Below are 56,157 nucleotides of genomic sequence, written 5' to 3' on the forward strand. Positions count from 1 at the left end.
GCCAGCGTGGCGGCGGTGCTGGAACAGGCCGCGTAAGTCCTCTGTATCCGGGGCGTAGGGGGCGCCCTGGGTATGCTCATGTTGCATGGCCGCTTGTGTGGCGGGGCCGGGCTGGGCAAAGTCGCGGCATTCTTCCACCCGGGACGACTCCATGCGCTTGTCGCTTCGTTATGGCTCGATCGCTGTACTGGCGCTCGCCGCGCTGCCTCTTCAGGCGACCACGCTGCTGGTCAATGCCCACATCCATACGATGGATCCCTCACGACCGGAAGCCACAGCGCTGGCCTGGGGCGACGATGGGCGCCTGCTTGCTGTCGGCGATACCGCTGACGTCAAGAAACAGTACCCTGACGGCAAGATCGAGGACGCCAAAGGCGCCACTGTCATCCCCGGTTTGATCGACGCCCATGGCCACATGCTCGGCCTGGGCATGACCCATATCCAAGTGGATCTGGTCGGCAGCACCTCGCGCGCGGAAGTGGTTTCGCGGCTCAAGGCGGCCGCCGCCAAACTGCCGCCGGGCACGTGGCTGATCGGTCGCGGCTGGGACCAGAACCGCTGGGCGGACAAACATTTTCCCAACGCTGCGGATCTGGACGCAGCGTTCCCCGATCGCCCGGTATACCTCGAGCGCGTGGATGGTCATGCGTCCTGGGCCAACACGGCTGCGATGAAGCACGCGACCAAATCGCTGGATGGCGACTGGCAGCCTGAGGGAGGACGCATCGAGCGAGTCGGCAAAAAGGCAACCGGCGTGCTGGTGGACGGCGCCCAGGCCTTGGTTGGCCAGGCCGTTCCGCCGCCGACCCACGAGCAGACGCGCGATGCCTACAAGGCCGCATTTGCGGATGCGGTCGCGGCCGGTCTGACCGGCGTGCACGATCCGGGCGTGAGCCTGGAGGATTTCAAGGTCCTGCAGGAGATGGCGGCAGCTGGCGAGATACCGCTGCGCCTTTACGAAATGGCCGACGGCAATCACCAGGCGCTCGATTGGCTGTGCGGCCAGGGCGGACGTTGGGCGGACGCGAACGGTCGCCTGCAGATGCGCACCGTCAAGCTCTACATGGATGGCGCGCTGGGCAGTCGCGGCGCGGCACTGCTGGCCGACTACAACGACGACCATGGCAACAAGGGCATCTTCGTCACCTCGCCCGAGGCCTATCGCAGCGCGGTGGAAAAGGCGTATCGCTGCCACGTGCAGGTCGCCACGCATGCCATCGGCGATCGCGGCAACCGCAACGTACTCGATACCTATCAGGCCGTGCTGGGCGAGCACGCCGACAGCGATCATCGCTGGCGCGTGGAGCACGCGCAGATCGTCGCGCTCGACGACATCCCGCGCTTCGCGAGCTTGCATCTGATCGCCTCGATGCAGCCCACCCACGCCACTTCCGACATGCCCTGGGCCGAACAGCGTCTCGGTCCCGAGCGCCTGAAGGGCGCCTACGCGTGGCAGCGCTTCATCCAGGAAAAAGTGCCGCTGGCGTTCGGTTCGGATTTCCCGGTGGAGCAGGTCAATCCGATGCTAGGCCTATATGCCGCCGTAACGCGGCAAGATCTCAATGGACAGCCGCCGGGCGGCTGGTTGCCGGATCAGCGGGTGAGCCGCATCCAGGCGCTGGCGGGTTTCACGCGCGGCGCGGCGTATGCGTCCTTCATGGAGGACCAGGTTGGGGCCTTGAAGCCAGGCATGCGTGCCGACTTCGTGGTGCTCAGCGGCGACCTGCTCACCGTGTCGCCGCGCCAGATCGCCGACTTGAAGCCGCTCAGCACCTGGGTGGACGGCAAGGCGGTTTACCGCGCTGAAAAGACAAACGCCGCACCCTGAGGGCGCGGCGTCTGCTGGGGACGGTGGTGCCGGTGTTGCTTTAAGCGGCCTTGCGGGTCGCCACGCTGATGGAAGCGTGAGCGGTCTTCAGGGCTTCGACCTTGTGGTCTTCGCTGAAGTTGACGCCTTCGGCGCGGACGAACTCCAGGTCGGTGACGCCGAGGAAGCCGAACAGGGCGCGCAGATAAGTTTCCTGGAAGTCCATCGGCTGGGCGGCGCTGCCTTCGCTATAGATGCCGCCACGCGAGGAGGCGATGATCACGCGCTTGCCGCCGGCCAGGCCTTCCGGACCATTGGCGGTATAACGGAACGACTTGCCGGCCACGGCGATGCGGTCAATCCAGGCCTTGAGCTGGCTGGGGATCGTGAAGTTGTACATCGGCGCACCGATGACGACCACGTCGGCCGCCAGAAACTCTTCGATCATCTGGCTGCCCTGGACCACCACCGGATCGCTGGCGTCGGCGACTGCGGTCCAGTGAGCCAGCGGGTTGGCGACAAGATCGTGGTAGATAACTTCAGATGCGGGGTTGTTAGCGGTCAGTTCGGCCACAATGGCGGCGGTCAGACCGCGCGAAACGGAGTGGCTACCCAGGGCACTTGCGTCGAGATGCAGCAGTTTCATGGTATTTCCTCAGTTGACGGGCCGGGTCCGCCGGCGACAGAACTAAGGTATTCTTCGGACAATCAAGTGATAAGTCCGCTAAACTTGAACGTATTGTTCTAATAAGGAAACAGCGATGACGGTCCTGGATGGCGCCCTTCAAGATCTCAACGATCTGTATTTCTTTGCTGCCGTGGTCGAACACGGCGGCTTTTCCTCGGCCGGGCGTGCCCTGGGCATCCCCAAGTCCCGCCTGAGCAAGCGAATTGCCCAACTGGAAGAGCGCCTGGGCGTGCGCCTGCTGCAGCGAACCACCCGTCGCTTCGTGGTGACGGAAGTCGGTGAGCGCTTCTACGGTCACTGTCGCGCCGTGCTTGAAGAGGCGAGAGCCGCGCAGGAGGCCGTGGAAGAGGTGCGCTCCGAGCCGCGTGGCGTAGTGCGCGTCAGTTGCCCGGTTTCGCTGGTGCAGACCGTGGTGGGCCACATGCTGCCGGAGTTTCTCGCCCAGCATCCCAAGATGCAGGTGCGCCTGCATGCCACCGATCGGCGCGTCGACGTGATTGGCGAGGGCTTTGACATCGCCATCCGCGTGCGCAGCAAGCTCGACACGGATGCGACCCTGGTGGTGCGCACGTTCGGCCAGTCCAAGGTGCTGCTGGTGGCCAGTCCGGACATGCTCAACCGTTATGGCCGCCCCAAGGAACCCGCCGATATATCGCAGCTGCCGGCACTCAGCAACCAGGAGCATGAAGGCGCGCAGGGCTGGGAGTTGCTCGACGCAGAGGGCGAGAAGATCGTGGTCGACATCCAGCCCCGGCTGATTTGCGGCGACTTCAACGCCTTGCTGCAGAGCTGCAAGAGCGGTGTCGGCGTGACGCTGCTGCCTGAGTTCGTGTGCGGCCCGGCCATTGAGCGCGGCGAACTGGAAGTAGTGCTACCCGAATGGAGCGTGCCGCAAGGCACCATGCACTTCGTCTATCCGAGCCGGCGCGGCCTGTTGCCAGGCGTGCGCGCGTTCGTGGATTTTCTTGCGGAACGACTGCCCGATTCCGTACGCGAAAACCACGCCCAGTGCAGGAAATACGTCTGACGCGGGTACGAAACAAGCCTCGTGTTAGCATCACCATTTAGCCTTCCAGACATCCGGATCATGCAGATCGAAACCAAGCTTCCCAAAGTTGGCACCACCATCTTCACCGTCATGAGCCAGCTGGCTGTCGAGCACAAGGCCGTGAACCTGGGGCAGGGCTTTCCGGACTTCGAGCCGCCGCAGCCGCTGCGCGATGCGATCACGCGCGCGATGGCCGAAGGCCGCAACCAATATGCGCCGGGCATCGGCCTGCAGCCGTTGCGCGAGCAGATCGCGCTGAAGACAGAGCGCCTGTACGGTCACAAGCTCGATCCCAATACCGAGATCACGGTGACCTCGGGTGCGACCGAAGCGCTGTTTGCCGCCATCGCTGCTGTGGTGCGTGCGGGCGACGAAGTGATCGTGTTCGATCCGGCCTACGACAGTTACGAGCCGGCCATCGAACTGCAGGGCGCCCGCGCCGTACACATCCCGCTGCAGGCGCCGAGCTTCAGCATCGACTGGCAGCGCGTGCGTGATGCGATCACGCCCAAGACGCGCATGATCCTGATCAACAGCCCGCACAACCCAACCGGCGCGGTGCTGTCCTCGGCCGATCTGGACGAGTTGGCCGCGATCGTGCGCGACACCGAGATCGTGGTGTTGTCCGATGAGGTGTACGAGCACATCGTCTATGACGGCGCCCAGCACGAGAGTGTGCTGCGTCATCCCGAGCTTGCCGCGCGCAGCTTCGTGGTGTCCTCGTTCGGCAAGACCTACCATTGCACCGGCTGGAAGCTCGGCTACGCGGTTGCGCCCAGGGCGCTCTCGGCGGAATTCCGCAAGGTGCATCAGTACCTCACGTTCTGCACGTTTCATCCGGCGCAGGTTGCGTTTGCCGAGTTCATGGCGAGCACGCCCGAGCACTACCTCGAGTTGCCCGCGTTCTACCAGGTCAAGCGCGATCGCTTCCGCGAGCTGATCAAGCCCTCGCGCTTCAAGCTGCTCGACGTGCCCGGCGGTTATTTCCTGTTGGTCGACTATTCCGCCATCAGCAACAAGGACGATGTCTCGTTCTGCGAGTGGATGGTGAAAGAAGGCGGCGTGGCAGCGATTCCGCTCACGCCGTTCTACGACAAGGCACCGGGCACGCACTACCTGCGCCTGTGCTTCGCCAAGAGCGATGCCACCATGGAAGCCGCGGCGGAGCGTCTATGCAAACTCTGAAGGTCAGCCTGATCCAGGGCGCCACGCGCTGGCACGACGCACCAGCCAACCGCGAGTACTACGGCGAGCTGGTGCGCCGCGTCGCCGGGCAGACCGACCTGGTGGTGTTGCCGGAGACCTTTCTTTCCGGCTTCAGCAACGACACGCGTGCCAGCGCCGATACCATGGACGGCGAAGGTGTGGCGTGGATGCGTGCGCTTGCGCAGGAAGTGGGCGCGGTGCTGTGCGGCAGCCTGGCCATTCGCGAGAACGACACGGTCTACAACCGCCTGATCTGGGCGCGCCCGGACGGCAGCTTCGAGCAATACGACAAGCGCCATCTGTTCCGCATGGCGGGCGAGCACACGCGCTACGGCGGCGGCACCGAGCGACTCATCGTCGAGCTGAAGGGCTGGCGCATTCTTCCGCAGGTTTGCTACGACTTGCGCTTCCCGGTATGGCTGCGCAATGGCCGCCGCGAGGAAGCCACCGGCGGCATGGATTACGACCTTGCGATCTTCGTGGCCAACTGGCCGGCGCCGCGTCGCCAGCCCTGGCGCACGCTGCTGCGCGCGCGCGCCATCGAAAACCTGAGCTATGTGATCGGTCTCAACCGCGTGGGCGTCGACGGCAACGATCATCCGTATGCCGGCGATAGTGCCGTGCTTGATCCCATCGGCGAGCCACTGATCGAACTCGGCCCGCAGGAGCAGGTCGTGACGGTAACCATCGATCCCGCCCCGCTGCTCGCGCATCGCGAGCGCTTTCCGGCGTGGATGGATGCCGATAACTTTACGCTCAATCCGGGTTGATCGACGTGCGCGCGATTATTTCGCGCGCACCTTGGCGGTCGCCTGAGGCAAGGGCTTGCCCACCTCGAATTGCATGCGTTGAAAATCGATCGTCCAGTGATCGAACGACTGCAGGATGTCGCCACCCAGCACGTTCGGCTCCTTGACGTTGCCGGCGTCGCTAAGCGAGATCGTCATCGCTGCAAGGATGCTCTGCTGATCGCCAATGCGCACGCGAACCTGCGGCCACCTCGCCGACTGGCGAACGCGTGCACCGCCTGCGCCCGCGACGTGCTCCTGTTTCGACTTCAATCCTTTCACTATGCCTGGGTGTTCCGCGGCGAAGTGCGACGAGAGCGAAGAAAACGCGCCGCCGCTGTCCAGGTGCATCGCTACCGGTAGATCGTTGAGCATTACTTCGACATAAAGATCGCTGCCGGCCATGCGCAAGTTGCTTTCGCCGGGTTTGGCAGCGTCGCTGCGCGAAGGCAATAGCTTGCCGTCGGCGGTGAACTCCAGTCGCTGCAACTGGCGCAGCACGGGGAAACCGAGGATCGCGTCGATCTGATAGCCGCCAGGCACCGGCATCTTCAGCTGATCGTCGTCGAGCACCAGAAACGCCACATGGCTCAAGGAGATCCCGGCAAATTGCAGGTGATCGGCGATGCCCACGCGGGTCGCCACTGCCTGGCGACTGGCGCTGCCCACGCTCGCGGCGCCATCGAGCAGGCGCAAGCCAAGTTTGTGTGCGGTGGATAGCGATACGACGGAGAGATTGGCACCCGTATCCAGCACCACTTCCTGGGGCTTGCCGTTGATCGAAGCCTGCGAGCGGGGCAGGCCGACCTTGTCGCGTTTCACCGTTTCGGGTTTGGGCGCATAAACGTCCACACGCTGCGCCGTGGCCTGGGCAAGTTGGTCGGCCAGCACCGCCATTTGCAGCGCGGCGGCGCGGTCCTCGGCAGTGGCGCCTTGTGCGGCAAGCGCCTGCTCCCACGCGTGCGCCGCCTCGGCCGCCTTGCGGTAGTCGCCGTCGGCAAAGCTGACATCGGCGGCGATGGGCCAGGCCAGCGCGCGTTGCGCTGGCGTGCGATGGCCGTCGGCGAGATAGCGCTTGACCAACTGGTCCGCCTCGGCGGCATCCAGTCGCGCTGCGGCCAGTCGCGCCCTGGCGAGGGCCGCCAGCCCCGGATCCTCGATGCGGGGAAGCACGTTCGCCAGATGAAAGACCTCGCCATCGGCGGCATCCACCAGGGCGCTTTCGGCCTGTGGGCTGGACAGCGCCACGCTGTCGGCCAGGGCCGGGAAGGCGATTGCGGCCAACAAGACATAGGGATGGAGCCAGACCAGCGGCAGAGCTTTCATGATATGGTGCCCGTATGACGAATAAAAATTATCGTAATACAGAAAGAAATGATTATCCAACAGCACGACGCATCGTTCGGGGCGCGCGTGCGCTGGCGATCGTCGCCTGGCTGAGCGCGTTGGCCTGTTTGCTGGTCACGGGACTTGGCATCTGGGCCGATGGCAGCGCGCCGGGCGCGACGGTCGCCGCCAGCTTGTCGACGGATGAGCTTCCGCGCGCATGGGCGGCGTGCATTGCCGCCGTGCTGGCGCTGGTGAGTTGCGGGGCGCTGGTGGAGTTGGCCCTTATGCTCGGTCGTGTGGTGCCGGACGCGCTGTTTTCCAGCGCGGCGACGAAACATTTCCGTCGTTTCGCTTGCCTGTTGATGGTGGCTGCGGCACTACGCGTGTTGCTGCCCGCATCCGCCACGTTGTGGTTGGCCTGGCACTCCGGCGCTGGCGCGGCCCGCCTGACCTTCAGCGGCGACGACCTGCTGTCGCTGTTGCCCGTGGCCGTATTCTTCTTCGTGGCGCGCCTGTTCGATGAGGCGGCGCGACTCGAAGACGACCAGCGTTCGATCGTGTGAGGTCCTGATGGCGATCGTGGTCCGACTCGATGTCATGCTGGCGATGCGCAAGGTGCGCTCGCGCGAACTCGCCGAGTTCGTCGGTATTACCGAATCCAATCTGTCTTTGCTCAAGTCCGGCCATGTGCGCGGCGTGCGTTTCGAAACGCTGAGCAAGATCTGCGAATTCCTCGAATGTCAGCCGGGCGACTTGCTGGCCTACGTGCCTGACGAAGAAGAGTAGGGCGACGCATCCCGCGCAAGGCGGGGATGCGTGCACTCAAAGAATGGACAGCACCGCTTCCGGCGGACGTCCCAGCGCGGCCTTGCCGTTGGACACCACGATGGGGCGTTCGATCAGCCGCGGATGACTCACCATTGCCGCGATCAGCGCGGTGTCGTCGAGCGAGGGATCGTCGAGGCCGAGTTCGCTGTACTCGGCCTCGTTGGTGCGCATCAGTTCGCGCGGCGTCATGCCGAGCATGTCGAGCAATTGCATCAGCTCGGTGCTGCTTGGCGGCGTGTCCAGGTAGTTCACCACGTCGCACACCACACCGCGCTGCTCAAGCAAGGCCAGCGTGGCACGCGACTTTGAGCAGCGGTTGTTGTGATAGATGCGCGCGTGCATGACGGACACTTCGCTCAGCGATTGCCGTGACGGTTGCCGCCGCGACCACCGCCGCCACCGCCACCACCGCCGCCGCCGTGCGGACGATTGCCACCGCCCTGCGGACGACCGCCGCCTTGCGGACGACCGGCGCCACCCTGCGGACGGTTGCCGCTACGGCCCTGCGGACGGCCGCCCTGGCCACCTTGGCCAGCCGCGCCGCCTTGACCGCCCTGGCCACCGTGACCGCCGGGACGACCGCCCGGACGACCACTCGGCTTGCCGCCGCGATTGCCACCGGCACCTGCGCCGCCGCCGAAGCCGCTGTACGGGCTGCCGCTACGGCCTTCCGCGCCACCGGCGCGATTGCCGAACGACGGCTTGCCGCCACCTGGACGACGATTGCCTGCGGCACCGCCACGAGCGCCGCCAGCAGCACCACCTTCACGCGACTCGCCGGCAAACCAGGTGCGCACCGACGGCAGCTCCTGGCCGGGGGCGACGCCGCGCTTGCCCTTGCGCATGCCGCCACCACCGCCGCCCGAGCGTTCCGGACGGGCGACGTTGCCGTTCACTTCGCGGCCCGGACGGCCACGCGGCTTGCCGCGGGTGGGTTCTTCGCGAATGCGGTCGTAGGCACGCAGTTCGCGTGCTTCGTCCTGGTAGCCCGCGCTGTACGAGCCGCTTGCGCCCTTGGGAACGTACTCGGTGACGTTGCGCGGCGCGCGGCGCTGATGCAGCACCGGGCTCAGCGTGAGCACCGGCTGCGGCGAGCCCAGACCGGTGGTCTTGCGCAGATCCTTGACGGCTTCTTCGCCCAGCGATTCGCAGTCGCCACGACGCAGGGTGCGCGGCAGTTCCACGCTGCCGTAGCGGATGCGCTTGAGGCGGCTGACCAGGAAGCCCTGGGAATCCCACAGGCGGCGCACTTCGCGGTTGCGGCCTTCGCGGATTACCACGCGGAACCAGCTGTGGCTGCCGCCGCGGCTGATCACGGCGATTTCGTCGAAGCGGGCCGGGCCGTCTTCCAGCTCCACGCCGGCCTTGAGCTTTTCGATCATCTCGTCGGGCACTTCGCCGTGCACGCGGCACAGGTATTCGCGCTCGAGGCCGCTCTTGGGATGCATCAGCGCGTTGGCCAGTTCGCCATCGGTGGTGAGCAGCAGCAGGCCGGTGGTGTTGATGTCCAGGCGACCCACGGCGACCCAGCGCGCACCCTTCAGGCGCGGCAGCTGTTCGAACACGGTGGGACGGCCCTCGGGATCTTCGCGGGTGGTCACCACGCCCTCGGGCTTGTGATAGACCAGCACCTCGGTTTCGTCGCGGTTGTCGGTGGCAACGACGAACTGCTTGCCGTCGAGCACGACGCGATCGCCGGCATGGACGCTGGCGCCGATGGTGGCGGGGGTGCCGTTGAGTTCGACTTCACCGGCCTGGATACGCTGCTCAAGCATGCGGCGCGAGCCGAGACCGGCGTTGGCGAGCACCTTGTGCAGGCGCTCCTCGATGGCGGGTGCGGCTTCGTCGCGCGGCGTGCGCTTAAGGGTCAAAACGGATTTCTGTGGCGCAGTCATGCGCGGTACTCCTCGGTATCTTGCGTGGCGTCGCCTTGCTCGGCGTCCGCGTGGGTCGCTGCCTCGTCGGCAGTGTCAACATGAGTCTCGGCGTGGGGTGCAGCGCCGGGTTCGGAGGAGGCGACATGCATCGCCTCGGGCATTTCGTGGCCGGGTTCGTCGACAGCGTCGGCGGCCTGGCTTTCTTCGTCTGCAGTGGCCGGGGCGTCGTGCCCGGCGGGTTCGGTGATGGAAACGTCGAGATCTTCTTCGCCGGCCACCACCAGGGTTTCGTTTTCTTCGTCCGGGTCGATCGGCAGGTCGCGCATCACGCGGACCGGCAGGGGCTCCGGCGCGATGCTCATCTGCGGGTCTTCCATGTCGCGGATTTCCGACAGCGGCGGCAGCTCATCCAGCGACTTCAAGTTGAAGTAGTCGAGGAAGGCGCGCGTGGTGCCGAACAGCGCCGGCTTGCCGGGCACGTCGCGGTAGCCCACCACGCGGATCCATTCGCGTTCTTCCATCGTCTTGATGATGTTGGACGACACCACCACGCCGCGGATCTGTTCGATCTCCGGACGGGTGATCGGCTGGCGATAGGCGATCAGCGCCAGGGTTTCCAGCAGGGCGCGGGAGTAGCGGCTGGGGCGCTCGGTCCATAGTCGCGAGATCCACGGATGCACCGACTGCTTCACCTGGTAGCGGAAGCCCGAGGCGACCTCTTGCAGCTCGACGCCGCGGTTGGCGCAATCGTCCGCCAGCGCTTCGAGGGTCTTGGCGATCTCTTCGCGGCCGACTTCGTCCTCTTCGCCGAACAGTTCCAGCAGTTGAGGCACGGTCATCGGCTGGGTGGATGCCAGCAGGGCCGCCTCGATGATGGGTTTGAGTTGCTCGATCTGCATGGCCTCGGATCGGATGCGGATGCTGCGGTGAATGGGGCGGGCTGCGCGGCTTATTCGGCCGCGGTGGCCGGCTCGTCATCGGCATAGCGTTCGGCGGCGGTTTCTTCCGCGCTGCCTGCTCTTGCCCTTACGTAAATCGGTGCCAGCGGTTCTTCCTGCACGATCTCCACCAGCATCTCCTTGGCCAGCTCCAGCATGGCCAGGAAGGTGACGACCACGCCCAGGCGGCCCTCGGTGACATCGAACAGCGTCTCGAAGCGCTGGAAGGTCTGGTCGGTCAAGCGGCCGAGCAGCTCACCCATGCGCTGTCGCACGCTGAGCGCTTCGCGCCGGATGGCGTGGTGGCCGAACAATTCGGCACGACGCATCACGTCCTTCAGCGCCAGCAGCATCTCCTTGAGGTCGAGCGGCGGCGGCAGCTTGACCACATTGCGCTCGCCCACGTCCGCGTGGGCCGGCGCCATGTCCCGCTCCATGCGGGGCAGGGCGTCGATATCCGCCGCCGCCCTTTTGAAGCGTTCGTACTCCTGCAGACGCCGGATCAATTCGGCGCGGGGATCTTCTTCCACGCCTTCTTCGGCCGGCGGCCGCGGCAGCAGCAGGCGCGATTTGATCTCGCCCAGGATGGCTGCCATCAACAAGTATTCGGCGGCCAGCTCCAGGCGCATCACATCGCGCATCATCTCGATGTAATCCATGTACTGCCGGGTGATCTCGGCGACCGGGATGTCGAGGATGTCCAGATTCTGGCGACGAATCAGGTACAGCAAAAGGTCGAGCGGCCCTTCGAACGATTCGAGGATCACCTCGAGCGCATCCGGCGGGATGTACAGGTCCTGCGGCATCTGCAACAGCGGTTCGCCGCGCACGATGGCCAGCGGCATTTCCTGCTGTTGAGGTACCGACGCAAACGCGTCCTGCGGTGCGGCGACCGCCTGAGGCTCGACTGGCTCAGTGCTCATCAATGCATGTCGTTGGGCCGTTCAAGACGGCTTGCTCTGCGTTCAATCACGTGAGGAAACGTTTATCCCACCGGCATTCGCCTGACGAATGTCCCGCCCGGACGTGGCCCGCAGGCGCGATCCGTTGAAGCTAACTTGCGCGATGCCTAGCCGGTGCGCATGGCGTCACCGTCGCGGTCATGCATGACGAAAGCGCGCGTCTGGCGTTTCGATCAGGCTGGCCGTGAGCGACCCTTGAGCGTTTTTAAGCGTGTTTGGGTCACGACAAAAAACGCGAGCCACAACGTGACGAAACCTGCGTCACTGGCTTCTCAATCGGTCGGCTGAGTGCATCGGGACGGGTGCCGTAGCGGTCGATCTCACCGATCGTGCGCGCACCCACTGACCCAAGCGAGACCAAGATTAGCCGCTGGCGACGGGCAAGTCCAGTACACGCGATGCTGCCGTATCGGCAGAATACAGGGACATGCTGCCCGAAGAACGCTCCATCATTCATGTCGACATGGACGCTTTCTACGCGTCCGTGGAGCAGCGCGACCGTCCGCAGCTGCGTGGGCACCCGGTGATCGTCGGCGGCCTGGGGCCGCGCGGGGTGGTCTCCACCTGCAGTTATGAAGCACGCCCCTTCGGTGTGCGTTCGGCCATGCCGATGGCGCAGGCGCGGCGGCTTTGCCCCGATGCGGTTTACCTGCCGCCCGATTTCGCGCGCTATGAAGAAGCCTCCGAGCAGGTCTTCAAGGTGTTCCACGAAGCCACGCCGCTGGTGGAGGGTCTCTCGCTGGATGAGGCGTTTCTGGACGTCACCGCCAGCCTGCGCCTGCTCGGCTCGGTCGAGACCATCGCTCGGCGCATCAAGCTCGCCATCCGCGAGCGCACCCAGCTGAATGCGTCGGTCGGCATGGGGCCCAATAAGCTGCTGGCGAAGCTGGCCAGCGAAATGTCCAAGCCCGATGGCTTCCGTCGCATCACCGCTGAGCACGCCGCCCGGGATTTGGCGCCGCTGCCGGTAGGCCGCCTATGGACGGTGGGCAAGGTGACCGAGCAGGCGTTGCACCGCCTGGGGATCCGGACCATAGGCGAATTGGCAGCAAGTGACACGGCGCGTCTGGCGAGTGCGCTAGGGCGTCAGGTGGATGCGTTGCAGGCACTGGCCCGCGGCGAGGACGACCGCGAGGTGGAGGCAGCGCAGGCCGAGCAGTCGATCGGCTCGGAACACACCTTTGATGTCGACCTGGCCGAGCTGGCAATGGCCGAGGCCTGGCTACTGCGCCATTGCGAGCGCATCGCCGCCCGAGCGCGCCAGCGCGGGCTGGAAGGGCGTACCGTCACCGTGAAACTGCGCGAGCCGCCGTTTGTCACGCATAGCCGACAGGCGCAGCTGCGCGTGCCCAGTGCTTCGGCGAGTGAGCTCTATGAGCTGGCACGAGGCTTGCTTAACGCCTGGTGGAAGGCGCAATCAAGGCCGCGCCTTCGCCTGTTGGGCGTGAGCCTGTCGGGTTTTGCGACGGAACGGCAGCAGGACATGTTCGACAGCGCACCCGAGCGGCGCGTCACCGACCAGGTGCAGGACAGGATCAATGCGCGGTTTGGGTCGGGAAGCCTGGTCCGCGCAGGCGTACTGAGAACGCAAGAGCAGGATTGAAGTTGAACGGAGACGCTCCACATCGACCGATGAGGGAGTGTTTCTTCAGGATGAAGCAGTCGACGCTGGCGCGTCTGACGGGGGAGCAAGGGCAACATGAGCAAAGCGGAAGACAATGTCAGGAACGGCTCCGATCCGGAGCAGCTGCGTCCGGCGCGCATGCGGATCGAGACCACGGTGCTGATGAGCCGGGCCGACGAATCGCACTCGACCGAACTGGTGGACATTTCCGCGACCGGCGTGCTGCTGCGCCGCCCCCTGGGCTGGCAGGGCGAGCACGGCCAGAGCTGGATCCTCGACATGATCTTTGGCCACGACCTGCACATCCATCTGGAAGCGCAAGTGGCCCGTATTTCCGATCGCCACCTGGGTTTTGCCTATACCCGTATCCCGGAAGACAAGCAGGTGCCGCTGTGGAATCTGCTGGGTGGGTATGCGGATATTCTGGAGTTGTGGAAGGACTGAGGGCTGAGGTGGATGTTGAGGCGAAGACCGAGCCTCGCATCTACTGGATTACCAGCTTCGCTGTTGTGGAGCGCTTCCGGCCTGCGCCGGAATGACGAGCTAGAGCTCGTCGTCCCGGCGCAGGCCGGGACCCAGAGACTCAGTACACGCTTATCGCCTCGGTTTCCACAAAAAAAAGCCCGCTTTCGCGGGCTTTTTCATATCAACCGAATCGGACCATCAGGCCGCCGACTTCTTCTCATCCCGCAACTCGCGCCGCAGAATCTTGCCCACATTGCTCTTGGGCAACGAATCGCGGAACTCGATCAGCTTCGGGCGTTTGTAGCCGGTGAGGTTGTCGTGGCAGAACTTCTTCAGTTCTTCGACGGTGAGGTTCGGGTCCTTGCGCACCACGAACAGTTTCACCACCTCACCCGAATGTTCGTCCGGCACGCCGACCGCAGCCACTTCGGCCACGCCCGGATGCTGCATTACCACGTCTTCGACTTCGTTGGGATACACGTTGAAGCCGGACACCAGGATCATGTCCTTCTTGCGGTCCACGATGTAGACGTAACCGGTGGCGTCCATGCGCGCGATGTCGCCGGTATGCAACCAGCCATCGGAGCCTAGCACCTTGGCCGTTTCGTCGGGGCGCTGCCAGTAGCCCTTCATCACCTGCGGGCCGCGCACCATCAGTTCGCCCACTTCACCGATCGCCAGCGGCTGGTTGTCTTCGGACCAGATCGCCACGTCGGTGGAGGGGATCGGCAGGCCGATCGAGCCGTTGTAATCCTTGAGGTCCAACGGGTTGATGCAGGCGGCGGGCGAGGTTTCGGTCAGGCCGTATGCTTCGGCCAGCGTGCAGCCGGTGACTTTCTTCCAGCGCTCGGCGACCGCGCGCTGCACGGCCATGCCGCCGCCCAGCGACAGGTGCAGGCGCGAGAAATCCAGGTCGGCAAAACCCGGCGTGTTGAGCAGGCCGTTGAACAAGGTGTTGACGCCGGTGAGCGCGGTGAACTTGGACTTCTTCAGTTCCTTGACGAAACCCGGCATGTCGCGCGGGTTGGTGATCAACCAGTTCAGACCGCCCAGGCGCATGAACACCAGGCCGTTCGCCGTCAGCGAAAAGATGTGATACAGCGGCAGCGCCGTGATGATCACTTCCTCGCCCTGCTTGGCGTTGTTGCCGATCCACGCACCGGCCTGCAGCATGTTCGCGACCATGTTGCCGTGGCTGAGCATCGCGCCCTTGGCCACCCCGGTGGTGCCGCCGGTGTACTGCAGGAAGGCGATGTCTTCGTGATCCAGCTGCACCTTGGGCAGCGGATGCGGCGCGCCCTTGGACAAGGCGTCGGTGAAGCGCACGGCATGCGGCAACTGGAACGGCGGCACCATCTTCTTGACGTGCTTGAGCACGAAGTTGATCAGCGCGCCCTTGGCACCCAGCAGGTCGCCGATGCCGGTGGTGATGATGTGCTCGACGTGGGTTTCGCCCACGACCTGCTGCAGCGTCGCGGCAAAGTTGTCGAGCACCACGATGGCCTTGGCGCCGGCGTCTTCCAGCTGATGCTTGAGTTCGCGCGCGGTGTACATCGGGTTGGTGTTGACCACCACCAGGCCCGCGCGCAGCGCGCCGAACAGGGCGATGGGGTACTGCAACACGTTGGGCATCATGATGGCGATGCGATCGCCCTTGCTGAGCTTGAGCTCCCCGGTGAGGTAGCCGGCGAACTGGCGGCTCATCTCATCGATCTGACCGTAGCTCAGCGCCTTGCCGAAACTGGAGAAAGCAGGGCGATGACGGAAGCGTTCAAAGGCTTCTTCCACCACCGCGGCGAGCGACGCGTACTGGTTGATGTCGATCTGCGCGGGAACGCCTTCCGGGTAATGGGCCAGCCACGGACGCTCAATGCTCATGTTGGATCCAACGCTCCTGTATGTATCGGCCCGGCAGTGACGTAGGGCAAGATGATGACGCGGCATTGGAGCATACGCTTGCGTATAGCGGCAAGCCGCGCCGCAGCGAGAATCGGGCATGCCTTCGATACAAAAACTACTTGTAAATCCGGTGTTTTGCGCGTTCCTCGCGATCGGCCTGGCGGCCTGCCATCGCACGCCCGACGAAAGTCGGGTGCGGCAGGGCATCGAAACCGCCGAACGAGCAGCCGAACAGGCCGATGCCTCGTCGCTGGACGCGTTGTTGAGCGAGGACTTCAGCGGCAACAACGGGGAGATGGAGCGCCGGCAAATCCTGGGGCTGCTGCGTGCCGCCAAGTTTCGCGGTGAGACGATCCATGCGTTGACCGGACCGATTGAGGTGGAGCTTCGCGGAGACCGCTATATCGCACGCTTCACCGTCACCCTGACCAGCGGCGGCAAGTTGCTGCCGGCGCAGATGGGTGTGTACCAGGTGGAGACGGCGTGGCGGAAGGACGGAGGCGAGTGGCGTTGCTATTCGGCTACGTGGACAAGCAGCGGCTGATATCGCAGCGGACACCGGTGGGAGCGCACCCTGTGCGCGACGGCCACGCTGGGATGTATCGCTCCGTAGGTTTGTCGCGCACAGGGTGCGCTCCCACAGGAAGAAAACGCCGCCTCTTGGGCGGCGTTTTCCTTAAGGTCAGGCAGCCTTTTTACCAGCCAGCTGACGCAGCACATACTGCAGGATGCCGCCATGACGGAAGAACTCGCGCTCCTTCGGCGTGAGCAGCAACACCTTTACGGTGAACTCCTTCTTCTTGCCGTCCTGGCCCGTGGCGGTGACCTTGGCGGTCTTCGATTCGCCGCCGTTGAGGCCGGTGATGTCGAACGTCTCCTTGCCGGTCAGGCCCAGCGAGTGCGCGTTCTGGCCGTCTTCGAACTGCAGCGGCAGCACACCCATGCCCACCAGGTTGGAGCGATGGATGCGTTCGAAGCTCTCGGCGATCACGGCCTTCACCCCCAGCAGAAGGGTGCCCTTGGCAGCCCAGTCACGCGACGAACCCGTGCCATATTCCTTGCCGGCAAGCACCACCAGGGGCGTCTTGTCCGCCTTGTACTTCATCGCCGCATCGTAGATCGCCAACTGCTCGCCGCTCGGCACGTAGAGCGTGTAGCCGCCTTCCACACCGTCGAGCATCAGGTTCTTGATGCGAATATTGGCGAAGGTGCCGCGCACCATCACGTCGTCATTGCCGCGACGCGAACCGTAGGAGTTGAAGTCCTTCGGCTCCACGCCCTTGGAGATCAGGAAGCGGCCCGCCGGGCTGTCCTTCTTGATCGAGCCGGCCGGGGAGATGTGGTCGGTGGTGATGGAATCGCCAAACAGGCCGAGCACGCGTGCGCCGTGCACGTCTTCGATCGAGCCCGGCTCCTTGCTCATGCCTTCGAAGTACGGCGGGTTCTTGATGTAGGTCGAGTCGTCCCACTTGTATACGTCGCCATCGGGCGACGCGATGTGGTTCCAGCGCGTGTCGCCCTTGAACACGTCGGCGTAGCTCTTCTCGAACATCTCTGGATTAAGGGCGCTGCCGACGATGTCGGAGATTTCCTGGTTGGTCGGCCAGATGTCCTTCAGGTACACCGGCTTGCCGTCGCTGCCCGTGCCCAGCGGCTCCTTGGTCAGGTCGATGTCGAGCGTGCCGGCCAGTGCGTAGGCGACCACCAGCGGCGGCGAGGCCAGGTAGTTCATCTTCACTTCCGGATGCACGCGACCTTCGAAGTTGCGGTTGCCCGACAGCACCGACGCCACCGCCAGATCGCCCTCGGCGATGCCCTTGCTGATTTCCACCGGCAGCGGACCGGAGTTGCCGATACAAGTCGTGCAGCCGTAACCCACGATGTAGAAGCCGACTTTTTCCAGCTCCTTCAGCAGGCCGGTCTTTTCCAGGTAATCGGTAACCACCTTGGAACCCGGGCCGATCGACGTCTTCACCCACGGCTGCGCCTTGAGACCCTTGGCGGCGGCCTTCTTCGCGACCAGGCCGGCGCCAAGCATCACGCTCGGGTTGGAGGTATTGGTGCACGAGGTGATCGCGGCGATCACGACCGCGCCATCGCCCAGCTTGAACGACTCGCCGTCCTTGTCGACGCGCACGCCGCTATCGGTGATGTCGTTGGCCGGATTGCCGATGGCCGCCGAGCCGCCTTCGGCAATGAAGGCCGACGTAGCTTCGTTGCGCGGCTTGCGGCTGGCAGTGAGCGGACCCACGGCGTCCTGGAAACTCTTCTGCACGCCTTCCAGCAGCACGCGATCCTGCGGACGCTTGGGACCGGCGAGCGAGGGCTTCACCTCGGCGAGGTTGAGTTCCAGCGTGGTGGTGAAGCGCGGCTCGATGGCGTTCTCGTCATGCCACATGCCCTGCGCCTTGGCGTAGGCCTCCACCAGGCGGATCTGATCCTCGCTGCGACCGGACAGACGCAGGTAATTGAGCGCTTCCTGATCGATCGGGAAGATGCCGCAGGTGGCGCCGTATTCCGGCGCCATATTGCCGATGGTCGCGCGGTCGGCCAGCGCAAGATGCTTGAGGCCGCTGCCGAAGAACTCCACGAACTTGCCCACCACGCCGAGCTTGCGCAGCATCTGCGTGACGGTGAGCACCAGGTCGGTCGCGGTCACACCCTCAGACAGCTTGCCGGTGAGCTTGAAGCCGACCACCTGGGGAATCAGCATCGATGAGGGCTGGCCCAGCATCGCCGCCTCGGCCTCGATGCCGCCCACGCCCCAGCCGAGCACGCCGATGCCGTTGATCATGGTGGTATGCGAGTCGGTGCCGAACACGGTGTCCGGATAAGCCCAGGCCTTGCCATCCTTGTCGGCCGTAAACACCACGCGGGCGAGGTGCTCCAGATTCACCTGATGCACGATGCCGGTGCGCGGCGGCACCACCTTGAAGTTGTCGAACGCCTTCTGGCCCCAGCGCAGGAAGGCATAGCGTTCCTGGTTGCGCTGGAATTCGATCTCGACGTTCTTCTCCAGCGCGGATTCCGAACCGTAGACGTCGACCTGCACGGAGTGGTCGATCACCAGTTCGGCCGGCGCCAGCGGGTTGATCTGCTTGGCGTCGCCGCCCAGCTTCACCACGGCGTCGCGCATCGCGGCCAGGTCGACCACGCAGGGCACGCCGGTAAAGTCCTGCAGCACCACGCGGGCGGGCATGAAGGCGATCTCGGTATCGGGTTCGGCCTTGGCATCCCAGTTGGCGATGGCCTCGATTTCCTTCGAGGTCACATTGACGCCGTCCTCGTGGCGCAACAGATTTTCCAGGAGGATCTTGAGCGAATAGGGCAGGGTCTTGAGGTCAAAGCGCTGGCCGAGCTTGGCTAGGCTAGCGAAGTTGTACTGGCTGCCGTTGACAGTGAGGGTGTCGCGGGTGGCGAATGAATCCAGCATGGGCTAACTCCTGTTGCGTGAGTCTGGCGAACGCGCGAACGCGTAGCTTGGGGATCCTAGGGCACGGGACGTGAGGGGAATTGCAAAGCCCCCTGAGCTCGTCATTCCAGCGAAAGCTGGAATCCAGTGACTTGGCACGCCTGGAGGCGCTGGATTCCAGTTTTCACTGGAATGACGAACAAGGGCGTAGCGCCGCATTGCAGACCGCTCCGTCACATGCACTCCCATTCAGTTTGGGACAAAAGCCCAAACGCGCAAGAGACCCCATCGGCGATTGCCGCATATTCCCCTTGCAAGATTTCGAACGCAGGCGGAAGCGTTGTCTTGCGTTGCGGCGCTTGGCCCCCGGCTGGCAAAATAGCGGGCTGAAATGCCGCCTCAGACACCGGACGAGACCCCATGCTTAACGCCTACCGCCAACATGTTGCCGAGCGCGCCGCGCTGGGTATTCCGCCGCTGCCGCTGTCGGCCCAGCAGACCGCTGAGCTGATCGAGCTCCTGAAGAACCCGCCGGCTGGCGAGGAAGCCTTCCTGGTCGAGCTGATCGCTTATCGCGTGCCGGCCGGCGTGGACGATGCGGCCAAGGTCAAGGCCTCGTACCTGGCGGCCGTGGCGTTCGGCACCGAGCAGTGCGCGCTGATTTCGCGCGAGAAGGCCACCGAACTGCTGGGCACCATGTTGGGCGGCTACAACATCCATCCGCTGATCGAGCTGCTCGACGACGCGCAGATCGGCACCGTCGCTGCCAACGCGCTCAAGCACACGCTGCTGATGTTCGACGCTTTCCACGACGTCAAGGACAAGGCCGACAAGGGCAACGCCAACGCCAAGGCCGTGCTGCAGAGCTGGGCCGACGCCGAATGGTTCACCAGCAAGCCGGAAGTGCCGGAAAGCCTGACCATCACCGTGTTCAAGGTGCCGGGCGAAACCAATACCGATGACTTGTCGCCGGCGCCCGATGCCACCACGCGCCCGGACATCCCGCTGCACGCGCTCGCCATGCTGAAGAACCAGCGCGACGGCGCGCCGTTCCAGCCGGAAGAAGACGGCAAGCGCGGCCCGATCGCCTTCATCGAATCGCTGAAGGAAAAGGGCCACCTGGTTGCCTACGTCGGTGACGTGGTCGGCACCGGTTCCAGCCGCAAGTCCGCCACCAATTCGGTGTTGTGGTTCACCGGCGAAGACATCCCCTTCATCCCGAACAAGCGCTTCGGCGGCGTGTGCCTGGGCAGCAAGATCGCTCCGATCTTCTACAACACCATGGAAGACGCCGGCGCGCTGCCGATCGAGCTCGACGTGTCCGACATGAACATGGGCGACGTGGTCGAGCTGCGTCCGTATGAAGGCAAGGCGCTCAAGAACGGCGCCGTGATCGCCGAGTTCCAGGTCAAGTCCGACGTGCTGTTCGACGAAGTGCGCGCCGGCGGCCGCATCCCGCTTATCGTCGGTCGTGGCCTTACCGCCAAGGCACGCGAAGCGCTGGGCCTGCCGGCGTCCACCCTGTTCCGCCTGCCGCAGCAGCCGGCCGATACGGGCAAGGGCTTTACGCTGGCGCAGAAGATGGTCGGCCGCGCCGTCGGTCTGCCGGAAGGCCAGGGCGTGCGTCCGGGTACCTATTGCGAGCCGAAGATGACCTCGGTGGGTTCGCAGGACACCACGGGTCCCATGACCCGCGACGAGCTGAAGGATCTGGCCTGCCTGGGCTTCTCTGCCGACCTGGTGATGCAGTCGTTCTGCCACACCGCCGCTTATCCGAAGCCGGTGGATGTGAAGACCCACCACACCCTGCCGGAATTCATCAGCACGCGCGGCGGCATCAGCCTGCGTCCGGGCGACGGCGTGATCCATTCGTGGCTCAACCGCATGCTGCTGCCCGACACCGTCGGCACCGGCGGCGACAGCCACACGCGTTTCCCGATCGGCATTTCGTTCCCGGCGGGTTCGGGCCTGGTCGCGTTCGCCGCCGCCACCGGCGTGATGCCGCTGGATATGCCTGAGTCCGTGCTCGTGCGCTTCAAGGGCGAACTGCAGCCGGGCGTCACCCTGCGTGACCTGGTCAACGCGATTCCGCTGTACGCGATCAAGAGCGGTCTGCTCACCGTTGCCAAGCAGGGCAAGAAGAACATCTTCTCCGGCCGCATCCTGGAAATCGAAGGTCTGCCGAATCTGAAAGTGGAGCAGGCGTTCGAGCTGTCCGATGCCTCGGCCGAGCGCTCCGCCGCCGGTTGCACGGTGCACTTGGACAAGGCGCCGATCATCGAATACATCAACAGCAACATCACGCTGCTGAAGGTCATGATCGCCCAGGGTTACAAGGATCCGCGCAGCCTGCAGCGCCGCATCAAGGCGATGGAAGCCTGGCTCGCCAACCCGCAGCTGCTGGAGCGCGATGCCGACGCCGAATACGCCGCCGTGATCGAGATCGACCTGGCCGACGTGCACGAGCCCATCGTGGCCTGCCCGAACGACCCGGACGATGTGAAGACGCTGAGTGACGTGGCTGGTGCCACCATCGACGAAGTGTTCATCGGTTCGTGCATGACCAACATCGGTCACTTCCGTGCAGCGTCGAAGCTGCTGGAAGGCAAGCGCGATATCCCGACCAAGCTGTGGGTCGCTCCGCCGACCAAGATGGACCAGCAGCAGCTGACCGAGGAAGGCCACTACGGCGTGCTCGGCACCGCCGGCGCCCGCATGGAAATGCCGGGTTGCTCGCTGTGCATGGGCAACCAGGCGCAGGTGCGCGAGGGCGCCACGGTGTTCTCCACCTCCACCCGCAACTTCCCCAACCGTCTGGGCAAGAACTCCAACGTGTACCTGGGTTCGGCCGAACTGGCCGCGATCTGCTCGCGTCTGGGCCGCATCCCGACCAAGGCCGAGTACATGACGGACGTGGGCGTGCTCGATGCCAACGGCGAGAAAATCTACAAGTACATGAACTTCAATCAGATCGCCGATTACCAGGACGTGGCCGATACGGTTACTGCCTGAGAGCGGTGAGTCACCTTCGGGTGGCAAGGGAAGGGCGGCGCAAGCCGCCCTTTCTTTTTGCCTGATGTTTTGGCCGCTGGTTGCTTCATTGTGGGAGGCCACCCTGTGGCCGACAGGGGCACATCGGGATTGACGCTCCGTTGGTTTGTCGCGCACAGGGTGCGCTCCCACAGGAGGCTTTTTGTCGCCCAATCTCACGGCCGTCGTGCCGGTCGTTTATGCTTCACCCGTCACAGGCCAGGCAATGCACCCCACGGATGATTTCTTCCCACCTATCGGTAGTCTCGCTTCGTGACCTGATGCTGGTGCAGGCGGTGCGTCGCCATGGCAGCTTCAATAGCGCGGCGCGTGCGATGCATATCAGCCCATCGGGCCTCTCGCATCAGGTACAGAAAGTGGAGCAGGCGCTGGGTGCGCCGCTGTTCGAGCGCGGCGGTCGCCGCATCGTGCCCACGGCGGGCGGCCAGCGCTTGCTGGAGCAGATTGATGCGGTGCTTGCCGCGGCGGAACACCTGCAGCAGGTCGCGCGCGCCGGTGAGGTGGCCTTTGGCGGCGAGCTGCGACTCGGTGTTCCCGCGTCACTCGGCCCTTATCTGCTGCCACATCTGATCGGCCCGTTTCCCCAGCATTTTCCGGGCACGCGCCTCAGCCTCTCCGAAGGCAAGCCACGCGGCCTGCTGCGTCGCTTGAACGAAGGCGAGCTCGATGCCGTGCTCGCGCCTCTCGTGCCGCCGGTCAGCGGCGTGGCGATGCGCCCGTTGTTCTTCGAACCCTGGGAAGTGATGTTCCGCGCCGACCACGCGATGGCTGGCAAGCGCAGCGTAGGTCTGGAGCAACTGGACGCCACCGACGCCACGCTGATGACCGAAAGCCATTGCGAAGATGTCCTGGGCGGCGGCCACGTGCAGGACGTGAGCCTGGAAAGCCTCGCCGCGCTGGTGGAACTGCGTGGCGGCTATGCATTGGTGCCGGCCCTGGCGCACGAGCGCCTGGCCTCGAATCCAAACGTGGTGCTGGCCAAGCTCAAGGGGCAGGCGCCGGGTCGCGAGATTGCGCTGTACTGGCGCGAAGCCACGCCATGGCACGAAGACCTGCAGAACTTCGCCGCGCTACTGCGCAAATTGGCGAAGCAGCGACCAGGCCTCAAGTTGCTGAGCGAAACCGAGTAAGTCAAAGAAAAGCGAAGCGAGCCCCAGTCCATCCGGGCGACAACGCCATGCAGGAGTGCACCCTGTGCGACCATTCTGCTGAGCGGTACATCCAAGCACTGCGGTCGCGTACAAGGTGCGCTCCTACAAGGGAGCGCGCTGGCCTGTGGATGGCGGATCGATGTTGCCGGTCGGCTCTTTGTGGGAGCGCACCCTGTGCGCGACTAACCTACGGAGCGATACACCCCAGCGTGGCTGTCGCGCACAGGGTGCGCTCCCACAGACAGACCGGCATGTTAGAAGGCAGGCTAAAGCCGATGCGCAGCGAGGCTCCGCTTTAAGCCCTCTTCGCTGTGGCGCGTTGCGGTGTAGCGGCGATGCGTGTCGGACGATCGCCACGCTTCCGAGCCCTTCGAGCGACATGAGATCGTATTCAACACGATGCTATGAGCTCCTGATCTACAGGCCATTCTCTTTGGGTTACTTTTCTCTTACTCCGGGCATCCTGCCCTCCGCCCTTCGGGCCGGCTTCGCCGTTCGCATGCGCTCCTGCGCATGCGTGGGCCAGCAAGAGAAAAGTGACTCGAGCGGCGGCAGGCGATCGAAACGCCCGCCGCGTAGGCGGCACGCTGGCCTCGAGGTGACAATCAGAAGCCGGGGCTTTGGATGATCAGCCGCGCGACAGTAGAAGAGCGATCCCGGCCTGCGCCGGGATGACGGCAAAGAGGAAACGCCCCCGCGAGCACCCGCCCCTCACCCCAACCCTCTCCCCGCAGGGGAGAGGGAGAAATGCGCGTTACCCTTCAGGGTTCCAGAAGGCACGCTTAGTCCTGCAAACAAGCGCCCACAAGCGCAGCCATCAAAACTCCAACTCCTGCGCCGCACACAAATAATCAACCATCGGCGCCACCCGCTTATACGTATCCACCAGCCACGGCAACAACTCCGCCGAACACGCCAGCTTCTCGTCAAACCCCTCGCCACAAGCGAAATCCTTGCGCTTGATGTCATCGATCAACTCATGCGCCGGATCAAATCCACGTGGCGGCCGGCTCAGCGATTCACCCCAGAATTCGAAGTGATCGCGAAACGTCTTGCTGCGCGTGGCCTTCTTCCAGGCCTCCGGGTTGTCGGCGAGAAACCCGCGGATGTGCTTGAGCGCCTCCGGTTCCGGATGCCACATGCCGCCGCCGGCAAAACAGTCGCCCGGCTGGATCTGCACATAGAACGACGGCGCCGGGATCTCGTGGCGCCGCTCATGGAAGAACCGCGCACCCTGCCATGATTTGTAAGGCAGCTTGTTGTTAGAGAACCGCGTGTCACGAAAAATGCGGAACAGCGAACCGCCGTTCTTGCGCGTATCGGCGCGGTAATGCTTGCTGATCTTGTTCAACGGCGCTTGCAAGTCGCCGATCAGCGCAAGAAACGGCTCGCGTACATGCGTTTCGTAATCGTCTTTGTGCGCGTGGAACCACTCGCGGTTGTTGTTCTTTTCGAGCGATCGAAGAAAGCGAAACGTGGCAGTCGAAAAATAGGTGTTGGCCATGGTGTCTGTGGTCAGGCGCTGATGGGTGCAATCTCGGCGGCGAGCTGCTCGCCCCAGGCTTGCAGTTGGTCGAGGATGGCAAGCTTATCGTCGCCCAAGGGATCGCCGCGCAAGGCAGCAATGCGAGCGAAGTAATCGTCCAGCGTGAGGTTGGTCAGTGGCGTGGGCTTCGTCAGGCGGTCGCGGCAGAACAACTGCCAGCGCGCCTGTTCGTCCAGGCTCAGCGTGTGCGGCCAGTTGCGGGCGCGATAGCGGAACAACAGCTCCGCATAGCGCGGATCGCGGAACGGGAACTCGCGCTGCCCCAGCTGCTCCGGCGGCGTGCCGCGGATCTCGGTGAGCAGGCGCTTGTCGGCATCGGGTAGGAAGCCGCCATACAAGGCGAGTTCGGGATCAGCCGGCGGCGGCATATCGGCCGCGCGCTGGAATACGCGGCGCAGTTTGGCCGCCAGGCCATCGGCCGAGGCCAGCATGTCCCGGTGCGACTGGATCTTTTCCAGGTCGATCTGCAGTCGCTCCAGGTCCATGCCTTTGAGCGTGGACAGCGGTGCGAGCGCCGGCGCACGGTTCGCACGTACGGTGCGCAACGGGATCCGCTCCACGCCTTCGGGCAGGTCGGCGCGCGAGGTGAAGACCCGGTCCGCGATTTCACCCTCGTCCAGCGCAAGCAATTCGGACGGGTCGGTGCCCAGGTCGTACACGATGATTTCCCCCGGTCGACTCGGATGGGCAGCCAGCGGCGCGACCACAGCGAGGCAGTGCCTGCTCGAGGGATAACGCGACGACACATGCACGACAGGCGTCATCGCCACCACATCGAGCAACTCGAACACGCGCTGCTTGCGGCGCAGGTTGAAGTACCAGTCCCACAGACGCGGCTGGCGCACGCGGATCAGGCGCGCAAGATCGATCAGCGCGTAGACGTCCGACAGGGCGTCATGCGCGCGCTCCTGACGCAGGTGATTGGCGGTAGCCAGGTGCTCGAGCTTGAAGCTGGGCGAGCCATCCTCGCGCCTGGGCCATTCGATGCCTTCGGGGCGTAGCGCCTGGCACATGCGCACCAGGTCGATCAGGTCCCAGCGCGAGTTGCCGTTCTCCCATTCGCGGCCATAAGGCTCGAACATATTGCGGTAGAACATCTGGCGCCCGATCTCGTCGTCGAAGCGCAGGGAGTTGTAGCCCACGCCGCAGGTGCCCGGCTGGGCCAGCTGTTCGTGCACCCGGGCGGCGAAATCCGCCTCGAGACAGCCTTCGCGCTCGGCCTGCTGCGGGGTGATGCCGGTGATCAGGCAGGCATCCGGATGGGGCGGCATTTCACGGGGCGGCTTGCCGAAGAACATCACCGGCTCGCCCACCACTTCCAGCTCCATCGTCGTGCGGATGCCCGCGAACTGAACGGGGCGATCGCGCCAGGGGTCGGCGCCAAAGGTCTCGTAGTCGTGCCAGAAAAAGGTCTGCATGCAGCGATCATCGCATGGCCTTCATGCGTGCTCCACGCTCCCCCAGTGAGGGTTCGGCGTGAGAGCTATGCCGAAAATCAGGGTGGCGGCCCGCAACCTGCTGTTAGACTCCGCGTCCAGGAGGGCGCATGAGCCAAGCGAACGAAGACAATCTGATCTGGATCGATCTGGAAATGACCGGCCTCGATACGGACAACGACTCCATCCTCGAGATCGCCACGATCGTCACCGACAAGGATCTTCGCGTACTGGCCGAAGGCCCGGTCTTCGCGATCCGGCACGCCCTGGAGCGGCTGGAAGGCATGGATGCATGGAATCGCAACCAGCATCGCCGCTCCGGTCTGTGGGAGCAGGTGGTGGCCTCGGCCGACGACCATCTGGCCGCCGAGCAGGCCACGCTTAGCTTCCTCAAGGAATGGGTGCCCCCCGGCAAGTCGCCGATGTGTGGCAATTCCATCTGCCAGGACCGCCGTTTCCTGCATCGGCAGATGCCGCGCCTGGAGCGCTTCTTCCATTACCGCAATCTGGACGTGTCGACGCTCAAGGAGCTGGCACGCCGCTGGTCGCCGGCCATCGGCAAGGGCTTTGCCAAGGAATCGGCGCATACGGCGCTGTCCGATATCCGCGATTCGATCGACGAGCTGCGCTATTACCGCCAGTTCATGGGACCGCTGGGCGGCGCGTCCTGAAGTCATCCCACGGGAGTCATCATGTCCTTCGATCTGTTCGCTCCCGTGCTCGATTGCAACGGCCGGTCGTTGAAGCTCGACCGTCCGCGCGTGGTGGGCATCCTCAACGTCACGCCCGATTCGTTCTCCGACGGTGGTCAGTACGCGTCAGTGGATGACGCCGTCGCGCATGGCCTGCGCATGGTGGAAGAAGGCGCGGACATGCTGGATATCGGCGGCGAATCGACCCGTCCCGGTTCCGACGACGTGCCGGTGGACGAAGAACTGCGCCGTGTGCTGCCTGTGCTGCAACAACTGGTGGCGCGCACCGGCGTGCCGCTGGCCATCGATACCTCCAAGCCCGAGGTGATGCGCGCGGCCGTAGCCGCGGGCGCCGGCATGGTCAACGACGTCTACGCATTGCGGCGCGAGGGCGCCATGGATGCCGTGGCCGAGCTGGGCGTGCCGGTGTGCCTGATGCATATGCTGGGCGAGCCGCGCAGCATGCAGGACGATCCGCAGTACGACGACGTGGTGGGTGAAGTGCATCGCTTCCTCACCGATCGCCTGTTCGCCTGCGAGCTGGCGGGCATCGATCGCCGCAAGGTGATGGTCGACCCGGGCTTTGGCTTCGGCAAGAACCTGGAACACAATCTCGCGCTGCTGCGTGCGCTGGAGCGATTCGCCAGCCTCGGCAGCGGTGTCTACGCGGGCATGTCGCGCAAATCGATAATCGGCACGCTGACCGGCCGCCAGGTGCCCGCCGAACGCATGGCCGGTTCGCTCGCGGCGGCGGTCATCGCCGTGCAGCGTGGCGCGCGCATGGTGCGCGTGCACGACGTGGCGGCCACGGTAGATGCATTGGCGGTATGGAACGCTGTGCAGGCCGGCGACACCCCGCCGCGCCGCGACGACAAACCTTCCGCGCCGCGTTGGCCGGACGACGAATAACCAGACAAACCAGGACGTCTGGCGCCTGTGTAGCGCCGACCCGGTAGGAGCAGGACCATGACGCAACGGAAGTATTTCGGCACCGACGGTATTCGCGGTCTCGTGGGGCAGTGGCCGATCAGCGCCGATTTCATGCTGCGGCTGGGTCGCGCCGTGGGCGTGGTGCTTGCGCGCCATGGCCGGCCGCGACCGAAAGTGGTGATCGGCAAGGACACGCGCGTGTCCGGCTATATGTTCGAGTCCGCCCTCGAGGCCGGCCTGGTTGCGGCGGGCGCCGATGTGTCGCTGCTCGGCCCGATGCCCACGCCGGGCGTGGCCTTCCTCACGCGTTCCTTGCGCGCCGATGCAGGCATTGTGATCAGTGCCTCGCACAACCCGCATCACGACAACGGCATCAAGTTCTTCTCCGCCAACGGCGAAAAACTTTCCGACGAAGTGGAACTGGCGATCGAGCAAGAGCTCGAGCTGGACTTCGCCACCGTGCCTTCCGAGCAGTTGGGCAAGGCGATCCGCATTGCCGATGCGGTCACGCGCTACGCGGAGTTCTGCAAGTCCACCGTGTCGGAAGACTTCAACCTGCGCGGCATCAAGATCGTGCTCGACTGCGCCAACGGCGCGACCTACCAGGTGGCGCCGAAGGTATTCTCTGAGCTGGGCGCCGTGGTCACCACGCTGGGCGACAAGCCCGACGGCTTCAACATCAATCGCGACGTCGGTTCCACCCATCCGCAGGCCTTGCAGCGTGCAGTCGTGGAGCAGGGCGCGGACATTGGCATTGCCTTCGATGGCGACGGCGACCGCCTGCAACTGGTCGACCGCCACGGCAAGACCGCCGACGGCGACGACATTCTCTATGTGCTGGCCAATGCCTGGCACGCGCAGGGCCTGCTGCTCGGCCCCGTGGTCGGCACGCTGATGAGCAACTATGGCCTGCAGCTGGCGCTGGCCAAGCTCGACGTGAAGCTGATCCGCGCCAACGTGGGCGACCGCTACGTGCTGCAGCAGCTCAAGGAGCACGGCGGCAACCTGGGTGGCGAGACCTCCGGCCATATCCTGTGCCTGGATCGCGCCACCACCGGCGACGGCATCGTGTCCGCGCTGGCGGTGCTCGAAGCGCTGGCTGGCGCCGATCTGGCGGTGGCCCGCCAGGGCCTGCACAAGATGCCCCAGATCATGATCAACGTGCGTGCTGACGGCGCCCGCGAAGCCCTGGGCAGCGAGGCGGTGCTCGCCGCGCTCGCCCAGACCGAGCAGACCCTCGCCGGCCGCGGCCGCGTGGTGCTGCGCGCCTCGGGAACCGAGCCGCTGGTCCGCGTGACGATCGAGGCCGCCGACGAGGCCGAAGTCCGCCAGTTGGCCGAACAGCTCGCGGGTGTCGTAAAATCGGCAGCAGAACGTTCGTGAGCCTGTAAAGCGTTTTTGTTACCCAGGTCGCCAAGGATTGGCCCGACGTGCCCCGCCCCTGCGGTGGCGGACAGATAAGTGGACCGCACGCACAACCTGTGGACAGATCATGAAGAAAGTTCCGACTCTCGACATCCGTCGTTACGACACCGATCGCGCCGCTTTCGTGGCCGAGCTGGGCAACGCCTACCGTGAATACGGCTTCTGCTGCATCAGCGGCCACGGCATCCCGCGCGAGCTGATCGACGGCGCCTACGACTCGTTCCAGCGCTTCTTCGCGCTACCGAACGACACCAAGATGAAGTACCACATCGCCGGCAGCGGCGGCGCGCGCGGCTATACGCCGTACAAGGTGGAAACCGCCAAGGACAGCAAGTTCGCCGACCTCAAGGAGTTCTGGCACGTCGGCCGCGAAATCCCGCGCGATTCGAAATTCGCCGACGTCATGCCGCCGAACATCTGGCCGGCCGAAATCGCCGACTTCAAGCAGAACGGCTACGGCTTGTTCGAGGCCTTGGATCAGCTTGGCTCGCGCGTGCTGCGCGCACTGGCCCTGCACATCGATCTGCCCGAGCACTTCTTCGACGACAAGATCGACCAGGGCAATTCCATCCTACGCCCGATCCACTACCCGCCGATCACCGACGAAAACATCCCGAACGTGCGCGCCGGCGCCCACGAAGACATCAACTTCATCACCCTGCTGGTCGGCGCCAGCGCCGAAGGCCTGGAAGTGCTCACCCGCGAAGGCGAGTGGCTGCCGATCACCACCGAAGGCGACGCCATCGTGGTCAACATCGGCGACATGCTGCAGCGCCTGACCAACCACGTGTACCCGTCCACCTCGCACCGCGTGGTGAACCCGCAGAACGACAACGCCCGCAAGCCGCGCTACTCGGTGCCGTATTTTCTGCATCCGAATCCGGATGTGGTGCTCGATCCGTTGCCGCAGACGATCACGCCGGACAACCCGAGCCGTTACGACACCAGCATTACGTCGCATGAGTATTTGCTGGAGCGTCTGCGTGAGATCAAGTTGATCTAGCGCCGCGCCTTACTCCCTCTCCCCTCCGGGGAGAGGGTCGGGGTGAGGGGCGGGTGCTCGCGGGAGCCTCTCTACCTCGCCTTAAACGCGCCCACATCGCACATAAAAATCCCACTGCACCTCGCGCACATCCTGTCCCCACACCGCACGAAGCTCAGCCTCCACCATCGCCACCGGATCTTCCCCTTTGTCCTTCACATACCGCTGCGTCGCCGACCACGAGCGCAAATAGGCGAGGAAGTGTTCGACACTCCAGTGCACCGACATCTCGAACGGCGGCGCCTCGATTTCCACGAACGGAAAGGGAATGGTGCGATAGCCTGAATCGACCAGATCGCGTTCCGGCGGCCAATAGGGGCCGACAAGATCCACATACACGCGATTCTTCAGCGCATCGATGGCCGGCGTGACATGACAGTCCGCGTATGACCAAGCCGCGATCACGCCACCGGGTTTGAGCACGCGATTGACTTCCGCATAGAACGCATCGAAATCGAACCAGTGCAGCGCTTGCGCAATGGTCACCAGGTCGACGCTGGCGTCGGGCAGCGAACAATGTTCGGACGGTTCGGCGCGGTAGTCGATATTCGCTCGCGGCTGCGCATTGGCGATTTGACTGGCACTTGGATCGCTGGCGTACACACGGGCAAAACGCGCAGCAAGCGAGACACTGGCTTGCCCATTTCCACAGCCGCAATCCCAAGCGAGTTCGGTCGCAGGAGAGATCTGCGCGAGCCAGTCAAACAACGCATCCGGATAAGAAGGGCGAGCCTCGCGATAGATCGACGCGTGCCCGGAGAAATGATCCTTGAAGCTCATCGGCGTGCCCTGCGCGAGTGGGACAAACCTAGTATATCGATGGCCGATTCGATGGTGCGCCATGGTCGGCATGCAGTGCCATCCAGCCCACCATCACCGACATTGACCGGCCTGCGTGCCCGCTTGTCTGTGGGAGCGCACCCTGTGCGCGACAGCCACGCCCGGGTGTACCGCTCCGTAGGTTTGTCGCGCACAGGGTGCGCTCCCACAAATAGCCACCCGGCAATTTTGATCCCCCTCCGCAGCCCAGCGCGGCCCCTCCCTTGTAGGAACGCACCTTGTGCGCGACCGTAGCGCTGGGATGTACCGCTCCGTAGGTTTGTCGCGCGCAGGGTGCGCTCCTACAAGAGGGCGTTGCGACCAGGCTTCCGCCTAAGTCGCCTCCCCCAAATCCCGATACCGCTTCGACTCCCGTGCCGACAACCACAACGTCAACCGATCCGGCAGCAACTTCATCATCGCCTTGATAAAGCGATTCACCCCACCCGTCACACGCACCACATCGCCGCGTTCGACAGCCTCATACCCCTCACGCACCACAGCTTCCGCCGTCTGCCACATAAACCCAGGCAACTTATTCATCAGCTGCCGCGTGCCCGTGACGTCATGAAACTCCGACCACGTAAACCCCGGGCACAGCGCACAAACATTCACTCCAAGATGCCGATTCTCCAGCGCCAATGACTGCGAGAACTTGATCAGATACGCCTTGCTCGCCGCATAAAGCGTATGACCCGCCGACCCCGGCACATGCCCGGCCAACGAGGCGACATTGACGATCCGCCCATACCCACGCTCACGCATCCCCGGCAACAACCGCCATGCCAGCTCAGCCGGCGCAGTCATCAACACCCGGATAAACGCCTCATGCACCGGCCAGGCCACCGCTTCAAAGGTGCCCGGCACGCCGTAACCCGCGTTATTGATCAGCCAGTCCACCCTAAGTCCACGCGCGTCCAACGCATCGCACAGCTGGCGGACGGCGGCAGGGTCAGCCAGATCGGCCGCGAGTACTGTCACACTGGCCTTGTGCTGGTCGCGTAGCTCCTGCGCCAGAGCTTCAAGCCGCTCGACGCGTCGGGCGGTCAGCACCAGATCGTGGCCGCGCGCCGCAAGATCACGCGCAAAGGCCGCGCCGATGCCGGCGGAGGCGCCGGTGACCAGGGTCAATGGGCGGGCAGGTGGCATAGAAGTGGTCTCCTTGTGGTCCATCCGATTTTTTCCATAACGGCAAGGGTTTGTCGGGTCTTCGTTGCCAGTGGCATGGTCGATCGGTAAGCTTTGTCGTTTATACGCAATGGAACACGCGCATGCGCAAGAAACTCGTCGCCGGCAACTGGAAGATGCATGGTAGCCGCAGCATGGCGACAGCCCTGGTCAGCGACATCGTCGCCGCCTTGCCGACCGCCATCGATGTGGTGGTGATGCCGCCGTTCCCGTACCTGGGCGAACTGGCGAGCCAGCATGCCGGTTCCGGCCTGGGTTTTGGCGGTCAGGACGTGAGCGAGCACGAGGGGCAGGGCGCGTATACCGGTGAAGTGTCCGCCGCCATGCTCGCCGACATCGGCGCTCAATGGACCATCGTCGGCCATTCCGAGCGCCGCCAGTACCACGGCGAAACCTGCGCCCAGGTGGCCCGCAAATTCGCCGCCGCCCGCGCCGGCGGCCTCACCCCTATCCTGTGTGTGGGTGAAACGCTGGCCCAGCGCCAGGCCGGTGAGACGGAAGAAGTCGTGGCGCGCCAGCTCAAAGCCGTGCTCGAGCTCAACGGCATCGGCAGTTTCGACACCGCCGTGATTGCCTACGAACCCCTCTGGGCCATTGGCACGGGCCATTCCGCCACGCCGGAGCAGGCACAGCATGTACATGCGTTCATCCGTAGCCAACTGGAAAAAGAAGATGCTATGATTGCCCGTCTGACTCGGCTGCTTTATGGCGGCAGCGTCAAAGCGGCGAATGCTGCGGAATTGTTCGCGCAAGCAGACGTGGATGGTGGACTGATCGGAGGCGCCTCACTGGCATCGGCCGATTTCCTGGGAATCTGCGCTGCGGCGCATTAAGCGCTACGGACTCTTAAACAGAACCATGTTCGTCATCTTCAGCGTTTTCTACATTCTGATCGCCGCGGCGATGATCGTGCTGATCCTGATGCAGCGCGGCGCTGGCGCCGACGCAGGCTCGGGCTTCGGTGGCGGCGCGTCCGCAACCGTTTTCGGCGCACGCGGCTCGGCAAGCTTCCTCACCCGCTCAACCGCGGTGCTGGCAGCTCTGTTCTTCGCGTTGAGCCTGGGTATGGGCATCTACCTCGGCCACAACGGCAAGGCACAGACCGATAACGGCAACGATCTGGGTGTGATGTCCGGTCTTGCCAACAAGCCGGCTGCAACGCAAAATGCGCAGCCCGCCGCTCCGGCCAACGCGGAAATCCCGCAGGCCACCAAGCCGGCACAGGGCGATGTCCCCGCTGCAACGGCTCCGGCCAAGTCTACGGGCGACGTGCCAGCCGCGACGGAACCGGCAAAGAAAAACTAAGCAAGACACCTGCCCAGGTGGCGGAATTGGTAGACGCACTACCTTGAGGTGGTAGCGCCGTAAGGCGTGGGGGTTCGAGTCCCCCCTTGGGCACCAATCGAAGATGGCGATGCAGACGCATTGTTATCGAAAGCAAAAAACCGCCAACCGGCGGTTTTTTTGTGCGTGCGTTTCGGGCATCGGGCCAAAGGAGCACTCGTCATGGTAGAGATGCGTTTGATCGCTGAGGTGCCAACGGGTTGTGCCAATATTTCGGCCGGTATAGCTAAATAATCTTTCCCGCTTTTGCCACCCTCTAAGAGTCGCCCCGTGAGCCATCCCTCGCCGACCAATCGACTGGAATTTCGTTGCTGGACTTCGGACGACCTGGCACTGGCATGGTCGTTATGGGGAGGTCCTCAGGTGACCGCGTTGATCGGCGGACCGTTCAACGCAGAGGCGGTGGCAAAGCGCTTGTCTACCGAGATGTCCTGCATGCAAGAACACTGTGTGCAGTATTGGCCGATCTTCCTCCGAGAAAGGGGAGAGCACGCCGGGTGCGCAGGGCTACGTCCCTACGATGTCGATCAGGGCGTCTATGAGTTGGGAGTTCACCTGCGCCAGGAGTTCTGGGGGCAGGGCTTGGCCGTGGAGGCGGGCGAGGCGGTGATTGCCTACGCCTTTAACTCACTCGGCGCTTCGGCACTGTTTGCAGGACATCATCCAAAGAACGAGATGTCGCGAAAATTCCTGCTGAAGCTTGGCTTCAACTACACGCATGATGAACTTTACCCGCCGACCGGGTTGAACCATCCGTCGTATAGGCTGACGCAGAGCTAATTGAATACCGGAGTCAAATGGTCCGGTCAGGTTTTGCTCTCTGATCGATGGCTGGTATGGGAATATGACCTGAGCCCCGTGTTGCTCACACGCGATGGTTGGTCCAAAAAAGTGCACTCTGACCCCGGTTTTGGTTTTGCCGGTTTTGGCCGAAAGCAAGAGCACTCCATCCCCACAACCTTAGGATTTTCTCCTTCCAATAGGGAAGACCCTCTCGCGCCTGGCGTCGCATACCTCGCGACCCTAGTACGGTCTATGCGAAGTCAATGCTTGCCATTGCTCTCAACGCGGAATCCACAGGAAGGGCTGTACGCATTTCGTACGCGCTTCAGAGCGACGGTTCCTGCCTCGCGACACTGATTTCGAGCTGAGGACAAAACCGAAACTGGGGTCAGAGTGCACTTTCTTTCTTCAGACGGAATCGGCAGTGCAGCGCATGTCTGATTCGGCGGCAGAAAGTTCATTCCGACCTCAGCCTTTACATCAGCGACAGGTCTGAGGCAGATATTGAAGTGGGATGCCATTGATGTTGCGGTCAGTACAAACCCATTGGATCGAGCCATTGGTGACTACCGCGGCAAATCCCAGCTGAGAGCCGGCGATGACGGTGTTGGCATGTTGCCCATCGGTGTCGTCGAAGTGCACCAGAATGTTACCGGGCCGCGAAAGTGCATCTACATGGCCAACGTACTTGCCGGCATAAGCGTTGGAGCTCATCAGGCCCGCCTGACCTTCCTGGGTGGGAAATTCGCCTGTGCTGTAGTAGTACTCGGTGATTGCGGGCTCCAGACCTTCGGCCAATGAAAAGCCTTCCATCACCTGAGCACGAATCACGTAATTCTTGTACGCAGGTATCGCAATGGCTGCCAAGATCGCGATGATGGCTACGACGATCATCAATTCGATCAACGTAAAGCCCGCCTGCCGACGAGTGTTCCTATAAATTCTCATATGCCCCCTAGCACTCAAGAATTTGGATGAGAAGAGTGATCCGAGTTGTTCGTTGCAAATGCGATCAACTTGATACCGAAGCTGACGCAGAGTCACCATTCTCTGTGCGAGGGAAAGATTGACGGCTACCTGCTATCGGCCATGGAGCAAAGACCTTGAATGCGTGTCGATCGTCCTTTGCACGGAGCAATCCGCCGCCAAGGCGCGTGAGCTCGAGATCCCGTTGATGCCAAGTACCACGCGCGGCGAAGACGATAGCCATCGCCAGAACGATGAACAACTCGACCCAACTGAAAATGTGACGTCTACACGCTTTTAGACGAGAAACTTTGGCTGTGGTGCGTTCATTGGTTTGTAACAATTCTCGTTGTCTATTTAGACGTCTAAATCCGGTGCTCGCCCAGATAGGAAGGCGCAGGGGCTTTGCAACAACCGTCTCCCAGTCCCGGAAACGGGACGGCGGTAGTTAATTCGTTTCTCCGTCATCTCTGGCAGCGCCGCATAACTACCCGCTGGCGAGACGGAGGCAGCCAAATCATCCCTCCGTTCTCTTTGGCTGAGCAGCCTATTCGCCTCCGTCCCGTTTCGCGCGTCGTTACCCCACGGCATCGACGCCCCCATCGCGCGCGCTCCGAAAAGCCCAGGCTGGCACGCTCCTTGATACACCCCTGATCAGTAACACCAACTCCGTCCCCGGCACGGCATCCGTACGCGCTGAGCACCGCCTTTTCAGGCGGCTGGGTGCGGCTGTGCTTCCAACAAGTGGTTGCTGCCATGGAAATGAATTTCACGCTGATTGACGAGCTGGGCGAGCCCATCGAGGTCTTTTGCGAGGTCTTTGAGCGGGGCGAGGCGGTGTATTGGCGGGCCTGGTTGTATGGGTTTGCCACGTTGCAGGAGACAATGGATGGGCACGCGGCCGATGATTCGGCGATTGCGGGGCAGATCCAGGCGGAAATCATGTTGCGTGGGATTCGCGCACATGCTGACCGTGAGGGGCAGTAACTGACCTTGCGCATCCGCCCGCCAGTACGGCGGGGTATGGCTGGGCTAACATCCGCCGGAGCAGACGGATGGGAACAGGCCATGGCGACCCAGCAAGCGGGCAAGAAGTTGGCAGGGCAGTGTTATTGCGGCGCGGTCCGCTATCAGGTGCAGGATGCTTTTCTCTATGCCGCCAACTGTCATTGCTCGCAGTGCCGTCGCACGACCGGATCGGCGTTCAAGCCGTTCGCGGGCATCGGGCGGGAGCAACTGGCGTTAATCCAGGGTGAGGATGCACTGCTGATCGTGGGCGAGCCCACGGGCCACGATGCGCATTGCGGCCGTTGCGGCTCGCTGCTTTATTCGGTGGTGCGCGATGGTGCGTTTGTGCATGTGGCGATGGGGACGCTGGTCGATGCGCCTTCCATTCGCCCAAGTAAACACATCTTTGTCGGCTCGAAGGCGCCGTGGTTCGAGATCACCGACGATCTGCCGCAATACGAGGCTTTTCCGGATTGAAAGAACCCCGCCGTGGCGGGGTTTTTCGTGTCATGCAATGAGTGTCGGAGAGGATTGCAGCCGGTTTTGATAAGCCGCTTCCGTTTCCGTGTAGAGCCCGGACCATGGGTCCAGCACATAGCCCTCGGCGGGCTCGGGCGACACGCGCCTGGCGTGGAGTTCTTCGCCGGCAAATGGCGCATCAAGGGTCATCGGATCCATATGCACTCCTGCTGGTGGTCGCCTGGGAAGTTCAGACTAGCCAGCGGCTCGTTGGTGACCGGTTAAAGCAGGCGCCAATTTTGGCAAACGGAATTCTTATCAAATTCCTAGGAATCGCAGGCTTTGACATTCTCATGACGGAGTGCTCCGCGGGGCACCGGTATATGAATCTTTCGCGGCATCACTTGCCATTTCCGCCACTTCGAGCTGGCGTGTCACAATGGCCGCCCCGCATCGCCACGACGACGCCCTTGCGATGGCTATCCAAAAAGACGCATTCCGGCAGTTCCAGGAAGAACTGGCCGCACTCGACAAGGAGCAGCAGACGCGTCGTAGCGATGCCAAGGAAAAACCGATGGAGCGCGCCCGCCGCGAGTTCCTCGCGTTGCGTGAGCGCTATCAATTGAGCGTGGCCGACGTGGTGGCGTTTTTTCCCGAAGAAGAAGGCATCGCGTATCTGCAAGCCTTGATTGCCGCCTCGGAAGCCCCGCAGCGCAAGCGTCGCGTCAGCCGAAAGGCGCCCGAGCAGGACTAAGTCCACTTTGTCCTTGATCGCAGGGGCGCTAGCATCCGGCGTTTCCCCTATGAGGTGCCGGAATGTTGCGCTACGCCGTCGTTGCTGTGTTCGCCTTCATGTGTGCCGATGCCCTCGCACAGGACGTCACGCCGACGGTGTTCGCGCCCGGCGTGATCTCCGGGCCGCTGCACGACAGTGCGCCGGCCTTCACGCCCGATGGCAACACCGTGTATTTCACGCGCAGCGACGGCACCTACTCCGGCATCCTGGTGAGCCATCTCGACCATGGGCATTGGTCCACACCGGTGATGGCGCCGTTCTCCGGACAGTGGAGCGATATGGAGCCGGCGATGTCGCCGGATGGGCGCTTTCTCGTTTTCGTTTCCAATCGCCCGAAGACGTCCGGCGGCAAACCGCTCGATGGTTTCTTCATGGGGCGCAGCTTTCCCGAGCGCGGCGGCAACCTGTGGAAGGTGATGTGGCAGAACGGCAAGTGGAGCGCGCCGGTGCGCCTGCCGGATAACGTCAACCACAGCGATTCCACTTTCGCACCCAGCGTGGCGGCTGATGGCAGCCTGTATTTCATGCATCCGGCGGCCAATCCCAAACACTTCCAGTTGTATCGCGCGGCCTGGCATCGTGGCGCTTACGACGACCCGCAGCCGCTGCCTTTCAGCGATGGCCATGTCACCGATGTCGATCCTGCGGTGGCGCCGGATGAATCCTTTGTGGTGTTCGGTTCCAGCCGTTCGCCGGCGCGCCAGATCGATCTCTTTATCGTGTTTCGCGACAACGGCACATGGGGCACGCCGATCCATCTGGGCAATGGCGTGAACAGCGCCGTCTCCGACGCGGAAGCGCGCTTGAGTCCCGACCATCGGACGCTTTACTTCGCCAGCGATCGCCTGGTGGATATCGCACCCGGCACCGTGCGTGCGGACTGGGACAACGGCAAATACAACATCTGGCAGATACCGCTGGCACCGTGGCTTGAGGCGCATGCGAAGGCGCAGCAGCCGTAACGCTCAAGCATCCTTGTTGCGGCGATGACGTCTCCGTAACCATCCATTTGAGATACAGACGTCCATCACGGTGAGGACGTCAATCATGATCGAGCAGATTCCAGATTTGCCGGCGGGTGCACTGGGCTTTCGTGCAAGCGGGCAGGTCACCGCCACGGATTACTCGCAAATCCTCGTACCCGATATCGAAGCGGCGTTTGCGATCAACCGAAAGCTGCGCTTGCTCTATCACATCAGCCCCGACTTCACCGGTTTTGACGCGGGCGCCATGTGGGAAGACGCGCAGCTCGGATTCCGTCACTTCAGTGGCTGGGATCGCGTTGCCCTGGTGACGGACGTGCACTGGCTGCGCGTGACAGCAAGCGCCATGGGCTTCGCCGTGCCGGCGGAGTTCAGGCTCTTCCACGACATGCAATTCGATGAAGCGGTGGCATGGATCAGCGAGCCGCGGTCCGTCGACGAGGATGGGAACAAATGAAACTAATCGGCGCTTGTCAGCTGGCGAGACATGTGGTGAAGTCGGCGACATGATCAGCCTTCACGCCCAACTCGTTGCCATGACCGCCGCTTCGGCGTCGGCCAGCGAGTGCGTGCGCGGGCTGAACAATAACAACGCCAATAACAATACCCGCAACCACGGGTGGGCCGGCGTGTAAGCAGCAGCAACACATTACACACGCAAAAAGGCCCGCTCACTGCGGGCCTTTTTGTTTTTCCGTCACGTGAAAGGCAAACCAGGAATCCAGCTCATGTGTTCGATCTTCGGCATGTTCGATCTGCAGCCCGGCGATGATCTGGCCGCGTTGCGCCAGCAGGCGCTCGAGCTTTCGCAACGCCAGCGTCACCGCGGTCCGGACTGGAGCGGCGTGTTCGTGGATGCGGGGGTGATCCTCGTGCACGAACGCCTGGCCATCGTCGACCCGGCCAGCGGCGCGCAGCCCCTGCATTCGCGCGATGGCGCGCTGGCGCTGGCGGTGAATGGCGAGATCTACAACCATCGCGAGCTGCGTGCGGCCAGCGACTACGACTTCACCACGGGCTCTGATTGTGAGGTGATCAATGCCTTGTATCGGCAGGGCGAATCGCCGGCAACGTGGGTGACGCAGCTCAACGGCATTTTCGCCTTTGCGCTGTGGGACAGCGTCGAGTCGCGCTATGTGATTGCGCGTGATCCCATCGGGGTTTGTCCGTTGTATTGGGGGCACGACAGGGAAGGGCGTCTGTGCGTTGCCTCGGAAATGAAATCGCTGGTGGGTTTATGCGCAGACGTGGCGCCGTTTCCGCCGGGGCATGTCTACGACAGCGTGGATGGCGAGTTGCGTCGCTACTATCACAAGCCTTGGCGTGACTATGCGCAGACGCAGGGGCATCAGGTGCCGCTACCGGAACTGCGCCACGCCTTTGAACAAGCCGTGCATCGTCAGCTGATGACGGACGTGCCATACGGCGTGCTGTTGTCTGGCGGCCTGGATTCCTCGCTGGTGGCCGCCTGTGCCGCACGCTTTGCGCGTCATCGTGTGGAAGATGACGATCGCGGCGAAGCCTGGTGGCCGCGGCTGCATTCTTTCGCCATCGGGCTGGAAGATTCGCCCGATCTCGCCGCCGCACAAGTCGCAGCCGATGCCTTGGGCACGGTGCACCACGGCTTCGTGTACACCTTCTGGGAAGGTCTCGACGCGTTGCCGGAGGTGATACGGCACGTCGAGACTTATGACGTCACCACGATTCGTGCTTCCACGCCGATGTATCTGCTGGCGCGTCGCATCAAGGCAATGGGTGTGAAGATGGTGCTGTCGGGCGAAGGCTCGGACGAGATCTTTGGCGGCTACCTGTATTTCCACAAGGCACCTTCCGCCGAAGCATTCCACGAAGAAACCGTGCGCAAGCTCGATGCACTGCACAGCTACGATTGCCTGCGCGCCAACAAATCGATGATGGCCTGGGGCGTGGAAGCGCGCGTGCCGTTCCTCGATCTGAAATTTCTCGATGTGGCGATGGGCATGGATGCGCGTCACAAGATGGCGGGGCAGGGACGGATCGAAAAAGCCGTGCTGCGTGAGGCCTTCCAGGGCGCCTTGCCCGACGAGATTCTGTGGCGGCAGAAGGAGCAGTTCAGCGACGGCGTGGGCTACGGCTGGATCGATGGACTCAAGGCGCACGCCGAGCAGGCGGTAAGCGATCGCGAGTTCGCTGCGGCGGCCACGCGTTTTACGCACAACCCGCCGGCCACCAAGGAGGCCTATTTGTATCGGCGCATCTTCGAGCGGTTCTACCCGGGGCAGGCATGTGCGGAAACGGTGCCCGGTGGGAAGTCGATTGCGTGTTCCTCGCCGGCGGCGCTCGCCTGGGACCCGGCGTTTGCGGCGGCGGCCGATCCCTCCGGCCGCGCGGTGCGCGACGTGCATCAGCAGGCGTTGACCTGATGTCTGTGGCGACGGCCGCGCGCTTGCACGGCCGTCGTCGCGATCAGCGCAGATTGGAGTGAAGCAGGAAGCACTGATGCTGGTGACGGAAGTCCAGTAGGAAATCCATATCGCGCAATGCGCCCGCGCCCAGCGTGATGGGATGCTTGACGTTGTCGGCGTCGGTGTAGACCTCGAAAGTCATGTCGAACGGCTGGCCAGCGATGGTGAGCTTGACCTTGGCCGTGTCGGCATTGACGAATGCGTGCTTGCCGCCGATGTCGCCCATCATGGTTTTCGTGCGATGGAGCGCCGTGACCTCGTCCAGCGCGGCGCGCGTGCCGACCAGGTAGCGGTGCGCTCCCGTATCGAGCATCACCGATTGCGGCGTGTCGTTGACCAATAGCTGCGGATACAGACGAATATTGCTGCCCCAGGCCGCGCTGCTGACGCGCATGGCCGTGTCGCAGGCAGGCACGGGAGAACCCTTGCCGAAGACGTGGATGTCGCTGCGGGTGATCTCCAGCGTGCCCAGCGGCGCCACCAGGTTGCCGCCGATCAAGACGGTATGCCGCGGCACCACGGTCACCGGCACGTTGTGCAGGGTGATGCCGCCCATCGCCAGCGTTTCGAGAATCCCGGACTGAGTGGGGACATTCTTGGCGAGCCGGCCGTTGATCTGGCCCGCTCGGTCGAGCAGCTTGATGCCAAGGCGGTCGGCATCGTCCTGGCCCATCACCAGGTCGCTGGCCCCGGTGTCGAGGACGGCATCTAGCTCGTGGCCGTTGGCCGAGACCGTGAAGCGGGGAAGGGTCTGGTCGTCCGGACGTATTTGTCGCTCTCGCTGCTTCAGCGGCAACGTCACGTCGCCGGCGGGGATGTCGTAGGAGAGCACCGGCTCGTCGGCATGGCTGTCCAGCCAGGCCTGCATTTTGTCGAGCTCAGGGTCGATGCCGTGACCGCGAAAGCGCGTGACGAGCTCGCGTTCCGCCTGACGGGAATCGGCCCAGCGTCCCGCCAGTTGCAGGTTGCCGATGCGAAACTGGCCGCACGACAGGGCAATGAGCGGCCGCACATCGAGCAGCGCGCTTTCGCAGGCGCTGGCGTCGGCGGTGGCGGCGTCCAGGTTGAAATGCACGCGCTCCAGCGCCATGGCCGACCAGACGTGGATCACCGGGTCGTGGTTGTCCTGGTACAGCTTGACCAGCGCGTCCGCGTCGGCGGAGCGCATCGCCTTCCAGATCGCCTGCAGATCAGTGTTTTCCTGATCGATGCTTTCCGCGCCAGCCAGCGCGGGATGGGGAAGGCTGGTTCCCCCGGCGGCCACACCTGTACTCGCCAGGGCCAGCATGCCCGCCAGAGCTGCCGCCCACCCACCATTGCGCGTATTCCCCATGATCCGTTCCTTGTGATGACGCGGTTCCCGTGGCTCGTCGAGATACGCGCCATCCGTCGCAGATGAACGCACGTTCATGGTGACCGTTTACAGCGGGCGCATTCCGGCCCCTGAGGCACCTCTGTTATCCTAGAAGGCTGAATATCCGGAATTTCAAATCACATGATCGAGACCAATCCGATCCTTGCGCAGATCGCGGACCTCAAGGGCCGCGTCGAGTCGCTTAGGGGGTATCTTTGACTACGCCACCAAGCGTGAGCGTCTCGAAGAAGTAAGCCGCGAACTGGAAAGCCCCACCGTGTGGGACGATCCGCCGCGCGCACAGGAGCTGGGCCGCGAGCGCGCCCGCCTGGAAACCATCGTCAACGGCATCGACACCCTGACGGCAGGTCTCGTCGATGCCGGCGAGCTGCTGGAAATGGCCGCCGCTGACAACGACGAAGAGACTGCCAACTCAGTGGTCGCCGACCTGGCCGGCATCGAGGCCAAGGTGAGCAAGCTGGAATTCCAGCGCATGTTCTCCGGCAAGATGGACGCCAACAACGCGTTCGTGGACATCCAGGCCGGCGCCGGCGGCACCGAGGCGCAGGACTGGGCCGAGATCCTGCTGCGCATGTACTTGCGCTGGTGCGAGACGCGCGGCTGGAAGACCGAGCTGATGGAAGTCTCCGGCGGCGAAGTGGCCGGCATCAAGTCCGCTACGTTCCGCGTGGAAGGCGAGTACGCCTATGGCTGGCTGAAGACCGAGATCGGCGTGCACCGCCTGGTGCGCAAGAGCCCGTTCGATTCCGACAACCGCCGCCACACCAGCTTCACCTCGGTGTTCGTGTCGCCGGAAGTCGACGACGACATCGATATCGACATCAACCCGGCCGATCTGAAAACCGACGTGTACCGTTCCTCGGGCGCCGGTGGTCAGCACGTCAACAAGACCGAATCGGCGGTGCGTATCACGCATATCCCGACCGGAACGGTGGTGGCCTGCCAGACCCAGCGCAGCCAGCACGCCAACCGCGATCACGCCATGAAAATGTTGGCGGCGAAGCTGTACGAGCTGGAGTTGCAGAAGCGCAACGCCGAAAAGGATGCGCTGGAAGCGAGCAAGTCCGATATCGGCTGGGGCAGCCAGATCCGTAACTACGTGCTGGACCAGAGCCGTATCAAGGATCTGCGTACCGGCATCGAGCGTTCGGATACGCAGAAGGTGCTGGACGGCGATCTCGACGAATTTGTCGAGGCGAGTCTGAAGTCCGGCCTGGATGCCGGCGCCAAGCGTGTGGATGCCTGATCGACACCTATGCAATCTGGCCACGCCGGAGGTAATGCCCGCATGAATCGCAGGAAGACTTTTCGGACGCTGATGGCATGTGTCGCCTTGATGGCATGCCAGGGCATGGTCAGCGCGCAGGACAATGCTGCCGGCCAGGGCGTCAAGGAGGATGCGCGCACGGCCGGCAAGAAGGTCGGCGACGCTGGCCGTGACGTGGGCCATGCCACGAAGGACGCGGCCGTGTCCGTCGGGCACGGCGCGAAGGATATGGGCGTGGCGGTGGGTCACGGCACGAGGGATGCCGCTCTGACCGTTGGGCACGGCGCGCGTGATGGATGGAATGCCACCAGGCACGCCGTGAAGCACGCGTTCGGTAAGGACGATTGACCATCGGTGGCGCGGGAAACCCCTCGCCCTGACGATCTGATGACAAACAAAGATGCGTCCGCCACATGGCGCGGGCGCTGGCAGCGACGGAAACCTCATGACTGAACCGACCGATATCCAGCCCATCGACGAGAACAAGCTGATCGCCGAGCGCCGCGAGAAACTCAAGGCGTTGCGTGGGCAGGGCGTGGCGTTTCCGAACGATTTCAAGATCGACGCGTTCGCGGGTGATCTGCAGGCCGAGTTTGCCGATGTCGAGAAATGGACGGCCGAAGCCATCGAAGGCCTCGCACGCCGCGTGAAGGTCGCCGGCCGCGTCATCCTCAAGCGCGACCAGGGCAAGGTCGCCTTCGTGCAAATGCAGGATTTCAACGGCCGCATCCAGCTGTTCATCCACCAGGGCACGGTGGGCGAGGACACCTACAAGGCGTTCAAGACCTGGGACATGGGCGACATCGTCGGTGCCGAAGGCACGCTGATGCGCACGCGCACCGGCGAGCTGTCGGTGAAGGTGGATGCGCTGCGCCTGCTCACCAAGAGCCTGCGTCCGTTGCCGGACAAGCATCACGGCATGGCCGACGTGGAGCAGCGCTATCGCCAGCGCTATGTCGACCTGATCGTCACCGAGGAGGCGCGCCGCACATTTGCGCAGCGTTCCCAGATCATCGGCTTTATCCGCAAGTGGCTGGAAGCCGAGCCGCGCCGCTTCATGGAAGTGGAAACGCCGATGATGCACGTGATCCCGGGTGGCGCCACGGCGCGCCCGTTCGTGACGCATCACAACGCGCTCGATATGGATCTGTATTTGCGCGTGGCGCCGGAGCTCTATCTGAAGCGCCTGGTCGTCGGCGGCTTCGACCGCGTGTACGAGATCAACCGCAACTTCCGCAACGAGGGTGTGTCCACGCGACACAATCCCGAGTTCACCATGCTCGAGCTGTACCAGGCGTACGCCACGTACACCGAGATCATGGACATCACTGAGGAAGTGATCCGCGAGACGGCAAAGAACGTCATTGGCACCACCACGCTGGTGTGGGAAGGCAACGAGATCGACGTGGGTCCGGCGTTCCGTCGCTGGAGCATGGAAGACGCCGTGCTCGAGCTGAACCCGGAGATCAAGCGCGATGACCTGCGCAATCGCGACGCCATGGCCGCGCACGCCAAGCGCCTGGGCTGCCAGGTCAAGGACGGCTTCGGCTGGGGCCGCCTGTTGCTGGAAATCTTCGAGAAGACGGTGGAGCACACGCTGATCCAGCCGACCTTCATCACCGATCATCCGGTGGAAGTGTCGCCGCTGGCACGCGAGAGCGACACCAATCCCGGCATCACCGACCGCTTTGAGTTGTTCATCAATGCCAAGGAGCTGGCCAACGGCTTCTCCGAGTTGAACGACCCGGAAGACCAGGCCGCCCGCTTCCAGAAGCAGGTGGAAGCCAAGGTTGGCGGCGACGACGAAGCCATGCATTTCGACGCCGACTACATCCGCGCGCTGGAAGTGGGCCTGCCGCCGACCGGCGGCCTGGGCATCGGCATCGATCGCCTGGTGATGCTGCTCACTGGCTCGGCGTCGATCCGCGACGTGCTGCTGTTCCCCTATATGCGCCCGGAGGCCTGATCCATGTGGTTCGCGATTGTTGGTACGGATGTGCCCGATTCCCTGGCGAAGCGTTTGGCCGCGCGCCCGGCGCATGTGGAGCGCCTGAAGAAGTTGCTGGATGAAGGCCGCCTGCTGGTGGCCGGCCCGTTCCCGGCGATCGACTCGCCCGATCCGGGCCCGGCGGGCTTCACCGGCAGCCTGATCCTGGCCGAGTTCGCCTCGCAGGCGGACGCGGAGGCCTGGGCCAAGGTTGATCCCTATGTGGATGCCGGCGTCTACGCCAGCGTCAGCGTCAAGCCGTTCATCAAGGCGCTGCCGCAGGCATGAGCGCGACCATGGTCGAGCAGATCCGCGAGCGCCTGCAGCAGGCGCTGGAGCCGTCGGCCCTCGAGGTGCTGGACGAGGGCTACAAGCACGCCGGCCATGCCAACGAGGGCAAGGGGCACTTCCACGTACGCATCGTCAGCGCCGCCTTTGCCGGCCAGATGTCGATCAAGCGCCATCGCCTGGTCTATGCGGCCCTGCATGGGCTGATGGACAACGGCATCCATGCGCTGTCGATCGACGCGAAGGCGCCCGGCGAGTAAGGGCAACCGGTTCCCTTACCGTCGTCCCAGCGAAGGCTGGGACCCAGCGACTTTGCCTTGAGACGCGCCGCCAGAAGGCGCTGGATTCCAGCTTTCGCTGGAATGACGATCCGGGGTGAATAATAAACTCTTTCATAACATTGGCTTATGCGTCAGTGTTAAAGTGAAACTTGTAGCCGAAACGCATTGCGGCAGGGGCCGGCGTTTGGCACAGTGACCCATCGCCCGGGCGCCCCCGGGCTTATCCACTTTTGCCGCCGATGCCCGCATGCGCCTGACTACGATCAAACTCGCCGGCTTCAAGTCCTTCGTGGACCCGACGACGCTCCATTTGCCGACCAATATGACCGGCGTCGTAGGTCCCAACGGCTGCGGCAAGTCCAACATCATCGACGCCATCCGCTGGGTGATGGGCGAGAGCGCGGCCAGCCGATTGCGCGGCGACTCGCTCACCGACGTGATCTTCTCCGGCTCCAACGCGCGCAAGCCGGTGGGCCAGGCCACCGTCGAGCTGATCTTCGATAACGCCGACGGCACCATCCAGGGCGAATACGGCCAGTACGCCGAGATTTCGGTGAAGCGCCAGGTGACGCGCGACGGCCAGTCGGCGTACTACCTCAACGGCGCGCGCTGCCGCCGCCGCGACATCACCGATCTGTTCCTGGGCACGGGCCTGGGTCCGCGCAGCTACTCGATCATCGAGCAGGGCATGATCAGCCAGATCGTCGAGGCCGCGCCCGACGAGTTGCGCACACACCTGGAAGAAGCCGCCGGCATCTCCAAGTACAAGGAGCGCCGCAAGGAAACCGAGAGCCGCATCAAGTCCACCCGCGAAAACCTCGACCGCGTGCGCGACGTGCGCGACGAAGTGGACAAGCAGCTCGAACACCTGAACCGCCAGGCCCGCGCCGCCGAACGCTGGAAGGCGCTGAAGGAAGATCAGACGCGCAAGGAAGCCGAGCTGCGCGCGCTGGAATACCGCGGCCTCAAGAGCCAGCACGACAACGAAGGCTCGGGCCTGTCCGCCGCCGAGATCGAGATCGAAAAGCACGTCGCCACCCAGCGCCACTTTGAGGCGCAGATGGAGACGGTGCGCGAGCGTCACACCGACGCTACCGACCATCTGAACAAGGTGCAGGCCGAGGTCTACAAGGTCGGCGCCGAGATCGCCCGCGTCGAACAGCAGGTCCGCTTCAACCGCGAAACCGCCGATCGCCTGCAGCGCGCGCAGGGCGAGACCGAGCGCGAACACGCCGAGCTCGCCGAGCACATCGCCAACGACCGCACGCAGGTGGAAACGCTGCGCATGGCGCTGGCCGAGGGCGAGCCCAAGCTCGAAGCCTTGCAGCAGATGCAGGACGACACCACCGAATCGCTGCGCGATACCGAAACCAAGCTGGCCGACTGGCAGCAGCGCTGGGATTCGCATACGCGCACGGCGGGCGAGTCCAGCCGCGCTGCGGAAGTGGAGCGCACCAAGCTCAATTACCTCGATCGCCAGTCGATCGATCTGTCGCGTCGCCGCGAAGCGCTGGAGACCGAACAGAAAGCGACCGACATCGCCGCGCTCGACGCCGCGTCCGAACAGCTGCTGGTCGAACACGACACGCAGCGCGAACGCGTCGAATCGCTGGGCAGCCTGCTCGATCAGCACAAGTCTGCGCACGAAAAGGTGCTGGACGAAGAGCGCCAGGTGCAGTCCTCGCTCAACGAGGCACGCCAGCAGCTGCAGACCGCGCGCGGCCGCCATGCCTCACTGGAAGCGCTGCAGCATGCGGCACTGGGTCAGGAAGAAAGTGCTGCCAGCGGCTGGCTCGCGCGCCTGGGCCTGGACAAGTCACGCCGCCTGGGCGAATCGCTGCAGGTGGAAGCGGGCTGGGAAACGGCCGTCGAAACGGCGCTGGCCGGCTTTCTCGACGCGGTGCTGGTCGACGAATCGCACACGCTCGCGACCGAATTCGGCGCGCTGGACAATGCGGACGTGGCCCTGGTCAACGGCGCCGATGGCGGCGTGAACACGGCGGGCACGCTGGCGGCGCATGTGCGCGGTCCGGCGGCGGCGCTGACCATTCTCAATCACGTGCTCACGGCCGACTCCATCGAGCACGCGCACCGGATCGTGGCCGGTCTCTCGGCGCTTGCGCCGTACCAATCGGTGATGACGGCCAGTGGCGAATGGCTGGGTCCGGGTTGGGCGCGCGTGCGTCGCGCGCAGGGCAACCAGGTCGGTGTGCTGGCACGCGAGCGAGACCTGCGCACGCTGGCCGAACAGATCCAGGCGCTGGAAGAGCGCATCGAAGAAGCCACCAACACGCTCGATGATCTACGCACGAGCAAGTTCGAAGCCGAGCGCGCGCGTGACGATGCGCAGCGCGAGCTCTACAACGCACACCGTCGCCAGTCCGAACTGGCCGGCCAGGTGCAAAGCCATCGCGGCAAGATGGAAACCGCCCGCGCCCGCGCGGAAAAGGTGACTGGCGAACTCAATGACTTGATCACCCAGCTCGACGAGTTGCAGACGCAGACGCGCGATGCGCGAGCGCGCCTGGATGAATCCGTCGGCCATATGGGCGACCTGGAAGACCAGCGCCGCGAGCTGGAAAACGAACGTCGCGCCTTGCTCGAAGCACGCGAAGAAGCGCGCATGAATGCGCGCGAGGCGGCCGACCAGGCGCACGCCCTGGCGCTGTCGATGGAATCGAAGCGTTCGTCGCTGACCTCGCTGGAACAGTCGCTGGCGCGCATGGACACGCAGCTGCGCCAGATCGAAGCGCGCCGTACCGAAATCGCCGACCAGCTGGCGGCCGGTTCCGATCCCATCGCCGAACTGGAAGCCGAGCGCCAGACCTATCTCGATCAGCGCCTGCTGGTCGACAAGCAACTGGTGGAGGCGCGTCGCGGCCTGGAAGATTGCGATCTCGAATTCCGCCGGCTCGAACAGGAGCGTCAGCGCATCGAGCAGTTGCTGCAGGGTCTGCGCGAAGGGCTGTCGCAAAAGCGCCTCGCTGCGCAGGCGCTGCAGTTGCGCGCGGAGCAGTTGGCCGAGGCGATCACCGCGTCGGGCCTGGAGCTGGAACCGCTGCTCGCCGAGCTTGCCGAAGATGCCGACGCCAGCCAGTGGCGCACGCAGCTGGTCGAGATCGGCCAGAAGATCGTGCGACTGGAGCCGGTCAATCTCGCCGCGATCCAGGAACACGCCGAGCAGAGCGAGCGCAAGACGTATCTCGATAATCAGCTGACCGACCTGGTCAGCGCCATGGAAACGCTGGAGGCGGCGATCAAGAAGATCGATCGCGAAACGCGCCAGCGCTTCAAGGAAACCTTCGACCGCGTCAACGCCGGCGTGCAGGAACTGTTCCCGCGCCTGTTCGGCGGCGGCCACGCGTATCTGGAACTCACCGGCGACGACCTGCTCAACACCGGCGTGGCGATCATGGCGCGTCCGCCGGGCAAGCGCGTGTCCAACATCACCCTGTTGTCGGGTGGCGAGAAGGCGCTGACCGCGGTGTCGCTGGTGTTCGCCATCTTCGGCCTCAATCCCGCGCCGTTCTGCCTGCTGGACGAGGTGGACGCGCCGCTGGACGAAGCCAACGTGGGACGCTTCTCCAACATGGTGAAGGAGATGAGCGAGAAAGTTCAGTTCATCTTCGTCAGCCACAATAAGGCCACCATGGAAGCAGCCTCCCAGCTGTGCGGCGTGACCATGCGCGAAGCAGGCGTATCGCGCCTCGTGCAGGTGGATCTGGCTGAAGCAGCTAAACTTGCGGGCGCAGCTTGAGGATTTGATATGACCGTGCAACCCGTACTCGCTTTTGCCTGGAATGCCGCCGTAGGCGTTCCCATGCTCATCGTCGGCCTGATCGTTCTGGCGGGACTGTGGCTGTTTGGCCAGCCCAGGAAAGAGCAGGGCAAGCGACGGGTGATCGTGACGGCGACGGGCGAACGCCGCGAGCCGACCTTTGGTACCGAAGGCGATGTCTCCACCGAGCCGTCCTTCAGCGCGCGCGACGATTTCCGCATGGACGAGCTCGACGCTCGCCAGCAGCCCCATCAGGGTGAGCTGGACGTCGGTCTGCGTGAGGAACTGGAACGCCTTGGCGCAACGCTCGCGGGCGGCAAGGATAGGGTAGAGCCGGCACCGGTCGGTCGCTCGCTTGGCGCGGCGGCATCGATTGTCGATGCGTTGCGCGCTCCGCCGGAGCAGTTCGAGCAGAGCCTGGCGCAGGCCACCGGCGCCGATCAGGTGGCCGCACCGCGCGTGCACGAGCCTGAGCCGGTGGCCGTTGCCGCACCGGCTCCCGCACCGGCACCGGAGGCGCCCCGTGTACCGCAGCGTTCCGACGTGGGTCGCCGTCCGGAACGCCTGCCGGTCGAACGCATCGTCACGCTGTTCGTGGTGGCGCGCGAAGGCAATGTGTTCAACGGCGCCGACCTGATCGTGGCCGCTGAGAAGACCGGTCTTGAGTTCGGCGACATGGGCATCTATCACCGCCTGGTGGATGGCAAGCGCGAGCTCGGCCCGATCTTCAGCGTGGCCAACATGGTCAAGCCGGGCAATTTCGACCTGAGCCGCGTCGATGCCATGCGCACCCCGGGCCTGAGCTTCTTCATGACGCTGCCGGCACCGATTCCTGCGCTGGACGCATGGGATGCCATGCTGCCGACCGCGCAGCGTCTGGCCGAGCTGCTGGATGGCCAGGTGCTGGACGAGGAGCGCAACGCCCTCGGCCGCCAGCGCGTGGCGCATATCCGCGACGAACTGCGCGGCTGGGACCGCGATCACGAAGGCCGGGAAATCACCTTCGGGCGTTGAACCGGTAAGAGCCGGCTAGACCACCTCTCCTTCTTCCCTGTGGGAGCGCACCCTGTGCGCGACTAGGCGCGGCTACGTAGCGATGCCCAGTCGCGCACAGGGTGCGCTCCCACAAGGGTTCGGTCACCTGTCGGGGCGTCGGTTCAGCAACAGCCTTGCGTCCAACCGCCGCGTCAGACACAGTCAGCACCAAGGAGGGAACATGGCCTGCACCTTGTTGCGTCGCCTTGCCTGTCTGGGGCTGTTGGCGCTGGCTGCCTGCACCCATTCGGATCTTCGTCCCGATTACCCCCGCGTTCCCAGCACGGTGCTGCCGGTCCAGCCGGATGCGCCGCTGGAGGCGTACGCCAAGCGCATCAGCGTGCAACATGGCAGCGACAGCGGCCTGCGCCTGATCAGCGATTCCAACGACGCCTTGCTGGCGCGCATTGCGCTGGCCAATCGCGCCGTGCACTCGCTCGATCTGCAGTACTACATGTTCCATTCCGATGCGACCGGCGGCTTGCTGGCGCAGCGTCTGTTGGCAGCGGCCGATCGCGGCGTGCGCGTGCGCCTGCTGCTCGATGATTTGCACGTGGCCGGCAACGACGATGTGCTGCGCATCCTGGATGGCCATCCAAACATCCAGATCCGGCTGTTCAATCCCTTTCTGGATCGCAGTACGTCGACCTTGAGCATGGGCATGCAGTTTGCCGGCGATTTCTCCCGGCTCAACCGCCGCATGCACAACAAGGCGATGATCGCCGACGGCGCCATGGCCATCGTCGGCGGCCGCAATATCGGCGACGAATATTTCGATGCGAACGACAGCGTCAATTTCCGCGATCTGGACGTGCTGGCCGTCGGCCCGGTGGTGGCTGAAGTGGGGCAGATGTTCGATCGGTACTGGAACAGCGAACAGTCGTTTCCCATCGGGGCGTTCCATCGCAAGACGCCCAGCCCCGAGAAATTGGCACAGCTGCGCAAGAGCATGGCGGCGAGCGCGCGCCAGTTCAGCGAGAGCGGCTATGCGCAGAGCCTCGTTGCCCGCGTCGGGGACCTGGCGAACGAGGCGCCGGCCACCGCCTGGGCCTGGGGCACAGCCACGTATCTGGCGGACGATCCAGACAAGGGCAATCCCGCGGCTGACAGCAAAGACCTGCACATGGCGCCGCAGATCCGCGCATGGATGGATGGCGCGCAGCAACGGCTCACCCTGATCTCGCCGTACTTCGTGCCGGGCGACAAGGGCGTGGCTTACTTCAAGAGTATGTGCGACCGCGGCGTCGAGGTATCCATCCTCACCAACTCGCTGGCGTCCACGGACGCCGGCAATGTCTATGTGGCCTATGCGTCCTATCACGTGGGTTTGTTGAAGGCCGGCGTGCATTTGTACGAATTGAAGCCGGATGCCCGACGCGGTCGTGGCGGCAGCAGCTTCTTCGGCTCGTCCTCCGGCAGCAACAGCTTGCACGCCAAGGCCATGGTGGTCGACGAGCAGCATGCCTTCGTCGGTTCGATGAATCTCGACCCGCGCTCGGTGCACATCAATACCGAAGACGGCGTGATCGTGGACTCGCCGGCGCTCGCCAAGGCGCTGCTGGCGATCTTTGCCGACGCCACCAAACCGGTCCACAGCTATCAGGTCCTGCTGGACGACAAGGGCAGCGTGTACTGGGAGGGCAAGGAGCCGGGCCAGCCGGAGGTGCGCTACGACCACGCGCCGGAAACCAGCTGGTGGCGGCGCTTCAAGGTCAATGCCGGCGGCATGCTGCCGATCGAAAGCCTGCTCTGAGCCAGCCCTTGAAGTCCGGAGCGGGCGGCCTTATGATTGAGTGGTCACTCAATTATTGATCCCCATGGCCCGCCCCCGCAGCGAAGACAAGCGCAACGCCATCCTTGATGCCGCGACCCAGGTGTTCGCGGAGCAGGGGATCAATGCGCCCACCGCACGGATCGCCCGCACCGCGGGCGTGGCCGAGGGGACGCTGTTCACCTATTTCGACAGCAAGGACACGCTGCTCAACCAGCTGTACCTGGAGCTGAAGGTGGACATGCGCGAGGCGATGCTCACCGGCTATCCGCGGCGCGCCAGCATCCGCGAGCGGGCGGCCCATGTGTGGCGCACCTATATCGATTGGGGCGTGGCGCATCCGCAGGCCCGCAAGGTGATGGCCCAGCTGAGCGTGTCCCAGTGCATCGCTCCAGAAACCAAGGCGACCGGCTCGGCGCCCTTTGGTGATGTGCAGGGCATGTTGAAAGAGGCCATGGCCAAGGGCGTGTTGAAGGAGCTCGATCCCGCCTTCGTGGGCGCGCTGCTCACGTCGCTGGCGGAAACCACCATGGATTTCATCGCCCGCGAACCGGAGCGGGCAGAGCAGTATCGATCGGCAGGCTTCGAGGCATTCTGGAACGCCATCGGCAAAGCCTGATTTATTTTCACCATTAAATGAGTGTGTAATCACTCAATAGAGAGGATGGTCATGTCAAAGGTATGGTTGGTAACAGGTAGTGCGCGCGGCCTAGGCCGGGATATCGCCGAAGCAGTGCTGGCCCATGGTGATCGCCTGGTGGCCACTGCTCGTCGGCCGGAGCAGCTGGCCGATCTGGCCGAGCGTTACGGCGAGCAGGTGCGGGCGGTGGCCTTGGATGTGGCCGACCCGGCGGCGGGCCGTGCCGCGGTGGATGAGGCGCTCAAGGCGTTTGGCCGTCTGGACGTCCTGGTCAACAACGCCGGCTACGGCCACGCGCGACCGTTCGAGCAGAGCGACGAGGACGACTTCCGCGCGCAGATCGAGACGAACTTCTACGGCGTGGTGAATATGACGCGAGCTGCGCTACCGGTGATGCGTGCTCAAAAGTCGGGCCACATCCTGCAGATTTCCTCGGTGGGTGGGCGCATTGGTACGCCTGGGCTGTCCGCGTACCAGTCGGCGAAATGGGCCGTGGGTGGCTTCACCGAAGTGGTGGCCGCCGAAGTCGAACACCTGGGCATCAAGCTGTGCTCGCTGGAACCGGGTGGCATGCGCACGGACTGGGCCGCCGAGGCCAATAGCACTTTGGGCGATCTGCTGCCCGACTATCAGGCTTCGGTAGGTGTGTTCCGCGAGCGCCTCAAGGACGCGCTGGGCAAACAGGCGGGCGATCCGGCGCGGGTGGCGCAAGTGGTGTTGAAGATGGGTTATCACGAGCAGCCGCCTCGCCATCTGCTGCTGGGCAGCGATGCGTTGCAGTACTTCGGGCAGATCGACGCCCAGCGCATCAGTGCGGCTGAGCGGTGGCGCGAGGTGAGCCTTTCCACCGGCTATGACGTGGAAAGCATCCCAGCGTTCCCTGCGTACTAACAGCAACGGTGTCGCGAGCGGCATAGGAGATCAGGACGTGAAAATCATACTGTTTGGCGCGTCCGGCATGGTCGGCCAGGGCGTGCTGCGTGAATGCCTGGCTGCACAGGATGTGGACGAGGTCCTGGTGCTGGGGCGGGCTGCGCTAGGGGTGCATCACCCCAAGCTGCGCGAGCTCGTGCACCAGGATTTCTTCGACTATGCGTCGATCGAACCGCAGCTGCATGGTTACGACGCCTGCTTTTTTTGCCTTGGCGTGAGTGCGGCAGGCATGGATGAGGCGGCTTATACCCGCCTCACCCATGAGCTGACACTGGCAGCGGCAAGCACGCTGGCGCGGCTCAATCCGGCGATGGTGTTCGTCTATGTGTCGGGCGCCGGCACCGACAGCACGGAGCAGGGGCGCAGCATGTGGGCGCGGGTTAAAGGGCGCGCTGAAAACGCACTGCTGCGCTTGCCCTTCCGCGCCGTTTACCTGTTCCGCCCGGGCTTCATCGAGGCGGTACATGGCGAGCGTTCCAAGACCACCATGTCCCGAGTCGTGTACGCCGTGACGCGGCCGCTGGTGCCCGTGCTGCGAGCACTGTTTCCCCGGCACATCCTGAGCACGGTCACGATCGGCCAGGCCATGCTCGCGGTGGCCAGGGAGGGCGGGCCCAGCGCAGTGCTGGAGTGTCCGGACATCTATTCCGCTGCCAAGCGGGCCTGACCCGGGCGGCGGACCCAAAGTGTTAGTGCGCGGACCGGACGAATGGCGTAGCGTGTCGCGGCGTTCAACCGGTGGCGGGCGCTTGTGTTTCGGCCCGCATTGTCTGCGACCTCTCTGGCGACGAGTGCCCGCATGCGCCCAGGTATTCCCTGCAATCCGCGCTCGTATCGTGGCCACCGCCTGATCTGGATGGCGTGCTTCGTCCTGCTGGCGGCGTGCAGCAGCCTTTCGAGGCAGCCAAAGAACGATGCCCTGAACGAAGCGCGTCATCTCTGGCGCGACACGGCGGCCATCCATCGCCAGGACCTCGCCGCCCGCAACTGGCTACGTTGCGCCGTGGTGGCCTACCAGGCCTCAGAAACCGGGAGCGCGGCCCAGCAAGCGGAAGCCCAGACCCTCGCCAACAACTGCACGCATGAGTTGCTGGGTTATCTGCTGGACGTCAAGCCGGACCCGTGGCGTTCGCAGTCCCTGCGTGTGCTGGACGTGCCCCTGCGCGTGGAATTCCGTGATCTGCCCGATAGCCTGGACGATGGCCCGGTGGCCTTGGCACGCGCCGATGAGGTGACCATTCCCCCGGTGATGGGGGCGCGCTACGCATCCCCTGGCTATGGCGTGCCGATGGTGGGATGGCAGCAGCGATGCAAGGACAAGCCGATCTGCATGCTCTATCCGCCCGAAGGCATGACCAGGACGCTTACCGCATGGGTGGAACCCGGCGATGACGGCGTCGCCCAGTTGGTCGTCTCCGGCATGCACCAGCACCCGGACATCACCATCGGCAAGCGCAGCGTTCCCCTGGCTTCGGATCCTTCCGCGACCTTGGCTGCGCTGTACGATCGTTCGCACATCAACCGCCTGGCCCTTTGGAACCTCATCGGCGGGCGGCAGTTCGCGCTGCGCGAAGGGCTGTATCTGCTGGAGGATTACGATCCGGACAAGACGCCCGTCATCATGGTGCACGGCCTCGGCCGCAGCCCGATGGTATGGGCGAAGCTGACCAATCTTATCGATGGCGACCCCGAGTTGCGGGCGCGCTACCAGATCTGGCACGTGATCTACCCGACCAACACGCCGCAGTTGCTCAATCGGCTGATCGTGCAGCGCTCGCTGGATCAGGCGTGGCATATCCTCGACCCCGATGACACCGCGCCTGCACATCAGAATGTGACGCTGATCGGGCACAGCATGGGCGGCGTCA

53 protein-coding genes and 1 tRNA gene (2 of these 54 only partly in view) are annotated in these 56,157 nt (G+C 63.9%); 39 read left to right on the forward strand and 15 right to left on the reverse strand.

Annotated features, from left to right (window positions below; translation table 11 throughout):
- Together AC1DMY_RS08435 and AC1DMY_RS08440 are read left to right on the forward strand one after the other, a co-directional pair.
- On the forward strand, nt 1-36 hold the final stretch of the coding sequence (locus tag AC1DMY_RS08435; protein ID WP_477164509.1) for a hypothetical protein. 201 nt of this gene lie to the left of the window's left edge; the window shows 36 of its 237 coding nt (coding positions 202-237); its start codon lies beyond the left edge, outside the window; the stop codon is at nt 34-36.
- Between the two features lie 115 nt (nt 37-151).
- On the forward strand, nt 152-1,828 hold the full coding sequence (locus AC1DMY_RS08440; RefSeq protein ID WP_477164510.1) for an amidohydrolase: 1,677 nt from the start codon (nt 152-154) through the stop codon (nt 1,826-1,828).
- A 40-nt stretch (nt 1,829-1,868) separates the two neighbouring features.
- Here AC1DMY_RS08440 and AC1DMY_RS08445 read toward each other — a convergent pair whose 3' ends face one another.
- Entirely contained in the window at nt 1,869-2,453 is a 585-nt protein-coding gene (locus AC1DMY_RS08445) for an FMN-dependent NADH-azoreductase (RefSeq protein ID WP_477164511.1), read from the reverse strand.
- A 115-nt stretch (nt 2,454-2,568) separates the two neighbouring features.
- On the opposite strand from AC1DMY_RS08445, the gene AC1DMY_RS08450 reads away from it, so the two are divergent.
- Genes AC1DMY_RS08450 through AC1DMY_RS08460 form a run of 3 tightly spaced genes read left to right on the forward strand, consistent with a single transcriptional unit; the run spans nt 2,569 to nt 5,519 of the window.
- On the forward strand, nt 2,569-3,522 hold the full coding sequence (locus AC1DMY_RS08450) for a LysR substrate-binding domain-containing protein (RefSeq protein WP_477164512.1): 954 nt from the start codon (nt 2,569-2,571) through the stop codon (nt 3,520-3,522).
- Nucleotides 3,523-3,582: 60 nt separating this feature from the next.
- Nucleotides 3,583-4,728 carry a pyridoxal phosphate-dependent aminotransferase gene (locus AC1DMY_RS08455; RefSeq protein ID WP_477164513.1) on the forward strand — a complete coding sequence of 382 codons (1,146 nt, stop codon included), beginning with the start codon at nt 3,583-3,585 and terminating at the stop codon, nt 4,726-4,728.
- Entirely contained in the window at nt 4,716-5,519 is an 804-nt protein-coding gene (locus AC1DMY_RS08460) for an amidohydrolase (RefSeq protein ID WP_477164514.1), read from the forward strand. The genes AC1DMY_RS08455 and AC1DMY_RS08460 overlap by 13 nt, the downstream gene beginning before the upstream one ends.
- A gap of 15 nt (nt 5,520-5,534) precedes the next feature.
- On the opposite strand, the gene AC1DMY_RS08465 is transcribed toward AC1DMY_RS08460, so the two are convergent.
- Nucleotides 5,535-6,863 (reverse strand): retropepsin-like aspartic protease family protein, encoded by a 1,329-nt coding sequence (locus tag AC1DMY_RS08465; RefSeq protein WP_477164515.1) that lies wholly within the window; start codon nt 6,861-6,863, stop codon nt 5,535-5,537.
- 119 nt (nt 6,864-6,982) lie between these two features.
- On the opposite strand from AC1DMY_RS08465, the gene AC1DMY_RS08470 reads away from it, so the two are divergent.
- Nucleotides 6,983-7,429, forward strand: a complete 447-nt coding sequence (locus AC1DMY_RS08470; RefSeq protein WP_477164516.1) for a hypothetical protein — start codon at nt 6,983-6,985, stop codon at nt 7,427-7,429.
- Nucleotides 7,430-7,436: 7 nt separating this feature from the next.
- Nucleotides 7,437-7,652 (forward strand): helix-turn-helix domain-containing protein, encoded by a 216-nt coding sequence (locus AC1DMY_RS08475; protein ID WP_121880725.1) that lies wholly within the window; start codon nt 7,437-7,439, stop codon nt 7,650-7,652.
- 36 nt (nt 7,653-7,688) lie between these two features.
- Here AC1DMY_RS08475 and arsC read toward each other — a convergent pair whose 3' ends face one another.
- The 4 genes from arsC to AC1DMY_RS08495 are packed head-to-tail and all read right to left on the reverse strand — an operon-like array spanning nt 7,689 to nt 11,432.
- On the reverse strand, nt 7,689-8,036 hold the full coding sequence (gene arsC, locus AC1DMY_RS08480) for an arsenate reductase (glutaredoxin) (protein ID WP_477164517.1): 348 nt from the start codon (nt 8,034-8,036) through the stop codon (nt 7,689-7,691).
- Between the two features lie 14 nt (nt 8,037-8,050).
- On the reverse strand, nt 8,051-9,589 hold the full coding sequence (locus AC1DMY_RS08485; RefSeq protein WP_477164518.1) for a pseudouridine synthase: 1,539 nt from the start codon (nt 9,587-9,589) through the stop codon (nt 8,051-8,053).
- Nucleotides 9,586-10,470 carry an SMC-Scp complex subunit ScpB gene (gene scpB, locus AC1DMY_RS08490; protein ID WP_477164519.1) on the reverse strand — a complete coding sequence of 295 codons (885 nt, stop codon included), beginning with the start codon at nt 10,468-10,470 and terminating at the stop codon, nt 9,586-9,588. Before scpB ends, AC1DMY_RS08485 begins: the two co-directional genes overlap by 4 nt.
- Nucleotides 10,471-10,520: 50 nt before the next feature.
- Nucleotides 10,521-11,432, reverse strand: a complete 912-nt coding sequence (locus AC1DMY_RS08495; RefSeq protein WP_441602409.1) for a segregation and condensation protein A — start codon at nt 11,430-11,432, stop codon at nt 10,521-10,523.
- A 466-nt stretch (nt 11,433-11,898) separates the two neighbouring features.
- On the opposite strand from AC1DMY_RS08495, the gene AC1DMY_RS08500 reads away from it, so the two are divergent.
- The gene (locus tag AC1DMY_RS08500; protein WP_477164520.1) at nt 11,899-13,074 is read left to right on the forward strand and encodes a DNA polymerase IV; all 1,176 of its coding nucleotides are present in this window, start codon (nt 11,899-11,901) and stop codon (nt 13,072-13,074) included.
- 96 nt (nt 13,075-13,170) lie between these two features.
- On the forward strand, nt 13,171-13,539 hold the full coding sequence (locus AC1DMY_RS08505; protein WP_477164521.1) for a PilZ domain-containing protein: 369 nt from the start codon (nt 13,171-13,173) through the stop codon (nt 13,537-13,539).
- A 219-nt stretch (nt 13,540-13,758) separates the two neighbouring features.
- Here the strand turns inward: AC1DMY_RS08505 and AC1DMY_RS08510 are convergent, their stop codons facing one another.
- Nucleotides 13,759-15,438, reverse strand: coding sequence for a long-chain-fatty-acid--CoA ligase (locus AC1DMY_RS08510; protein WP_477164522.1), 1,680 nt, complete (start codon nt 15,436-15,438; stop codon nt 13,759-13,761).
- 118 nt (nt 15,439-15,556) lie between these two features.
- Between AC1DMY_RS08510 and AC1DMY_RS08515 the strand changes: the two genes are divergently transcribed.
- A complete protein-coding gene (locus AC1DMY_RS08515; protein ID WP_477164523.1) occupies nt 15,557-16,003 on the forward strand; it encodes a nuclear transport factor 2 family protein in 447 nt (148 codons plus the stop codon).
- A gap of 138 nt (nt 16,004-16,141) precedes the next feature.
- On the opposite strand, the gene acnA is transcribed toward AC1DMY_RS08515, so the two are convergent.
- A complete protein-coding gene (gene acnA, locus AC1DMY_RS08520) occupies nt 16,142-18,892 on the reverse strand; it encodes an aconitate hydratase AcnA (RefSeq protein WP_477164524.1) in 2,751 nt (916 codons plus the stop codon).
- Between the two features lie 399 nt (nt 18,893-19,291).
- Between acnA and acnB the strand changes: the two genes are divergently transcribed.
- Together acnB and AC1DMY_RS08530 are read left to right on the forward strand one after the other, a co-directional pair.
- Complete coding sequence (gene acnB / locus AC1DMY_RS08525; protein WP_477164525.1) at nt 19,292-21,883, forward strand: bifunctional aconitate hydratase 2/2-methylisocitrate dehydratase; 2,592 nt, start codon at nt 19,292-19,294, stop codon at nt 21,881-21,883.
- A gap of 257 nt (nt 21,884-22,140) precedes the next feature.
- The gene (locus AC1DMY_RS08530; RefSeq protein WP_477164526.1) at nt 22,141-23,052 is read left to right on the forward strand and encodes a LysR family transcriptional regulator; all 912 of its coding nucleotides are present in this window, start codon (nt 22,141-22,143) and stop codon (nt 23,050-23,052) included.
- A gap of 838 nt (nt 23,053-23,890) precedes the next feature.
- Here the strand turns inward: AC1DMY_RS08530 and AC1DMY_RS08535 are convergent.
- Entirely contained in the window at nt 23,891-24,577 is a 687-nt protein-coding gene (locus AC1DMY_RS08535) for a DUF2461 domain-containing protein (protein WP_477164527.1), read from the reverse strand.
- Nucleotides 24,578-24,588: 11 nt separating this feature from the next.
- Nucleotides 24,589-26,037 (reverse strand): exodeoxyribonuclease I, encoded by a 1,449-nt coding sequence (gene sbcB, locus AC1DMY_RS08540; protein ID WP_477164528.1) that lies wholly within the window; start codon nt 26,035-26,037, stop codon nt 24,589-24,591.
- 128 nt (nt 26,038-26,165) lie between these two features.
- Here sbcB and orn point away from each other — a divergent pair, with 128 nt between their 5' ends.
- The 4 genes from orn (at nt 26,166) to AC1DMY_RS08560 (ending at nt 30,105) form a co-directional block, all read left to right on the forward strand.
- Nucleotides 26,166-26,726, forward strand: coding sequence for an oligoribonuclease (gene orn / locus AC1DMY_RS08545; protein WP_477164529.1), 561 nt, complete (start codon nt 26,166-26,168; stop codon nt 26,724-26,726).
- 21 nt (nt 26,727-26,747) lie between these two features.
- On the forward strand, nt 26,748-27,656 hold the full coding sequence (gene folP / locus AC1DMY_RS08550) for a dihydropteroate synthase (protein WP_477164530.1): 909 nt from the start codon (nt 26,748-26,750) through the stop codon (nt 27,654-27,656).
- A 57-nt stretch (nt 27,657-27,713) separates the two neighbouring features.
- The gene (gene glmM, locus AC1DMY_RS08555; protein WP_477164531.1) at nt 27,714-29,060 is read left to right on the forward strand and encodes a phosphoglucosamine mutase; all 1,347 of its coding nucleotides are present in this window, start codon (nt 27,714-27,716) and stop codon (nt 29,058-29,060) included.
- 109 nt (nt 29,061-29,169) lie between these two features.
- Nucleotides 29,170-30,105 (forward strand): isopenicillin N synthase family dioxygenase, encoded by a 936-nt coding sequence (locus tag AC1DMY_RS08560; RefSeq protein WP_477164532.1) that lies wholly within the window; start codon nt 29,170-29,172, stop codon nt 30,103-30,105.
- An 81-nt stretch (nt 30,106-30,186) separates the two neighbouring features.
- Here AC1DMY_RS08560 and AC1DMY_RS08565 read toward each other — a convergent pair whose 3' ends face one another.
- Nucleotides 30,187-30,924, reverse strand: coding sequence for a class I SAM-dependent methyltransferase (locus AC1DMY_RS08565; RefSeq protein WP_477164533.1), 738 nt, complete (start codon nt 30,922-30,924; stop codon nt 30,187-30,189).
- A gap of 372 nt (nt 30,925-31,296) precedes the next feature.
- The gene (locus tag AC1DMY_RS08570; protein ID WP_477164534.1) at nt 31,297-32,112 is read right to left on the reverse strand and encodes an SDR family NAD(P)-dependent oxidoreductase; all 816 of its coding nucleotides are present in this window, start codon (nt 32,110-32,112) and stop codon (nt 31,297-31,299) included.
- Between the two features lie 122 nt (nt 32,113-32,234).
- Here AC1DMY_RS08570 and tpiA point away from each other — a divergent pair, with 122 nt between their 5' ends.
- The 4 genes from tpiA (at nt 32,235) to AC1DMY_RS08590 (ending at nt 34,275) form a co-directional block, all read left to right on the forward strand.
- Nucleotides 32,235-32,984 (forward strand): triose-phosphate isomerase, encoded by a 750-nt coding sequence (gene tpiA, locus AC1DMY_RS08575; RefSeq protein WP_477164535.1) that lies wholly within the window; start codon nt 32,235-32,237, stop codon nt 32,982-32,984.
- A 25-nt stretch (nt 32,985-33,009) separates the two neighbouring features.
- Entirely contained in the window at nt 33,010-33,456 is a 447-nt protein-coding gene (gene secG, locus AC1DMY_RS08580; protein WP_441602393.1) for a preprotein translocase subunit SecG, read from the forward strand.
- A gap of 11 nt (nt 33,457-33,467) precedes the next feature.
- A tRNA-Leu gene (locus AC1DMY_RS08585) sits at nt 33,468-33,552 on the forward strand.
- A gap of 213 nt (nt 33,553-33,765) precedes the next feature.
- On the forward strand, nt 33,766-34,275 hold the full coding sequence (locus tag AC1DMY_RS08590; protein ID WP_477164536.1) for a GNAT family N-acetyltransferase: 510 nt from the start codon (nt 33,766-33,768) through the stop codon (nt 34,273-34,275).
- Between the two features lie 483 nt (nt 34,276-34,758).
- Here the strand turns inward: AC1DMY_RS08590 and AC1DMY_RS08595 are convergent, their stop codons facing one another.
- Nucleotides 34,759-35,226 carry a pilin gene (locus AC1DMY_RS08595; RefSeq protein ID WP_477165003.1) on the reverse strand — a complete coding sequence of 156 codons (468 nt, stop codon included), beginning with the start codon at nt 35,224-35,226 and terminating at the stop codon, nt 34,759-34,761.
- 774 nt (nt 35,227-36,000) lie between these two features.
- Between AC1DMY_RS08595 and AC1DMY_RS08600 the strand changes: the two genes are divergently transcribed.
- Together AC1DMY_RS08600 and AC1DMY_RS08605 are read left to right on the forward strand one after the other, a co-directional pair.
- Nucleotides 36,001-36,231 (forward strand): hypothetical protein, encoded by a 231-nt coding sequence (locus tag AC1DMY_RS08600; protein ID WP_477164537.1) that lies wholly within the window; start codon nt 36,001-36,003, stop codon nt 36,229-36,231.
- An 81-nt stretch (nt 36,232-36,312) separates the two neighbouring features.
- Nucleotides 36,313-36,729, forward strand: a complete 417-nt coding sequence (locus AC1DMY_RS08605; protein WP_477164538.1) for a GFA family protein — start codon at nt 36,313-36,315, stop codon at nt 36,727-36,729.
- A 30-nt stretch (nt 36,730-36,759) separates the two neighbouring features.
- Here the strand turns inward: AC1DMY_RS08605 and AC1DMY_RS08610 are convergent, their stop codons facing one another.
- On the reverse strand, nt 36,760-36,930 hold the full coding sequence (locus AC1DMY_RS08610; RefSeq protein ID WP_477164539.1) for a hypothetical protein: 171 nt from the start codon (nt 36,928-36,930) through the stop codon (nt 36,760-36,762).
- Nucleotides 36,931-37,186: 256 nt separating this feature from the next.
- Between AC1DMY_RS08610 and AC1DMY_RS08615 the strand changes: the two genes are divergently transcribed.
- The 5 genes from AC1DMY_RS08615 (at nt 37,187) to asnB (ending at nt 40,892) form a co-directional block, all read left to right on the forward strand.
- Nucleotides 37,187-37,465 carry a 2-hydroxyacyl-CoA dehydratase gene (locus AC1DMY_RS08615; RefSeq protein WP_441602385.1) on the forward strand — a complete coding sequence of 93 codons (279 nt, stop codon included), beginning with the start codon at nt 37,187-37,189 and terminating at the stop codon, nt 37,463-37,465.
- Between the two features lie 62 nt (nt 37,466-37,527).
- Entirely contained in the window at nt 37,528-38,469 is a 942-nt protein-coding gene (locus AC1DMY_RS08620; protein ID WP_477164540.1) for a TolB family protein, read from the forward strand.
- 85 nt (nt 38,470-38,554) lie between these two features.
- Nucleotides 38,555-38,947 (forward strand): SpoIIAA family protein, encoded by a 393-nt coding sequence (locus AC1DMY_RS08625; RefSeq protein WP_477164541.1) that lies wholly within the window; start codon nt 38,555-38,557, stop codon nt 38,945-38,947.
- 49 nt (nt 38,948-38,996) lie between these two features.
- Nucleotides 38,997-39,125 (forward strand): hypothetical protein, encoded by a 129-nt coding sequence (locus tag AC1DMY_RS08630; RefSeq protein WP_477164542.1) that lies wholly within the window; start codon nt 38,997-38,999, stop codon nt 39,123-39,125.
- Between the two features lie 93 nt (nt 39,126-39,218).
- Complete coding sequence (gene asnB / locus AC1DMY_RS08635; protein WP_477164543.1) at nt 39,219-40,892, forward strand: asparagine synthase B; 1,674 nt, start codon at nt 39,219-39,221, stop codon at nt 40,890-40,892.
- A 43-nt stretch (nt 40,893-40,935) separates the two neighbouring features.
- Here the strand turns inward: asnB and AC1DMY_RS08640 are convergent, their stop codons facing one another.
- Nucleotides 40,936-42,267, reverse strand: a complete 1,332-nt coding sequence (locus AC1DMY_RS08640) for an aspartyl protease family protein (RefSeq protein WP_477164544.1) — start codon at nt 42,265-42,267, stop codon at nt 40,936-40,938.
- Nucleotides 42,268-42,429: 162 nt separating this feature from the next.
- On the opposite strand from AC1DMY_RS08640, the gene prfB reads away from it, so the two are divergent.
- From prfB to AC1DMY_RS08700, 12 genes are all read left to right on the forward strand, one after another.
- A protein-coding gene (gene prfB / locus AC1DMY_RS08645) for a peptide chain release factor 2 (protein ID WP_477164545.1) occupies nt 42,430-43,555 on the forward strand; the annotation gives its coding sequence in 2 pieces (ribosomal slippage) (nt 42,430-42,504 and nt 42,506-43,555; 1,125 coding nt in all).
- A gap of 42 nt (nt 43,556-43,597) precedes the next feature.
- Nucleotides 43,598-43,924 carry a hypothetical protein gene (locus tag AC1DMY_RS08650; protein ID WP_477164546.1) on the forward strand — a complete coding sequence of 109 codons (327 nt, stop codon included), beginning with the start codon at nt 43,598-43,600 and terminating at the stop codon, nt 43,922-43,924.
- Between the two features lie 97 nt (nt 43,925-44,021).
- Nucleotides 44,022-45,542: a lysine--tRNA ligase gene (lysS, locus tag AC1DMY_RS08655; RefSeq protein WP_477164547.1), complete on the forward strand. Its 1,521-nt coding sequence runs from the start codon at nt 44,022-44,024 to the stop codon at nt 45,540-45,542.
- A 3-nt stretch (nt 45,543-45,545) separates the two neighbouring features.
- Nucleotides 45,546-45,851, forward strand: a complete 306-nt coding sequence (locus AC1DMY_RS08660; RefSeq protein ID WP_477164548.1) for a YciI family protein — start codon at nt 45,546-45,548, stop codon at nt 45,849-45,851.
- Nucleotides 45,848-46,111 carry a BolA family protein gene (locus tag AC1DMY_RS08665; RefSeq protein ID WP_477164549.1) on the forward strand — a complete coding sequence of 88 codons (264 nt, stop codon included), beginning with the start codon at nt 45,848-45,850 and terminating at the stop codon, nt 46,109-46,111. The genes AC1DMY_RS08660 and AC1DMY_RS08665 overlap by 4 nt, the downstream gene beginning before the upstream one ends.
- Before the next feature lie 268 nt (nt 46,112-46,379).
- The gene (smc, locus tag AC1DMY_RS08670) at nt 46,380-49,889 is read left to right on the forward strand and encodes a chromosome segregation protein SMC (protein ID WP_477164550.1); all 3,510 of its coding nucleotides are present in this window, start codon (nt 46,380-46,382) and stop codon (nt 49,887-49,889) included.
- 63 nt (nt 49,890-49,952) lie between these two features.
- Nucleotides 49,953-50,924 carry a cell division protein ZipA gene (zipA, locus tag AC1DMY_RS08675; protein WP_477165004.1) on the forward strand — a complete coding sequence of 324 codons (972 nt, stop codon included), beginning with the start codon at nt 49,953-49,955 and terminating at the stop codon, nt 50,922-50,924.
- A gap of 202 nt (nt 50,925-51,126) precedes the next feature.
- Complete coding sequence (locus AC1DMY_RS08680) at nt 51,127-52,698, forward strand: phospholipase D family protein (RefSeq protein WP_477164551.1); 1,572 nt, start codon at nt 51,127-51,129, stop codon at nt 52,696-52,698.
- 64 nt (nt 52,699-52,762) lie between these two features.
- Nucleotides 52,763-53,335, forward strand: coding sequence for a TetR/AcrR family transcriptional regulator (locus AC1DMY_RS08685; RefSeq protein WP_477164552.1), 573 nt, complete (start codon nt 52,763-52,765; stop codon nt 53,333-53,335).
- A gap of 51 nt (nt 53,336-53,386) precedes the next feature.
- Entirely contained in the window at nt 53,387-54,247 is an 861-nt protein-coding gene (locus AC1DMY_RS08690; RefSeq protein WP_477164553.1) for an SDR family NAD(P)-dependent oxidoreductase, read from the forward strand.
- Between the two features lie 37 nt (nt 54,248-54,284).
- Nucleotides 54,285-54,956, forward strand: a complete 672-nt coding sequence (locus AC1DMY_RS08695) for a Rossmann-fold NAD(P)-binding domain-containing protein (protein WP_477164554.1) — start codon at nt 54,285-54,287, stop codon at nt 54,954-54,956.
- Nucleotides 54,957-55,088: 132 nt separating this feature from the next.
- On the forward strand, nt 55,089-56,157 hold the 5' portion of the coding sequence (locus AC1DMY_RS08700) for an esterase/lipase family protein (protein WP_477164555.1). The gene runs 590 nt beyond the window's last position; the window shows 1,069 of its 1,659 coding nt (coding positions 1-1,069); it begins with the start codon at nt 55,089-55,091; the stop codon falls past the right edge of the window.

This window comes from Dyella sp. 01L423 (assembly GCF_056399945.1).

Bases quoted from the DNA above. Each gene is read 5' to 3' on its own strand.
- AC1DMY_RS08440 (WP_477164510.1), top strand. From the start codon at position 152: ATGCGCTTGTCGCTTCGTTATGGCTCGATCGCTGTACTGGCGCTCGCC.
- AC1DMY_RS08445 (WP_477164511.1), bottom strand. From the start codon at position 2,453: ATGAAACTGCTGCATCTCGACGCAAGTGCCCTGGGTAGCCACTCCGTT.
- AC1DMY_RS08450 (WP_477164512.1), top strand. From the start codon at position 2,569: ATGACGGTCCTGGATGGCGCCCTTCAAGATCTCAACGATCTGTATTTC.
- AC1DMY_RS08455 (WP_477164513.1), top strand. From the start codon at position 3,583: ATGCAGATCGAAACCAAGCTTCCCAAAGTTGGCACCACCATCTTCACC.
- AC1DMY_RS08460 (WP_477164514.1), top strand. From the start codon at position 4,716: ATGCAAACTCTGAAGGTCAGCCTGATCCAGGGCGCCACGCGCTGGCAC.
- AC1DMY_RS08465 (WP_477164515.1), bottom strand. From the start codon at position 6,863: ATGAAAGCTCTGCCGCTGGTCTGGCTCCATCCCTATGTCTTGTTGGCC.
- AC1DMY_RS08475 (WP_121880725.1), top strand. From the start codon at position 7,437: ATGGCGATCGTGGTCCGACTCGATGTCATGCTGGCGATGCGCAAGGTG.
- arsC (WP_477164517.1), bottom strand. From the start codon at position 8,036: ATGCACGCGCGCATCTATCACAACAACCGCTGCTCAAAGTCGCGTGCC.
- AC1DMY_RS08485 (WP_477164518.1), bottom strand. From the start codon at position 9,589: ATGACTGCGCCACAGAAATCCGTTTTGACCCTTAAGCGCACGCCGCGC.
- scpB (WP_477164519.1), bottom strand. From the start codon at position 10,470: ATGCAGATCGAGCAACTCAAACCCATCATCGAGGCGGCCCTGCTGGCA.
- AC1DMY_RS08495 (WP_441602409.1), bottom strand. From the start codon at position 11,432: ATGAGCACTGAGCCAGTCGAGCCTCAGGCGGTCGCCGCACCGCAGGAC.
- AC1DMY_RS08500 (WP_477164520.1), top strand. From the start codon at position 11,899: ATGCTGCCCGAAGAACGCTCCATCATTCATGTCGACATGGACGCTTTC.
- AC1DMY_RS08505 (WP_477164521.1), top strand. From the start codon at position 13,171: ATGAGCAAAGCGGAAGACAATGTCAGGAACGGCTCCGATCCGGAGCAG.
- AC1DMY_RS08510 (WP_477164522.1), bottom strand. From the start codon at position 15,438: ATGAGCATTGAGCGTCCGTGGCTGGCCCATTACCCGGAAGGCGTTCCC.
- AC1DMY_RS08515 (WP_477164523.1), top strand. From the start codon at position 15,557: ATGCCTTCGATACAAAAACTACTTGTAAATCCGGTGTTTTGCGCGTTC.
- acnA (WP_477164524.1), bottom strand. From the start codon at position 18,892: ATGCTGGATTCATTCGCCACCCGCGACACCCTCACTGTCAACGGCAGC.
- acnB (WP_477164525.1), top strand. From the start codon at position 19,292: ATGCTTAACGCCTACCGCCAACATGTTGCCGAGCGCGCCGCGCTGGGT.
- AC1DMY_RS08530 (WP_477164526.1), top strand. From the start codon at position 22,141: ATGATTTCTTCCCACCTATCGGTAGTCTCGCTTCGTGACCTGATGCTG.
- AC1DMY_RS08535 (WP_477164527.1), bottom strand. From the start codon at position 24,577: ATGGCCAACACCTATTTTTCGACTGCCACGTTTCGCTTTCTTCGATCG.
- sbcB (WP_477164528.1), bottom strand. From the start codon at position 26,037: ATGCAGACCTTTTTCTGGCACGACTACGAGACCTTTGGCGCCGACCCC.
- orn (WP_477164529.1), top strand. From the start codon at position 26,166: ATGAGCCAAGCGAACGAAGACAATCTGATCTGGATCGATCTGGAAATG.
- folP (WP_477164530.1), top strand. From the start codon at position 26,748: ATGTCCTTCGATCTGTTCGCTCCCGTGCTCGATTGCAACGGCCGGTCG.
- glmM (WP_477164531.1), top strand. From the start codon at position 27,714: ATGACGCAACGGAAGTATTTCGGCACCGACGGTATTCGCGGTCTCGTG.
- AC1DMY_RS08560 (WP_477164532.1), top strand. From the start codon at position 29,170: ATGAAGAAAGTTCCGACTCTCGACATCCGTCGTTACGACACCGATCGC.
- AC1DMY_RS08565 (WP_477164533.1), bottom strand. From the start codon at position 30,924: ATGAGCTTCAAGGATCATTTCTCCGGGCACGCGTCGATCTATCGCGAG.
- AC1DMY_RS08570 (WP_477164534.1), bottom strand. From the start codon at position 32,112: ATGCCACCTGCCCGCCCATTGACCCTGGTCACCGGCGCCTCCGCCGGC.
- tpiA (WP_477164535.1), top strand. From the start codon at position 32,235: ATGCGCAAGAAACTCGTCGCCGGCAACTGGAAGATGCATGGTAGCCGC.
- secG (WP_441602393.1), top strand. From the start codon at position 33,010: ATGTTCGTCATCTTCAGCGTTTTCTACATTCTGATCGCCGCGGCGATG.
- AC1DMY_RS08595 (WP_477165003.1), bottom strand. From the start codon at position 35,226: ATGAGAATTTATAGGAACACTCGTCGGCAGGCGGGCTTTACGTTGATC.
- AC1DMY_RS08600 (WP_477164537.1), top strand. From the start codon at position 36,001: ATGGAAATGAATTTCACGCTGATTGACGAGCTGGGCGAGCCCATCGAG.
- AC1DMY_RS08605 (WP_477164538.1), top strand. From the start codon at position 36,313: ATGGCGACCCAGCAAGCGGGCAAGAAGTTGGCAGGGCAGTGTTATTGC.
- AC1DMY_RS08610 (WP_477164539.1), bottom strand. From the start codon at position 36,930: ATGGATCCGATGACCCTTGATGCGCCATTTGCCGGCGAAGAACTCCAC.
- AC1DMY_RS08615 (WP_441602385.1), top strand. From the start codon at position 37,187: ATGGCTATCCAAAAAGACGCATTCCGGCAGTTCCAGGAAGAACTGGCC.
- AC1DMY_RS08620 (WP_477164540.1), top strand. From the start codon at position 37,528: ATGTTGCGCTACGCCGTCGTTGCTGTGTTCGCCTTCATGTGTGCCGAT.
- AC1DMY_RS08625 (WP_477164541.1), top strand. From the start codon at position 38,555: ATGATCGAGCAGATTCCAGATTTGCCGGCGGGTGCACTGGGCTTTCGT.
- AC1DMY_RS08630 (WP_477164542.1), top strand. From the start codon at position 38,997: ATGATCAGCCTTCACGCCCAACTCGTTGCCATGACCGCCGCTTCGGCG.
- asnB (WP_477164543.1), top strand. From the start codon at position 39,219: ATGTGTTCGATCTTCGGCATGTTCGATCTGCAGCCCGGCGATGATCTG.
- AC1DMY_RS08640 (WP_477164544.1), bottom strand. From the start codon at position 42,267: ATGGGGAATACGCGCAATGGTGGGTGGGCGGCAGCTCTGGCGGGCATG.
- AC1DMY_RS08650 (WP_477164546.1), top strand. From the start codon at position 43,598: ATGAATCGCAGGAAGACTTTTCGGACGCTGATGGCATGTGTCGCCTTG.
- lysS (WP_477164547.1), top strand. From the start codon at position 44,022: ATGACTGAACCGACCGATATCCAGCCCATCGACGAGAACAAGCTGATC.
- AC1DMY_RS08660 (WP_477164548.1), top strand. From the start codon at position 45,546: ATGTGGTTCGCGATTGTTGGTACGGATGTGCCCGATTCCCTGGCGAAG.
- AC1DMY_RS08665 (WP_477164549.1), top strand. From the start codon at position 45,848: ATGAGCGCGACCATGGTCGAGCAGATCCGCGAGCGCCTGCAGCAGGCG.
- smc (WP_477164550.1), top strand. From the start codon at position 46,380: ATGCGCCTGACTACGATCAAACTCGCCGGCTTCAAGTCCTTCGTGGAC.
- zipA (WP_477165004.1), top strand. From the start codon at position 49,953: ATGCTCATCGTCGGCCTGATCGTTCTGGCGGGACTGTGGCTGTTTGGC.
- AC1DMY_RS08680 (WP_477164551.1), top strand. From the start codon at position 51,127: ATGGCCTGCACCTTGTTGCGTCGCCTTGCCTGTCTGGGGCTGTTGGCG.
- AC1DMY_RS08685 (WP_477164552.1), top strand. From the start codon at position 52,763: ATGGCCCGCCCCCGCAGCGAAGACAAGCGCAACGCCATCCTTGATGCC.
- AC1DMY_RS08690 (WP_477164553.1), top strand. From the start codon at position 53,387: ATGTCAAAGGTATGGTTGGTAACAGGTAGTGCGCGCGGCCTAGGCCGG.